The organism is Streptosporangium sp. NBC_01810, from assembly GCF_035917355.1.
In the GTDB taxonomy this organism is placed as follows: Bacteria; Actinomycetota; Actinomycetes; order Streptosporangiales; family Streptosporangiaceae; genus Streptosporangium.
The window spans coordinates 4,916,516-4,973,300 of record NZ_CP109070.1; the positions used below are offsets into that span (position 1 = coordinate 4,916,516).

General features: G+C 68.9%; 52 protein-coding genes and 4 pseudogenes (2 of these 56 cut by a window edge). 21 read left to right on the top strand and 35 right to left on the bottom strand.

The window, feature by feature from the left end:
* Both OIE13_RS21415 and OIE13_RS21420 read right to left on the bottom strand, forming a co-directional pair.
* Positions 1–628, bottom strand: partial view of an ABC transporter permease gene (locus OIE13_RS21415; RefSeq protein WP_326637027.1) — the 5' portion only. The gene continues 386 nt to the left of window position 1, outside the view; 628 of the gene's 1,014 nt are visible here — the first part of the coding sequence; the start codon lies at positions 626–628; the stop codon falls past the left edge of the window.
* A gap of 27 nt (positions 629–655) precedes the next feature.
* Positions 656–2,509 (bottom strand): ABC transporter substrate-binding protein, encoded by a 1,854-nt coding sequence (locus OIE13_RS21420; RefSeq protein WP_326828618.1) that lies wholly within the window; start codon positions 2,507–2,509, stop codon positions 656–658.
* A gap of 212 nt (positions 2,510–2,721) precedes the next feature.
* On the opposite strand from OIE13_RS21420, the gene OIE13_RS21425 reads away from it, so the two are divergent.
* The gene (locus OIE13_RS21425; RefSeq protein WP_442811528.1) at positions 2,722–2,901 is read left to right on the top strand and encodes an SDR family oxidoreductase; all 180 of its coding nucleotides are present in this window, start codon (positions 2,722–2,724) and stop codon (positions 2,899–2,901) included.
* 195 nt (positions 2,902–3,096) lie between these two features.
* A complete protein-coding gene (locus OIE13_RS21430) occupies positions 3,097–3,873 on the top strand; it encodes a hypothetical protein (RefSeq protein WP_326828619.1) in 777 nt (258 codons plus the stop codon).
* A gap of 135 nt (positions 3,874–4,008) precedes the next feature.
* Here the strand turns inward: OIE13_RS21430 and OIE13_RS21435 are convergent, their stop codons facing one another.
* From OIE13_RS21435 to OIE13_RS21450, 4 genes are all read right to left on the bottom strand, one after another.
* Complete coding sequence (locus OIE13_RS21435; protein ID WP_326637021.1) at positions 4,009–4,842, bottom strand: ATP-grasp domain-containing protein; 834 nt, start codon at positions 4,840–4,842, stop codon at positions 4,009–4,011.
* Between the two features lie 612 nt (positions 4,843–5,454).
* Positions 5,455–5,664, bottom strand: coding sequence for a DUF397 domain-containing protein (locus OIE13_RS21440; protein ID WP_326637019.1), 210 nt, complete (start codon positions 5,662–5,664; stop codon positions 5,455–5,457).
* 70 nt (positions 5,665–5,734) lie between these two features.
* A complete protein-coding gene (locus OIE13_RS21445) occupies positions 5,735–5,968 on the bottom strand; it encodes a DUF397 domain-containing protein (protein WP_326637017.1) in 234 nt (77 codons plus the stop codon).
* A 28-nt stretch (positions 5,969–5,996) separates the two neighbouring features.
* A complete protein-coding gene (locus OIE13_RS21450; protein WP_326637014.1) occupies positions 5,997–6,857 on the bottom strand; it encodes a helix-turn-helix domain-containing protein in 861 nt (286 codons plus the stop codon).
* Between the two features lie 279 nt (positions 6,858–7,136).
* Between OIE13_RS21450 and OIE13_RS21455 the strand changes: the two genes are divergently transcribed.
* Positions 7,137–7,424, top strand: a complete 288-nt coding sequence (locus tag OIE13_RS21455; protein WP_326637012.1) for a hypothetical protein — start codon at positions 7,137–7,139, stop codon at positions 7,422–7,424.
* Between the two features lie 235 nt (positions 7,425–7,659).
* Here OIE13_RS21455 and OIE13_RS21460 read toward each other — a convergent pair.
* The 4 genes and pseudogenes from OIE13_RS21460 to OIE13_RS21475 all read right to left on the bottom strand — a co-directional run.
* Positions 7,660–7,953: pseudogene (locus OIE13_RS21460) on the bottom strand (response regulator transcription factor); the annotation flags it as partial.
* Positions 7,860–9,071 carry a sensor histidine kinase gene (locus tag OIE13_RS21465; protein WP_326828620.1) on the bottom strand — a complete coding sequence of 404 codons (1,212 nt, stop codon included), beginning with the start codon at positions 9,069–9,071 and terminating at the stop codon, positions 7,860–7,862. The gene OIE13_RS21465 and the pseudogene OIE13_RS21460, both read right to left, overlap by 94 nt.
* Positions 9,072–9,081: 10 nt before the next feature.
* The gene (locus tag OIE13_RS21470) at positions 9,082–9,879 is read right to left on the bottom strand and encodes an ABC transporter permease (protein WP_326637009.1); all 798 of its coding nucleotides are present in this window, start codon (positions 9,877–9,879) and stop codon (positions 9,082–9,084) included.
* A gap of 2 nt (positions 9,880–9,881) precedes the next feature.
* Positions 9,882–10,685 (bottom strand): ATP-binding cassette domain-containing protein, encoded by an 804-nt coding sequence (locus OIE13_RS21475; RefSeq protein WP_326828621.1) that lies wholly within the window; start codon positions 10,683–10,685, stop codon positions 9,882–9,884.
* Positions 10,686–10,756: 71 nt separating this feature from the next.
* On the opposite strand from OIE13_RS21475, the gene OIE13_RS21480 reads away from it, so the two are divergent.
* Positions 10,757–12,274 carry a recombinase family protein gene (locus OIE13_RS21480; RefSeq protein WP_326637007.1) on the top strand — a complete coding sequence of 506 codons (1,518 nt, stop codon included), beginning with the start codon at positions 10,757–10,759 and terminating at the stop codon, positions 12,272–12,274.
* Positions 12,275–13,776: 1,502 nt separating this feature from the next.
* On the opposite strand, the gene OIE13_RS21485 is transcribed toward OIE13_RS21480, so the two are convergent.
* The 5 genes and pseudogenes from OIE13_RS21485 to tnpA all read right to left on the bottom strand — a co-directional run bounded on the left by OIE13_RS21485 (position 13,777) and on the right by tnpA (position 18,031).
* Positions 13,777–14,271 carry a hypothetical protein gene (locus OIE13_RS21485; protein WP_326637005.1) on the bottom strand — a complete coding sequence of 165 codons (495 nt, stop codon included), beginning with the start codon at positions 14,269–14,271 and terminating at the stop codon, positions 13,777–13,779.
* A gap of 343 nt (positions 14,272–14,614) precedes the next feature.
* Positions 14,615–16,021 (bottom strand): IS1380 family transposase, encoded by a 1,407-nt coding sequence (locus OIE13_RS21490; protein ID WP_326640057.1) that lies wholly within the window; start codon positions 16,019–16,021, stop codon positions 14,615–14,617.
* Positions 16,022–16,518: 497 nt separating this feature from the next.
* Positions 16,519–16,641: pseudogene (locus OIE13_RS21495) on the bottom strand (ABC transporter ATP-binding protein); the annotation flags it as partial.
* Between the two features lie 105 nt (positions 16,642–16,746).
* Entirely contained in the window at positions 16,747–17,538 is a 792-nt protein-coding gene (locus tag OIE13_RS21500) for a hypothetical protein (protein WP_326828622.1), read from the bottom strand.
* Between the two features lie 64 nt (positions 17,539–17,602).
* Positions 17,603–18,031 carry an IS200/IS605 family transposase gene (gene tnpA / locus OIE13_RS21505; RefSeq protein WP_326636996.1) on the bottom strand — a complete coding sequence of 143 codons (429 nt, stop codon included), beginning with the start codon at positions 18,029–18,031 and terminating at the stop codon, positions 17,603–17,605.
* Positions 18,032–18,064: 33 nt separating this feature from the next.
* Here tnpA and OIE13_RS21510 point away from each other — a divergent pair, with 33 nt between their 5' ends.
* Positions 18,065–19,240, top strand: a complete 1,176-nt coding sequence (locus tag OIE13_RS21510; protein WP_326828623.1) for an RNA-guided endonuclease InsQ/TnpB family protein — start codon at positions 18,065–18,067, stop codon at positions 19,238–19,240.
* Between the two features lie 67 nt (positions 19,241–19,307).
* Here OIE13_RS21510 and OIE13_RS21515 read toward each other — a convergent pair whose 3' ends face one another.
* On the bottom strand, positions 19,308–20,303 hold the full coding sequence (locus OIE13_RS21515; protein ID WP_326636994.1) for a LacI family DNA-binding transcriptional regulator: 996 nt from the start codon (positions 20,301–20,303) through the stop codon (positions 19,308–19,310).
* 80 nt (positions 20,304–20,383) lie between these two features.
* Here OIE13_RS21515 and OIE13_RS21520 point away from each other — a divergent pair, with 80 nt between their 5' ends.
* Positions 20,384–21,085, top strand: coding sequence for an alpha/beta fold hydrolase (locus tag OIE13_RS21520; RefSeq protein ID WP_326636991.1), 702 nt, complete (start codon positions 20,384–20,386; stop codon positions 21,083–21,085).
* On the opposite strand, the gene OIE13_RS21525 is transcribed toward OIE13_RS21520, so the two are convergent.
* The 4 genes and pseudogenes from OIE13_RS21525 to OIE13_RS21540 form a co-directional block, all read right to left on the bottom strand.
* Positions 21,086–22,795, bottom strand: a complete 1,710-nt coding sequence (locus tag OIE13_RS21525) for a glycoside hydrolase family 3 protein (protein ID WP_326636989.1) — start codon at positions 22,793–22,795, stop codon at positions 21,086–21,088. It abuts the gene before it with no gap.
* 176 nt (positions 22,796–22,971) lie between these two features.
* The gene (locus OIE13_RS21530) at positions 22,972–23,673 is read right to left on the bottom strand and encodes a pentapeptide repeat-containing protein (RefSeq protein ID WP_326636987.1); all 702 of its coding nucleotides are present in this window, start codon (positions 23,671–23,673) and stop codon (positions 22,972–22,974) included.
* Between the two features lie 179 nt (positions 23,674–23,852).
* Positions 23,853–25,373, bottom strand: coding sequence for a glycoside hydrolase family 3 protein (locus tag OIE13_RS21535; RefSeq protein WP_326636985.1), 1,521 nt, complete (start codon positions 25,371–25,373; stop codon positions 23,853–23,855).
* Positions 25,374–25,658: 285 nt separating this feature from the next.
* Positions 25,659–25,853 (bottom strand): annotated as a pseudogene (locus OIE13_RS21540) (acetyl-CoA C-acetyltransferase); the annotation flags it as partial.
* Positions 25,854–25,967: 114 nt separating this feature from the next.
* Here OIE13_RS21540 and OIE13_RS21545 point away from each other — a divergent pair.
* Positions 25,968–26,666 carry a TetR/AcrR family transcriptional regulator gene (locus OIE13_RS21545; protein WP_442815987.1) on the top strand — a complete coding sequence of 233 codons (699 nt, stop codon included), beginning with the start codon at positions 25,968–25,970 and terminating at the stop codon, positions 26,664–26,666.
* 86 nt (positions 26,667–26,752) lie between these two features.
* Positions 26,753–27,436 (top strand): DNA alkylation repair protein, encoded by a 684-nt coding sequence (locus OIE13_RS21550; RefSeq protein WP_326636981.1) that lies wholly within the window; start codon positions 26,753–26,755, stop codon positions 27,434–27,436.
* A gap of 315 nt (positions 27,437–27,751) precedes the next feature.
* Here the strand turns inward: OIE13_RS21550 and OIE13_RS21555 are convergent, their stop codons facing one another.
* Complete coding sequence (locus OIE13_RS21555) at positions 27,752–27,985, bottom strand: zinc ribbon domain-containing protein (RefSeq protein ID WP_326636979.1); 234 nt, start codon at positions 27,983–27,985, stop codon at positions 27,752–27,754.
* Positions 27,930–28,835 (bottom strand): MurR/RpiR family transcriptional regulator, encoded by a 906-nt coding sequence (locus OIE13_RS21560; RefSeq protein WP_326636977.1) that lies wholly within the window; start codon positions 28,833–28,835, stop codon positions 27,930–27,932. Before OIE13_RS21560 ends, OIE13_RS21555 begins: the two co-directional genes overlap by 56 nt.
* A 188-nt stretch (positions 28,836–29,023) precedes the next feature.
* Here OIE13_RS21560 and OIE13_RS21565 point away from each other — a divergent pair, with 188 nt between their 5' ends.
* From OIE13_RS21565 to OIE13_RS21580, 4 genes are all read left to right on the top strand, one after another.
* A complete protein-coding gene (locus OIE13_RS21565; protein WP_326636975.1) occupies positions 29,024–29,407 on the top strand; it encodes a hypothetical protein in 384 nt (127 codons plus the stop codon).
* Between the two features lie 357 nt (positions 29,408–29,764).
* A complete protein-coding gene (gene glnII, locus OIE13_RS21570; protein WP_326636972.1) occupies positions 29,765–30,778 on the top strand; it encodes a glutamine synthetase in 1,014 nt (337 codons plus the stop codon).
* A 220-nt stretch (positions 30,779–30,998) separates the two neighbouring features.
* Complete coding sequence (locus tag OIE13_RS21575) at positions 30,999–31,919, top strand: TrmB family transcriptional regulator (protein ID WP_326636970.1); 921 nt, start codon at positions 30,999–31,001, stop codon at positions 31,917–31,919.
* A 69-nt stretch (positions 31,920–31,988) separates the two neighbouring features.
* The gene (locus OIE13_RS21580; RefSeq protein WP_326636968.1) at positions 31,989–32,132 is read left to right on the top strand and encodes a hypothetical protein; all 144 of its coding nucleotides are present in this window, start codon (positions 31,989–31,991) and stop codon (positions 32,130–32,132) included.
* A gap of 60 nt (positions 32,133–32,192) precedes the next feature.
* On the opposite strand, the gene OIE13_RS21585 is transcribed toward OIE13_RS21580, so the two are convergent.
* The 4 genes from OIE13_RS21585 to OIE13_RS21600 form a co-directional block, all read right to left on the bottom strand.
* Positions 32,193–33,452, bottom strand: a complete 1,260-nt coding sequence (locus tag OIE13_RS21585; RefSeq protein ID WP_326636966.1) for an alpha/beta fold hydrolase — start codon at positions 33,450–33,452, stop codon at positions 32,193–32,195.
* A 10-nt stretch (positions 33,453–33,462) separates the two neighbouring features.
* Positions 33,463–33,927 (bottom strand): N-6 DNA methylase, encoded by a 465-nt coding sequence (locus OIE13_RS21590; RefSeq protein ID WP_326830306.1) that lies wholly within the window; start codon positions 33,925–33,927, stop codon positions 33,463–33,465.
* On the bottom strand, positions 33,855–34,307 hold the full coding sequence (locus OIE13_RS21595) for an N-6 DNA methylase (protein ID WP_326636963.1): 453 nt from the start codon (positions 34,305–34,307) through the stop codon (positions 33,855–33,857). The genes OIE13_RS21590 and OIE13_RS21595 overlap by 73 nt, the downstream gene beginning before the upstream one ends.
* A 380-nt stretch (positions 34,308–34,687) precedes the next feature.
* Positions 34,688–35,344 carry a hypothetical protein gene (locus tag OIE13_RS21600; protein ID WP_326636962.1) on the bottom strand — a complete coding sequence of 219 codons (657 nt, stop codon included), beginning with the start codon at positions 35,342–35,344 and terminating at the stop codon, positions 34,688–34,690.
* Between the two features lie 858 nt (positions 35,345–36,202).
* On the opposite strand from OIE13_RS21600, the gene OIE13_RS21605 reads away from it, so the two are divergent.
* Both OIE13_RS21605 and OIE13_RS21610 read left to right on the top strand, forming a co-directional pair.
* Positions 36,203–36,391 (top strand): hypothetical protein, encoded by a 189-nt coding sequence (locus OIE13_RS21605; protein WP_326636960.1) that lies wholly within the window; start codon positions 36,203–36,205, stop codon positions 36,389–36,391.
* Between the two features lie 30 nt (positions 36,392–36,421).
* Positions 36,422–37,585 (top strand): AMP-binding protein, encoded by a 1,164-nt coding sequence (locus OIE13_RS21610; RefSeq protein WP_326828624.1) that lies wholly within the window; start codon positions 36,422–36,424, stop codon positions 37,583–37,585.
* A 17-nt stretch (positions 37,586–37,602) separates the two neighbouring features.
* On the opposite strand, the gene OIE13_RS21615 is transcribed toward OIE13_RS21610, so the two are convergent.
* Both OIE13_RS21615 and OIE13_RS21620 read right to left on the bottom strand, forming a co-directional pair.
* The gene (locus OIE13_RS21615; RefSeq protein WP_326636956.1) at positions 37,603–38,832 is read right to left on the bottom strand and encodes an ROK family transcriptional regulator; all 1,230 of its coding nucleotides are present in this window, start codon (positions 38,830–38,832) and stop codon (positions 37,603–37,605) included.
* Between the two features lie 71 nt (positions 38,833–38,903).
* Positions 38,904–39,221 (bottom strand): annotated as a pseudogene (locus OIE13_RS21620) (cyclase family protein); the annotation flags it as partial.
* A 230-nt stretch (positions 39,222–39,451) separates the two neighbouring features.
* Between OIE13_RS21620 and OIE13_RS21625 the strand changes: the two are divergent.
* Positions 39,452–41,617, top strand: coding sequence for a serine/threonine-protein kinase (locus tag OIE13_RS21625; RefSeq protein ID WP_326636954.1), 2,166 nt, complete (start codon positions 39,452–39,454; stop codon positions 41,615–41,617).
* A 380-nt stretch (positions 41,618–41,997) separates the two neighbouring features.
* Positions 41,998–44,298 (top strand): ATP-binding protein, encoded by a 2,301-nt coding sequence (locus OIE13_RS21630; protein WP_326636952.1) that lies wholly within the window; start codon positions 41,998–42,000, stop codon positions 44,296–44,298.
* Between the two features lie 163 nt (positions 44,299–44,461).
* Here the strand turns inward: OIE13_RS21630 and OIE13_RS21635 are convergent, their stop codons facing one another.
* The gene (locus OIE13_RS21635) at positions 44,462–45,004 is read right to left on the bottom strand and encodes an ATP-binding protein (RefSeq protein WP_326636950.1); all 543 of its coding nucleotides are present in this window, start codon (positions 45,002–45,004) and stop codon (positions 44,462–44,464) included.
* A complete protein-coding gene (locus OIE13_RS21640) occupies positions 45,001–45,210 on the bottom strand; it encodes a DUF5999 family protein (protein WP_326636948.1) in 210 nt (69 codons plus the stop codon). Before OIE13_RS21640 ends, OIE13_RS21635 begins: the two co-directional genes overlap by 4 nt.
* Positions 45,211–45,734: 524 nt before the next feature.
* Between OIE13_RS21640 and OIE13_RS21645 the strand changes: the two genes are divergently transcribed.
* A complete protein-coding gene (locus OIE13_RS21645; protein WP_326828625.1) occupies positions 45,735–46,682 on the top strand; it encodes a CHAP domain-containing protein in 948 nt (315 codons plus the stop codon).
* A gap of 95 nt (positions 46,683–46,777) precedes the next feature.
* On the opposite strand, the gene OIE13_RS21650 is transcribed toward OIE13_RS21645, so the two are convergent.
* The 3 genes from OIE13_RS21650 to OIE13_RS21660 form a co-directional block, all read right to left on the bottom strand.
* Complete coding sequence (locus tag OIE13_RS21650) at positions 46,778–46,951, bottom strand: hypothetical protein (protein ID WP_442811527.1); 174 nt, start codon at positions 46,949–46,951, stop codon at positions 46,778–46,780.
* Positions 46,952–47,188: 237 nt separating this feature from the next.
* The gene (locus OIE13_RS21655) at positions 47,189–48,922 is read right to left on the bottom strand and encodes a serine protease (RefSeq protein WP_326636944.1); all 1,734 of its coding nucleotides are present in this window, start codon (positions 48,920–48,922) and stop codon (positions 47,189–47,191) included.
* 419 nt (positions 48,923–49,341) lie between these two features.
* Complete coding sequence (locus tag OIE13_RS21660; protein ID WP_326636943.1) at positions 49,342–51,585, bottom strand: MMPL family transporter; 2,244 nt, start codon at positions 51,583–51,585, stop codon at positions 49,342–49,344.
* Positions 51,586–51,711: 126 nt separating this feature from the next.
* On the opposite strand from OIE13_RS21660, the gene OIE13_RS21665 reads away from it, so the two are divergent.
* On the top strand, positions 51,712–52,245 hold the full coding sequence (locus OIE13_RS21665; RefSeq protein WP_326636941.1) for a TetR/AcrR family transcriptional regulator: 534 nt from the start codon (positions 51,712–51,714) through the stop codon (positions 52,243–52,245).
* Between the two features lie 178 nt (positions 52,246–52,423).
* Here OIE13_RS21665 and OIE13_RS21670 read toward each other — a convergent pair whose 3' ends face one another.
* Both OIE13_RS21670 and OIE13_RS21675 read right to left on the bottom strand, forming a co-directional pair.
* Positions 52,424–54,463, bottom strand: coding sequence for a protein kinase domain-containing protein (locus OIE13_RS21670; RefSeq protein ID WP_326636939.1), 2,040 nt, complete (start codon positions 54,461–54,463; stop codon positions 52,424–52,426).
* Between the two features lie 152 nt (positions 54,464–54,615).
* Positions 54,616–54,771 (bottom strand): hypothetical protein, encoded by a 156-nt coding sequence (locus OIE13_RS21675; protein ID WP_326636937.1) that lies wholly within the window; start codon positions 54,769–54,771, stop codon positions 54,616–54,618.
* Positions 54,772–54,920: 149 nt separating this feature from the next.
* Here OIE13_RS21675 and OIE13_RS21680 point away from each other — a divergent pair, with 149 nt between their 5' ends.
* The 3 genes from OIE13_RS21680 to OIE13_RS21690 form a co-directional block, all read left to right on the top strand.
* Positions 54,921–55,745 carry a HipA family kinase gene (locus tag OIE13_RS21680; RefSeq protein WP_326828626.1) on the top strand — a complete coding sequence of 275 codons (825 nt, stop codon included), beginning with the start codon at positions 54,921–54,923 and terminating at the stop codon, positions 55,743–55,745.
* Positions 55,745–56,116, top strand: coding sequence for a DUF3037 domain-containing protein (locus OIE13_RS21685; protein ID WP_326636933.1), 372 nt, complete (start codon positions 55,745–55,747; stop codon positions 56,114–56,116). Before OIE13_RS21680 ends, OIE13_RS21685 begins: the two co-directional genes overlap by 1 nt.
* Before the next feature lie 62 nt (positions 56,117–56,178).
* Positions 56,179–56,785: the 5' portion of an IS1182 family transposase gene (locus OIE13_RS21690; protein WP_326639485.1), read on the top strand. 965 nt of this gene lie beyond the right edge of the window; 607 of the gene's 1,572 nt are visible here — the first part of the coding sequence; the start codon lies at positions 56,179–56,181; its stop codon lies beyond the right edge, outside the window.

Here is a 56,785-nt window from a genome sequence, read left to right on the forward strand (position 1 = left end):
TGAGGCAGGGCAGCACCAGGTGATGGGCGACGTGCAGCAGGTAGAGCGGCCCGTCGGGGGCGTCGACGTCCTGCATGCCCCGGGTGGGGAACAGGCCGGGTATCGGGCCGATCCCCGCGGCGAGGACCATGAGCAGCAGCAGTCCCAGCCAGAAGGTCGGCACCGACCACAGGGTCAGCGCGGTCCCGGTGGAGAGGCGGTCGAACCGGCCGCCGTGGTGCCAGGCGGCCCTGGTGCCCTGCCACATGCCCAGGCCGACCGCGACGGCCAGCCCGGTGCCCACCAGCAGCAGCGTCGGCCCCACCCGCTCGCCGATGAGCCCGGCGACCGGCCTGCGGTACTCGTACGAGGTGCCCAGGTCCAGCCGGAGGGTCCGGCCCACGAAGTCCAGGAACTGCGCGCCCAGCGGCCGGTCCAGACCCATCTGCCGTCTGAGCAGGGCGAGCTGTTCGGGGGTCACCGGCACGTCGCGGGTGTAGGCGATGGTGGGGTCGCCGGGGATCAGGCGGAACAGGAAGAACGTGGCGACGATCACCAGTCCGATGCTGAGCAGTGCCCCGCCGAGCTTGACCAGCGCGTAGCGCGCCACGGCCCGGCGGGCAACGCCCTCCCCGGTGTCGTCCCTCATCTCCTGCGGTGCTGTGAGCATCGGCCGCTACTCGCGGTCGTCGGCGGAGGCGCGGCGGCGGCGGCGGCGCAGGAGGATGATCCCGGCGCCGAGAACCAGCACGACGGCCGCCGCGACGGCCACCGCGGTGCCGATTCCCGAACCGCTTCCGGCCGGGGTGGCGGCGCGCTCCACCGCACGCAGCGAGTAGACCGGCCAGTAGCCGCTTCCGCCGTACAGGATGCCGTTGTCCTCGGGGATCGGGGTGATGGAGGCGATCCGGTCCTTGCGGTAGCCCTCCAGATTGTTGGGGTAGTAGAGCGCGACGACGGGGGCCTCGGTGTAGAGCCGCTCCTGCATCTGCTTGATCAGCTTGACCCGGGCGGCCCGATCGAGTTCGGCCAGCTGCGCCTGGTAGAGCCGCTCGAACTCCTTGTCACAGAAGAACGACTCGGTGCCGCCGCCCTGACCGCTCGCGGTGGGCCTGCGGCTGCACAGGTGGGTGGCCAGGACCTCCTCCGGGTCCGGGTTGACGGACCAGCCGCTGATCGCGATGTCGTAGAGCGCCGTGCTACCCGTCTCCTCGGTGAACTTGTTGAAGTCGAGCCTGCGGGTGGTGAGCTGGATGCCGATCTCCTTCAGCCAGCCGGTGAGGAACTGGGCGAGCTTGTCCTCGACGGGCTCGTCGGTGTGGATGCTGAAGCGCATCTCCAGCTTGCGCCCGCCGTCGGGCATGGTGCGGATCCCGTCGGCGCCCTTGGCGTAGCCGGCCTCGTCGAGGATGCGGTTGGCCTCCTCCAGGTCGAAGGTGACGGCTTTGTCGCCCTCGGCCTTCCAGAAGAACTCCTGGTACATCGGCGGGATGATCGAGCCGTCCGCCGGTACGGCGAGACCGTTCTGCACCTGCTCGACGAGGGTCTTCTTGTCGATCGCGTGGTGGATGGCCCGGCGGACCCTGACGTCCTTCAGCGCGGGGTGCCCGTCGCCGATCGGCTCGCCGCCGGCCGTCGCGGCGCCCGGGTTGAACTGCAGGTAACCGGCCCTGCGGCCCTGGGTGTTCCACTGCGTGATGTTCGGGTCGCCCGTGAGGGCCCCGAACTGCGGGCCCGCCAACCGGCCGATCCAGTCGATGTCGCCCTTCTTCAGACCGGCGATCGCCGCCTCGGGGTTCTCGTAGAAGATGACGTGCAACTCGTCGATGCCGGGTGCGCCGCGCCAGTACGACGGGTTGGCCTTGAGCCTCACATAACCGTTCTTCCTGTGCTCGACGGCGATGTAGGGCCCGCTGCCGACGGCGGGGTACGTCTCGTTCTGGTACGTGCCGATGTCCGGGACGCTCTCCCAGACGTGCTTGGGCATGATCGGGATCGGCAGCTCCAGCATCGAGGCCTGGGGCTTCTTCGTTGTGATGACCAGGGTCCGGTCGTCGGGTGCCGTCACGGTGTCGAAGTTCTCGACGGCGGGGCCGTTGGCCGTCTTGGCCCCGTCATCCGTCATGATCTTGTTGAAGGTCCACGCGGCGTCCTGGGCGGTGACGGGCCTGCCGTCCGACCAGGTGGCGCCGGCGCGCATCGTGAAGGTCCAGGTCAGCTTGTCCGGTGAGGTCTCCCACGACTCGGTGAGGTCGGGGCTGGGCTTCAGGGTCTTGGAGTCGGGCACCGTGAGGTAGCCGTACATCCAGCGGTGGATCGACGTCGAGACCACCCGGACCGCCAGGAACGGGTTCATCGAGTCCATGCTCTGCGTCGCGCCCAGCCGGACGATGCTCTTCTCGGTCCGGGGTGCCCGCGCGGCCGTCCCCTGGGACGTCCTCGCGGCAGAGGGGGATGTGTGCGCCACGAGAAGTGTCGCCATCGACAGCGCCAGGCTCATCGCCGCCAGGCGCGCCCCTGCTCTGGCCATGGTGTGCCCCACCTTCGGATCGGTGCTCCATTGACAACGAAGGCACACCATATAAACAGCACGTGTCAACACACGATGGAAGATTGCTTCATTCTTGTTTTTCTTGCCGACATTATTTTTCAGGCCCTCTATCACAAAACGACCCCAGCGGCTCGCCAGGGAGTCGATCACGGTCAACGCGATCGCCCCCGGGCCGTTCGAGTCGAAGATTGATGGCCTTCGCGCTCCAGGACGAGACGATGCGCGCGGCGGTCGCCTCCTACGTCCCGCTGGGCAGGATCGGCCGCCCCGACGACATGGCGGGCACCGCGATCTTCCTGTCCTCGCGCGCCGGCGCCTATCTCACCGGGACCGTGATCCCAGTGGACGGCGGCATCTCCGGCCACGGGTAGCTCCCGGACTCTTCGCCCACGACCGGAGCATCCGCCCCTTCGGTCACAGTTTGCCCCAAAAGCACTATTCATAACGCAAGTGTAAAATTTTACCTCTTGCCATCATTTCTCCCAGATAACAGCTTTACCTCATGCTGAAGCGCTTCAAGGTGATGGCACCGGCCGTTCTGGCCGTCGCCATCGCCCTTCCTGCCGGTGCCGCCCAGTCTCGGTGAGACCGGTCGTGCTGCACTGCGCGACTGGGTCAGTGGCGGCGGCCGATACGTCGGCTGGGCCGGCGGCACCCAGCTGGCCGTCCTGGCCAGTGTCTCCAGCGTGACCCTCACCGAGCCGACCTCGGACATCCCCGGCTCGCTCTTCCGCGCCAACGTGGCCCAGGGGCCGCTGAGCAAGGGCGTCGGGTCGAGCGTCATGCAGTTCACCGAGTACGACCTGGTCATGCGGGCCTCCAACCCGGCGCACGTGGTGTCCTCCTACCCGGCCGCCGACTCGCCCGACTGGTTCATGTCCGGTTTCGCACTGGGCGCCGAGGAGCTCAGCGGGACCGCCGCGACGGTCGACGAGCCGGTGGGCGCCGGCCACGCGGTGCTGTTCGCCGCCGACCCGAACTTCCGCGCCCTCACCGACGGCACGGCGAAGATCCTCGCCAACGCGATCACCGCCGACCTGTCGTCCTCCCGGGCTCGGGCGCTCGCCCCGGCTCCCGACGCCTCCAGGGCCGCGGTGGCCATCCCGGACCGCGAGTCGCCGATCCGCGTCACGATCCCCGCGTCCGACCGTGACAAGGTCATCGCGGTGCTGAACGGCTTCGGCGCCACCTGGACCGAGAAGGCCGCCGCCGGCGGTGCCGTCCGGTTCGTCGTGGCCAACCCCGAAGGTCTCGACCTGCACGAACACACCTGGGCACGGAAGCTCCCGGACGCGCTGCGCGCCGCCGGGGTCACCCCGCTCGCGGTGGCAATGCCGCAGTAACCCAACGCGGCGCGCGTCCCTTCGTGGGACGCGCGCCGCTTCCGGTACGTTTTCGCGGTTCTGTTTCCTGCGGCCCTTTTCTCTGTGGGCCTTTTCGCTGCGGGCCTGCTCTCTGCGGGCCTGTTTCAGGGGCCGTCAGATCATCTTGGCCAGGGCGGTCGCCAGGCTGGCGTCGGCGCCGGGCGCGTAGCTCAGGAACAGGTAGGGCTCGGTAAGCTCGATCTCGATGAGGGCCGGGCTGCCGTCGGCCAGCCGGACCAGGTCCACCCGGGCGTAGAGCAGTTCGGGAAACTCGCCGAGCACCCGCTCGGCCAGGGCGAACTGGTCGGGGTCGGGGGTGCGGAGCTCCCCGTGCTCGTTGCCCTGTCCCGGCTTGGTGGCGCTCTCGGTCAGCATCGGGTTACGCCGGACGGCGTGGCTGAACCTGCCGCCGAAGTAGAGCATCGAAGTCTCCCCCTCGCCCTCGACCATGTCCAGGTACGGCTGGATCATCGCGGTCCGGCCGTTGGCGGCCAGCTTGGCGGCGTGTTCCTCGGCCTGTTTGCGGTCCGCGGTCCTGATCGTGTCGCGGGCTCCGGCCGAGATCGAGGGCTTGACCACGTACTCGTCGAGGATCGGGAAGTCGGCGGCCTCGCCTGGTCCGACCCAGTAGGTGGGGATGATCGGGGCCTTCAGGTCACGCAGGTAGACCTTGTCGGTGTTGCGCTCCAGCACGGCGGCCGGGTTGAGCAGCCGGGTGACGGACTCCACCCGGCGGGCCCAGTCCAGGAACTCCGCCCGCCTCGTCACGTAGTCCCAGGTGGTGCGGACCACGACGGCGTCGAACGCGGCCCAGTCGACGCTGGGATCGTCCCATTGGGTGATGTGGCCGGTGATCCCCGCTTCGGCCCAGGCCGCGATGGCGAGCTCCTTCTCGTCGTCGATCTTGTCCGGGTCCGCGAAGGTCACGTACGCCGCAGAGGCGGTCATTGCTTGTCCCCTTGTGTCAGCACCAATCAGACATAGAGCACCTTACCGATAGCCGCGTGCTCGACTGCGGGGTGGCCTCTGTGGATCGTCGCGTTCCCGAGGCTCGGGCTGCACGACTTACGGGCGGGTCGAGTGTGCGCTCCAGCTGTCTCGGTCGCGTTCTCATCGCTCACGACTTACGGGCGAATCGATGTACGCGCTCTGGCTGTCTCGGTCGCGTTCTCATCGCTCACGACTTACGGGCGAATCGATGTACGCGCTCCGGTGGGCGGGTGCTCCGGCCGGCCGTCTCAGTCGCTCCCTGGTGGTTCAGGCCTCCGGCCTGCTCGGGCGCGGTGGTTGCGGGCTTTTATACGCCGGCCGGAACACCCACCCACCTCCGCGCCTTCCACCCCGCCGTACCGCGTGCGGACCGTAGTCGCTCACTCTCCGGCCGCCCAGTTGGCTCTCCGATGCTGAAGCTTTCATGGCGAGGCCGCTCAGAACAGGGCGCCGTAGCTGAAGCGTGTCTTTCCGACACAGCGCAGGGTCGATGCCGTAGGGGTTGGCAGGGCATCGGCGAAGTACGAGAAACGCTCGGCCGGGGACCGGCCGAGCGTTCAGGGATTACCTTCACCTCGGATTGCGAAAACCGCTCTTGAGACTGTTCACGAAGGTTTTCCACTGGTCGGAGCCCAGAATCAGGGCCGGGCCGTCCCTGTCTTTTCTGTCGCGTACGCCAAGGTGCCCCTGAGGTAGCATGGCGACCTCGATGCAGTTGTTCTGACCGTCGCTCCGGTTGCTTTTATGCCAGGTCGCACCTGATAGATCGATCTTATTCATAGTTCCTCGCCATGTAAGAGATCAGGTACGGCCTTCGGTGAAACAGCGATGTCACTCCCGGGTTGGCGGGTCAGGACAGATCGCTGAATTTATCGTCTCTCACTCCATCGAGAAAAGCATGCCATTCTCCGGGAGTGAACGTCAGGACTCCACCGTCCGGGTTTTTGGAGTCGCGGACAAGGAAGAGTCGGATCGCGTGGCTCTTGTGGCTGTCGGAGCCGTTGACAACGGCGACCTGGACGCAGTCGGCGCCGTTGGCGCTCAGGCTGCTCGTTCGCCACACGACGTGAGGTTGCTCGGGCATCCGGTGGCTCCTTCCATTGAATCGATGCTCACAGTTCGTCGGCCACGGAAGCAATGAAGGAGAAAGACTCCTCGACCTCGTATGCGGTCGCGCGAAGGTGATCAAACGCAAGTGTATAGCGGTGAACGTCCCTTTCATCTTCCACCCAGAGGTTGCTGGTGAGCGTCTCGACGTACACGACGTCATCGTCATACCGGGCCGGAAAGCTGAGGATGGAGAAGGTTCCTGCCGTTGCGGGATGGGTGCCGGAGGTGAAGGGCAGGACCTGAACGGTGACGTTCGCGGTTCGGCTCAGTTTCATTAGGTGATGGCACTGGGCTCGCATGTCCTCGGGAGAGCCGACCCTGTTTCGCAGGGCGGCTTCGCTCAGGATGATCCAGTAGTCGAGGGGGGATGCTGCTCGGCTGAGGAGTTGCTGGCGGGTCTTGCGTGCCTCCACGCGGCGTTCGACCTCGCCTCGAGGCAGAAGGTCCATGAGTCCGGCGCGGATGACGGAGCGTGCGTACTCGTCAGTTTGGAGCATCCCGGGAATGATCTGCGCCGAGAAGCCGCGAATTGATGCGGCTTCGGCTTCGAGGGCGATGTAGGAGGCGAGTTCGGTGGGCAGGGTGTCGCCGTAGGCGTCCCACCATCCTTTGAGGCGTGCGTTGCGTGCCAGATCGACGAGGGCCTGTCTTCTGTCATCAGGGACCGCGTAGAGGTCGAGAAGTACCTGCAGATCCTTGGGTTGGACGCGTCTGCGGGCGGTTTCGTAGCGGCTGAGCTTGGAGGGGTCCCAGCCCAGCTGTCTGGCCGCCTGGTCGCCGGTGAGACCTGTCACCTCGCGTAGGCGTCGCAACTCACCCGCGAGTCTGCGGGTTCGTATGGTGGCCGGTTGCTCGGCGCTCACGCTGGTTCCCCCTGTGTTGAGATCGCTTCAGTCTGCCGTCACCGAGGGTGGCGGGCAAGCAAGACCAAAGATCTTTTCTGGCATTCATGTTGTCAATATTGCCAATTGTATTGCCAGTCACTTCGAGTTGCCCACATGATGGCGGTGCACCAAGCGTGGATCGGGCCACGCCCCAGGTGAGAGCCCCAGTGCGTCTACACCTGCGATCTCGCAGCGCCACCACGCTGACGATCACACCCGTGGAACCTGCCGTATGTCAGCGAACTCGGGAGCCGAGCCATGGACGTGCGTGATCCGCAACAAGTGCAGTACATCCACCTCGTACGACTCGGCTGGGACCTGCGGGTTCTTGGGGTGGCTACCTCGGTGGTCGTTCCCGCTGCCGGGGCGCCGTTGCTGGAGATCATGTCTCCCAGCGGGGTTCGGGTTCGGATTCAGGTCGCCCGCCGGGCCTGCGGCTGGGTCTTCGTCTGGCGGCCCTGGTGGTCGGTGACCTGGCGGCGTGACTGGATCTGGGCCGAGGCCGACAACGCGGCCGACATGATCGCGTCGGCGGTGACCGCGTGAGCGCGCGGGGACAGGACGGCCCCAGCACGGCGGAGGCGGCGATCAAGCGCTGGGACGGGCTTCGGATCGTGGGTCAACGCGACTTTCCCGGCATCGCGCAGTCAGCGGAGGCCGCCCGCAAGTGGGTGCTGGGAATCCTGGACGGTCACGCGACCTCGTTGGGGAACGCTCGTCGTCAACAAGGTCCGAAATTAGGTCAGACTCCACCGGGAGGTGCTTATCAGCATCATCGCGGTCAGTCGTCGAGGTAGCGCAGGATGGCCAGCACCCTGCGGCTGTAGCTGGGGTCGCGGGGTAGGTCGAGCTTGTCCATGATGGCGTTGATGTGCTTTTCGACGGTGCTGAGCAACACGTGCAGGCGTTCGGCGATCGCCGCGTTGACGTAGCCCTGCGCGAGATGTCGCAGCACCTCCGTCTCGCGCCTGCTCAGCCTGCTCAACGGGTCGGCGTGGGTGGTGCGGGCGAGCAGTTGGCGGACCACCTCCGGATCGAAGACCGTGCCGCCGGCGCGTACCCGCTCCAGAGCGTCGCGGCGACCTTGGTGGGGCCGCCTTCCGGACTGTCGACGGTGAACACTCCGTCGAGCGCCAGGACTCGCCTGGCCAGCCCGGAGAGCCCTCCCCCCGAGGGGTCCGCGCCGCCCCTGCCGTCGTCCGAGATCGCCACGCTCACCGTCCGCTCGTCCTCTGTCAGCATGACCAGGATGTCACGGGCTCCCGCGTGCTTGATCGCGTTGGTGATCGCCTCACGGGCGGTGAAGTACAGGGCGGTCTCGACTGCGGAGACGGGCCGGTCGGCCAGCCCGTAGTGCACGGTCACCGGCATGCTCGACCGTTCGGCGATGCCCGCGAGCGCGGCGCGCAGGCCCAGCTCGTCGAGTGCGGTCGGATAGATCCGCCAGGCCACACTGCGTAGCTCGTCGAGGAGCCGACGCGACTCGGTGTAGGCCTGGCCCACCAGCTCGGCGGTCCTGGCCTGGTCGGGGCTGTGCTGGGCACGGCCGAGCAGCATGGCCAGCGCCACCCCCCGTTGCTGCACGCCGTCGTGCAGGTCGCGCTCGATCCTGCGCCGTTCGTCGTCGACGGCCCGGACGATGCCCGCGCGGGTCGCGGTCAGTTCGGCGATGCGCCTGCGCATCAGCTCCTGCCTGCCCGGTCCGAGGAAGTGGTCGGCCAGCCGCCGTTCGACCGCTCCCACGGCGAGGACCCCGAGCGTGACCAGAGCCAGTAGTGCCCCCGCGCTGGTCAGCCCGAGGATTCCGCTGGTGGTGACCAGCTTCACGCCGGGCAGGTTCACCGGCACCGCCTCGGACTCGCCCCAGAGCAGGTCCCACAGTCCCCCGAACAGGAGCAGGCCGCCAAGGAACAGACCCGCCGCGCAGCCGTACCCGCCCAGAACACCCAGGGCGGCGCGAGCGGCGAGAAAGCCGTAGCCGCCGGCCGTCCGCGTCGTGTCGTGGCCCAGCCACCTGGCCAGCCGAGCCCGTTCGAGTGCCACCAGCCGGGCCAGGCCCCGGTCGGCTGCGGGCCGCGTGGCCGCGATCAGGGAAGTCGGCCAGGCCAGGCAGAGGAAGGCCAGCTCGACGACCCCGAGGACCATGCCCACGAGTACCCCCACCAGGGTGCGCGCGATGCGGTTACCTGACACGGCCCGAAGTCTAGGCATCACGCCGGCGCAGCACGACATGGCCGGCCGCCACCGCCACCGCCGTCCATGCCAGCAGCCAGACCAGACCTTCTCCCGCCCCGTAGGGCATCGGGCCGCCGGTCAGGTTGTCGGTGCTGCCCATGAAGGCCAGGCCGGCGAACAACGGCATGCGCAGGGACACCTCCAACGCCGCCGGACCGCCCGCCATCAGCAGCATCAGCGGCAGGCCCATCAGCAGCATGAACACCACGGTCAGGGTGCCCGCCGCGCTGCGCACCGCGGTGCCCACGCCGAGCGTCATCACCGACACCAGGGCAAAGAAGGCACCGACCCTCAGCAGGTCGAGCGCGACCTCGGCGAGCGGCAGCGTCACATGGCCGCCGAACAGGTCGGTGGACAGCACCGTGTAGACGACCGCTGTGGCCACGGCCCCGGACAGCACTCCGGCGGCGAACATCACCGGTCCCACCACCAGCGCCTTCGCGGCAAGCACCCGGCCGCGGATCGGCGTGGCCTGCAACGTGCTCCGGATGCCGCCCGACGCGTATTCCGAGGTGATCGTCAGCATCGCCAGCGCGACCAACGCGAACTGGGCGAACGACGTCGCCGAGATCACCGGCTCGCTCGCCGGAAAGGGGGTTCCGCCGCCCTCGGCACGGAGCATGTTCCTGGCCGTCGCCCCGCCCAGCATCAGCGCGCTCGCCACCATGAGCATCGCCGCACCGGCCAGGCACAGCCAGGTGGAGCGGACCGACCACAGCTTCGTCCACTCCGCGCCGACCGCCTGGCCCAACTCTCTGGTCCGCATGTTCACACTCCCGCTTCCCGTGTTCCGTACTCCACGCTGCTCGCGGTCAGCTCCTGATATGCCTGCTCCAGCGAGGCCTCTCGGGTACGCAGCTCGTGCAGCCGGATGCCCGCCTCGTACGCCAGGTCGCCGACCTGCTCGATCGTGGCACCGGTGGCGACGAGCTCGTTCTCGCCGAGCCGTTCCACCGTGATCCCGGCACCGCTCAGCCGTGCGGACAGGTCGGCCGCGTGCGGGGTGCGGACGACCACGGCGGTCAGGGAGTTGCGTCCGATGACCTCCGCCAGCGGCGCGTCCATGATGAGCCGTCCCCTGCCGATCACCACCAGATGGTCGGCGGTGAGCTGCATCTCGCTCATCAGGTGGCTGGAGACGAACACCGTGCGGCCCTCCTCGGCCAGCGAGCGCATCAGATGGCGCACCCAGCGCACACCGTCGAGGTCCAGGCCGTTGACCGGTTCGTCGAACATCAGCACCTCCGGATCGCCCAGTAACGCGCCCGCGATACCGAGCCGCTGGCTCATGCCCAGCGACAGCCCACCGGCCCGCTTACCCGCCGCATCCGCCATCCCGACCTGCTCCAGGACCTCCGTCACCCGGCTCCGGGCGATGCCGTTGCTGCGTGCCAGCGCCACCAGATGCGCCCGCCCGCTACGCCCGGGATGCAGCGCCCGCGCGTCCAGCATGGCGCCCACCGTCCGCAGCGGGTTCCTGATCTCGCGGTACGGGACGCCGCCGATCAGCGCCGTGCCCGCGGTGGGGTGGTCGAGCCCGAGGATCAGACGCATCGTCGTTGACTTGCCCAACCATCGAATTAGGCACTTCTTTTGGATAGGCTGTGATCAGGCGATCAACCAAGGGGAAGGGGCAAGGGATCATGAGCAACCGAGCGGTTTTGCTGGCGAGGATCAGCGACGCGGAGAAGATCAAGGCCGACGACGGCACGGCCCAGCTCGACACGACCGGCGTTGACGACCAGGTCCAGCGACTCACGGCACTCGCCACCGGCAAGGGATGGACCGTGGCGAAAGTGATCATCGAGAACGACATCAGCGCGTTCAAGCGCCGTATCGTCATGCTTCCCAACGGCCGCAGCGAGATGCGCACGGTACGGCCCGGCTTCCGGGAAGCTCTCGACTACCTCACCAGCGACCGAGCCGACATCCTGGTTGCTCTCGACCTTGACCGCGCCATGCGCGACCCGCGCGACCTCGAAGACCTTATCGACGTGGTGGAGAGCAACCGGCCACGGGTCCGCGCCGAGAGCGTCACGGGATCTTTGCGGCTCAGCAATGACGCCGATGTGACCATGGCGCGTGTGATGGTCGCGATGGCGAACAAGAGCAGTCGTGACACCGCACGGCGCGTCAGTTCCGCCCGTGAACGCCAGGCCGCAGCCGGAGAGTTCGGAGGCGGACGACGCCCCTACGGTTTCGAGGCGGACGGGGTCACCGTACGGCCCGACGAAGCGAAGATCATTAACGGGATGGCCGATGTGGTTCTCCTGCCGACGTTCGGCCAGCCCAAGGGACCGAGCATGAAGAGCATCGCGCGTGATCTGCGAGAGAAGAACGTGCCGACCGCCGACGGCAAGCCATGGCGACCCACCTACGTGCGTGATGTGCTCATGCGCCCCCGTAACGCCGCCCTCATGGTCCACAGGAAAGGCACTGGCCGTAAGACCTACACCCCCGCCGACGTGGTTGGACAGGCCCCATGGGAGCCGATCATCTCTCCGGAGATCTATTGGGCGGTCGTGGCCAAGCTCGCCGACCCCTCTCGCCGGACCAACCCCGGACCCGCTCCCAAGTGGTTGGGCAGCGGAATCTACCGGTGCCCATGTGGTGATGTCTTGCGGGTCCACAGTGCGGGTGACAAGGCCGACCGGCCCGTCTACCGATGCCAGAGCACCGGCAAGGGACACGCCACCTGCCCGCAGGCCGAGCTAGACGACCTGGTCGAGACCCTGGCGATCGTGATCCTTGCCAGAGACGCCGCCGACCTGATCAAAGCGCCGACGACCGACGTGGACGTGCCCGCCCTTCGAGCCGAGGTGATCGCGACGCGTCAGCGCAGGACTCGACTTGTCGAGGACTACGCCGAGGAGGTGATCGAGCGCCCCGAGTACCTCGCAGGGGTGAAGCGCGTCAATGCCAAGATCCAGCGCCTCGAAAGCCGCCTGAATGACGTGACCGACACGTCCCCGCTGGCACCGTTCGCGGGCGTCGAGACCGAGGCCGAGGCCCGCAAGGTCTGGGAAGGTCTGGGCATCGGTGCCCGCCGGGTGATCATCGCGGCGATCATGACCGTTACCGTCCAACTGGTAGGACGCGGCAAGCGCCCGCGCATCACCGAGCGTGTCACTATCGAGCCGGTGAAGCCCGCCATGTCGTGATGATCCCCGCACGCGCGAAGATGCCCCCCGCCGAGTCGTTCACCGGCGGGGGCATCCCCGTTTCCTACAGACCGTTACGCAGCGTCAGCGCTACCAGGTCCCGCTGATCTTGTGTTAGCCGAGGCCACCCCTCGACCAGTGCCCTCGCGTACACAACAAGATCATCTTGGGGTTCCGGCGTGCTCCCACCACCGAGCCCCCCACCGTCTCGCCCTGACGACCGTTCCCCGTGCCCACGTCCCGCCGCAGCCGCTACCCCTGCCCCCTAATCTCTTTGACCCGCCCGCCCACCCAGACGGAAAGGTGCCTTCGGCGCGCTCTTCCCGATGCGACTCTCCGCTACCCGCTTGAGAGCCGTCCCGCAAGCCAGGCATACACGACTCTTCCCGTTCACCCCCCTTCCCCCCGAATCAACATACGCATATAACGAATAAGCCCCATATCGCGCTCCATGCGGACAACCGTTAAAAGCCATTTGGCCAGCCGTAACGCGGCGCTTGATTGGTTCGTCAACACCCAGCGATCCGCCCTCAGCCACTCCCGACACGGCTCCCCGAGTTGCCGAATTAATTCACGGCACGCCAGATCCCAGGTGACACCGACCCGCCGAGCCCTCAGCCCCAGCTCACACCCCACGACGCCCACGCCCCGGATGAGTTGCCGAATTAATTTCAAGTCCCCAACCCAGGTGATCCGCACGACCAGACCGGCCATCCAGACCGGCCACCGAGGCCACAGCACGTCCCGAGTTGGCTCAGAGTTTCTTTACTGATTCAAGGCGCCAGCGCTCCGCGCCGCCGCACCCCGAGCCGCCCGACAAGTTGCCGAATTAATTGGCGACCCTCACGACACCCCGCCTCAGACCGTCCCAGCAAGTTGCCGAATTAATCTTATATAGGTCAAGCAGGCGGCAGCGCTCCGCGCCGCCGCCCGGCGGGGCATGCCCGCCCCCGCCGGACGGACATCGGGACCGGGCATGCGGCCTGGAGGCCGGTCCCGCCCCGCGCCCGCCCAGCGGGAACGGGCAGACCCCGCCGCCCGCCGCACCCAGCTCCCGCCGCACCGAACGCACCCGCCGACCACCAACGCGCAGCCGCCCAGGCCCACGACGACGAGATGACGTACACACGGCCAGTACGTCATTTCGGTGACGTACCGATCACCAGAGCCCTTGAGATTCACCCGCCGGTAAGCCGCTCCGACCACCGGCCCCAACCGCTACGCGGCCCCTACGGGGTCCTTCGGATTGGCGCCGGCCGCTCCGCTCCGTAATGATCATGAAAGGCCCCGCGGACACCATAAAAATGATCTTGACCGCAAAGCCCCCGGCCAGTCACCGCACCGGGGGCCGCACCTCTCTAGCGGGCCAATCGGCTACCTAACAGCCGAACTACCCGATCCCGAACACGTCTCGCGAGTTCCCAACTTCTGATGCATCGGAACTGTTTGCCCAGGGTCCGCACTCACCCTTGCGCCACACGTTGGACACCTTCCACTAGCCATTAGACAACCTCCAGCACGTTGAACTCCGGATGGAAATTCGTCTCCTTCCCATTGGGAAGCGTATACAGGAAGTGAATGTAGCAGTTTGCCCCGCTATGGAACCCGACATTGATTCCATACTTCTGCCCCTTACCCACGAACGGGCGAAGACTCTTGATCTCTCTGTTGCCACTGTTGGTGAGCAGCACGGTTAGATAGCGCTCGACACTTTCGACGTTCAGCTTCCCACCGGTGATCAGCACATCTACGCCGGGAACCGGCTCAAGCGCCTCACCTTCAATAACCTTCTCGTCTTGCCCGAAGTCCTCACCGCCAGGAGGAGAAGAGCGAACGATTTGAAGCATCACCCGCGCGCCCGTCACAAACTCGATTTGCAAGCCACACGGCTTAGACGTGAACGCGATTTCATCGAACGTGGCAACGCTCTTTATCGAATCGCTCCCACTACCGGTGAGCTGATCTTTCATGAACATCTCAAAGCGTTTGGGGCGCATCGTTCCTTTTCTCCCTGCTGAACCGCTGGCGATGAATGAAGGGTCAGAGTCTACTCCCGCTCATCGTGCGGTCATGAAGCCTCTATCTACCATGGACAGGATCAGGGCATATCCTCATCAGTCCTGATCCTGGATCCACGGCGTGATTTCTGGTGATCGGTTTCCGGTCCGATTCCTCTCCGAGGGTGGGTTCCGCAGGTGAGAGCGCTGTTTCAGGGCGTGGGAGGGCCGCCGCGCGCGGGTCGCGGCCTGTCCGGTGTTCTTCAATCGGGGCTCAGGGGTGTGCGCTCGGCGCGGGTGACCGTCGGGTCGTCATGGCTGCGGTGACCAGGGGGTTGGCGGGTCAGGCCGGGAGTGCGGGTGGCGGGTCGTGGGCGGCGGCGAAGGCGTTCATCCAGGCGTGCTGCCAGCGCCAGCGGGCGGGCAGGTGAACGGTGAGGTGGCCGCGTCCGTGCCGGGCGATGCGGGCGGGCACGCTGATGAGATGGCGGCGCAGGGTGGCCCCGCGCGCCCGTGCGTGGAAGGAGTCGGCCAGGCAGCCCAGGGCGCGCAGCAGGTTGTGGGTGATCGCCGTCAAGGTGAGCCAGGCGGCATTGGCGGCGAATCGCCCCGAGGGCAGGTGCGCGAGCGGCCCGTCGATCAGGTCGGCGTTGACCTGTTCCTGCACGGCGTGATCACGGTGCTGTTCCTCGGCCTGCACCAGCGTGTACGGACTGTCGGTGAAGATCGGGTAGTGGCGGTGGGTGGTGAATAGGGTGTCCTGGCCGCGTTCGGCCTGCTCGTTGAGACGCTTGACCCGGCGCACGAGCAGCCGGGCGGTGACCGTCCGGCCTTTCTTGCTCGCGAACGCGGTGTAGCGGGTTTCGGCGACCTCGGCGTCGGAGACCCAGCCGCCCGCCTGCTCGTCCCAGATCGCCCTCGGGTACTTGATCGGCGTCCACGCGGTCTCGGGGATGGCCTCGATCGCCGCCTTGACCTTCGGGTCCAGCTTGGCGGTGACGGAGAACCGGGTGTCTTGGCCCCGGCAGGCGCCGATGACCTCGGCGCTGTAGAAGGCGCTGTCGCCGCGCAGTATCAGGGTGCCCAGGCAGCCCGCCTGCCGGGCGGTGGGGATCGACTCGCGGACCAGCGATGCGGCGCCGCGTGCGGAGCCGGCGTTGCCGCCGCGCAACCTCGTTGCGGCCACCACCGGCGCGGTCAGCGGCGTGGACAGGGTCACGGCCAAGACGTTCAGCCCGCGTACCAGCACACTCTTGCCGCCGATCTTGGTGTGGCCGAAGCCGGCGCCCTGCTTGGCATAGCCGTACGTGCGCCGCTGCATCGAGTCGATGTCGAGGAACGCCAGCACCTCGGCGCCGGGCAGCAGCGGCGTGTGAGCGGCCAACGCGGTCAGTACCTGCCGGGCGACCTTCTCCAGCTGTCGCACGTTGCCCCAGGTGAAGGCGCGCAGGAACGCCCCCAGGGTGGACGGCGCCCGGATGCCGTCGAACACCTTGTCCATGCCGCCGTGCCGCAAGAGATCCAGGTCGTCGATGCTGTCGGCGCCGCAGGCCATCCCGGCCACGATCGAACAGACCTTGGCGGGGGCGTTCACCCCGTCGCGGGCGGTGCTGGTCACGTGCGCGCCGACCAGGTCGCCCAGTCCGCAACGCTCGGCCGGCCGCATCGTGGGGGCGAGCCCACCGTAGGCGATCACATGCTCGTCATCGAAGATCGCACGCGTCTTGGCTGCGTCATGGAAGAATTGCACTTACGAGGTGTCCTTCGGAACGGGCTGATGGAAGCGTTGAGAACTCCCATCTTCCCAGGCCAGAGGGCACCTCGCCCTATTTCAAGCAACCCGCTTCAGATTCCCAGCCGTGGATCCAGGCTCAGCCATCACCTCAAAATGCCTCCGGCGGGGGCGCTCAGCTCCGGGATGAGGAGGAGCGCGGCGCGCGGGTTTGGTAGTGGCTGAGGTCTGCCTGATCATCCCGTCTGCCTCGACCAGGCAGAGCCCAGCAGCCCGACTCCTACGGATCAAGCCCGTCTGTGACCGATGGCATCCGATGATCGAGGAACGGCGACCAGTGAAGGGACACGCAAAGACGGGCTTGACCCTCCGTCCCCGGCCCGCTGCCGCTTCGCGGTTGGGTCGAGGCAGACGGGATGATCAGGCAAAGGGGAAGACATGCGGGAAGGTGTGCGGTCAGGCTTAAAGCTGGGGCAGACTACCCAAGTCGAAAAGAACTGTCACAATTCGGCGTCGGTCTTGCCCGCCCCGTTCGGCCCGAGGAAGCCGGTGACCATGCCGGGCCTCACCTCCAACGACAGGTCGTCGACGACCATCCGGTCCCCGTAGCGTTTGCATAAACCTTGAAGTCTGATCACGTCGGCCAACGCTAGGCAACCGACGGCCACGGCCACCATGGAGACGAACCGCCGACTTCAATGGCGGGAAACCGTAAAGACCTGTGTCTCGATACGCGCGCCCTCTCAGTCGTCCTCCTCGGAGACGAAGCTCAGGATCTGCTCCACCACGAGATCCGGCCGATCCATCGGCAGTGCGTGCCCCGTCCGGGGCACGATTTCGACCCGGGCGGCCGGTACGAGGCGCGTCACCCCCTCCGCTGTCGTGCGGGACTTGTGCAGGGCGCTACGTGCGGCGAGCAGGCACAGGAAACGGGTCCGCAGGGTCCGCAGGGTCCGCAGCTCGTCGTCGCCGAAGACCAGGGCGTCCGGCAGCCGGCGGCGGTATCGGGCGACCGCCGGAATCAAGCTCATGATCTCTGTCTCCAGGATCGTGCCGTTGGCAACCAGGCGTGCCAGGCGCGGACGGAGTGCGCGAGGAGCCAGACCCGCGAGCGCCCACCCGTAGAACCGCGGCCCGGGTAGCGCGAAACCGGCGGGATCGAGCAGGACAAGGGAGGCGATCCGGCCAGAGGTGTGGAGCCATTCGCGGGCATCTCGGTCATGGCCAAGGTCGGTATGCGCCGCCCCGATCAATCCCGCGAGGCGAGCCGCGGTGACATGCAGGTCCCGCTGATGAGGATGGGTCCGGCACAGTTCGGCGAGCGCGGCTATGTCCGGAGTGAGGCCGGTCAGTAGTTCAGCCGGTGGAGTGTGGCCGTAGGTGCTGGCATGACCAATAACGACATCATGCCAGTGATCCACATCGGCGGTGCTGATAGTGACGCCGAGGTGACTGTCGAGCCCTTTGCGGACATCCTCCAAGGTGATCATTGGGACTGCTGCTGCAAGGCCCAGGAACGTGCGTCGCTTCAACAAGATCTAGCCAGGAATCCCGGCCGTTCAGGGCCAGGAGGAATGGCTTCCCTTCCTGGCCCGGACGCTAGTCCGGGCGGTTCTGGCTCTCGATGTACTCGCTGATGATCTCCAGTGGTGCGCCGCCGCACGAGCCGGCGAAGTACGACGGCGACCACAGGTGACCGTGCATGATGTGCCGGTCGATCCGGCCGGTGAACTCCTTGCGCAGGTAATGCGCCGAGACGCCCTTGAGCCGGTTGACCAGAGTCGAGATCGACAGCTTGGGCGGGTAGTGCACAAGCAGGTGCACATGGTCTTCCTCGCCGTTGAACTCCCGCAGGGCCGCGCCGAGCTGGGCGCACACCTCCCGCATGACCTCCTCGCAGCGGACGAGCATCGCATCGTGAAGGACATCACGCCGATACTTAGTGACGAAGACAAGATGAACATGAAGGTTGTAGACGACGCTACGACCCCTCCTCACATCAGGGTCTGGCTCCCATCGAGGTGACATAGATAAGATGATACCCATCATAAAATCCCAGGGATGAAGCTGGTCGTACAGGTGAAGCTGCTCCCCGACGCCGCCACGGAAGCGGCGCTGCGGGAGACGCTGACCCTGTGCAACCGGGCCGCCAACCACGCATCCCGCCGCGCCTTCGACACCGGCACCGGCACCGGCACCGGCACCGGCACCAAGAACAAGATCTCCCTGCAGCGCCTCGTCTACGGCGACCTGAAGGCCATGGGCCTGTCCGCGCAGCCGGCTATCCACGTCGCGCGGAAAGTCGCTGGGGCCTACGCCACCCTGAAGGCCAACCTGAAGGCCGCAAACCACGGCCCGAACGGTTCCATGCGGCGCACCAAGATCGAGAGCAAACCGATTCGGTTCCGCAAAGACGCCGCGCAGCCCTACGACGACCGGTGCCTGTCCTGGCAGTACGACGCCCGTACGATCTCGATCTGGACCGCGCGCGGACGCTTCGGCCGCATCCCCTTCGCCTGCTCGCCCGAACAGATGAAACTGCTGACCGCCTACCGCAAGGGCGAGTCCGACCTGGTGTTTCGGGGCGGCTCCTGGTACCTGTACGCCACCTGCGAGGTGCCCGAACCCCAGACCTTCGAGCCGGAGGGGTTCCTCGGCGTGGATCTCGGTATCGCCAACATCGCCACCACATCCGATGGCATCGCCCACGCCGGCAAGCACCTGAACCAGGTACGCCACCGCAACCGGCGGCTGCGCAAGCGCCTGCAATCCAAGGGCACCAAGGCCGCCAAGAGGCTCCTGCGCAAGATCTCCGGCCGGGAAGCGCGCTTCGCGGCCGACACCAACCACCGCATCTCCAAGACCATCGTGACCGAGGCGCAACGCACCTCGCGCGGCGTCGCCCTGGAAGACCTGGGCGGCATCCGCGCAAGGGTACGGCTCCGCAAGCCCCAGCGGGTCACGCTGCACTCTTGGAGCTTCCACCAGTTCGGCTCCTTCATCGCCTACAAGGCGGCCCGGGCCGGGGTTCCGGTGGTGTATGTGGACCCGGCCCACACCTCGCAGGGGTGCTCGGCATGCGGCCACGTCTCGAAGAGGAACCGGCCCGATCAGGCCACCTTCCGATGCATGTCGTGCGGCTTCGCTGAGCACGCCGACGTGAACGCGGCCCGTAACATCGCCGCGCGCGGTGTCACGGGCTGGGCAGTGAGTCACGCTGCCGACGACGCGGCCTGAACCGTGCACCCCATGCACGGTGAGGAGCTGCAAGCTCGACCCCTCCAGGGCCGAGAAGCTGACCTTGTTACGTCGTCTCTCTGACCACCAGGCGCGGCGTGTAGCGGCTGAGCACGGTCCGGGGCCCGGCCGCACGCTCCCCACGGATGATCTCGTCGACCATGGCGACCAGCTCGCCGGGCGTCGTGGTCGGGTCCACGTGCACACTGGTCAGCCTGGGCCGCATCAGCCCGGCGATGACCAGGTCGTCCGCCCCGACGACCGCGACGTCCTCGGGCACCCGCACCCCGGCGTCTCGCAGCGCGCTGACGACGAGCATCGCGTACTCGTCGTTGTAGGCGAAAACACCGTCCGGTAGGTCGCCCCGCGCGGCGAGGCGCGCCGCCTCGTCCTCGGAGAAGGCCAGGTCGATCCGCTCGGCACCGGGCACGACCTGGCACACGCCGCGCCAGCGGCCGGCGCCCATCTTGTCGATGCCCTGCTCACGCGGCACGACGGCGGCCAGCCTGGTGCGGCCCCGCGACACCAGATGCTCGGCCGCGCAGGCGCCGATGGCCTCCTGGTCGTACAGTGCGACCGGCACGAGCGGTGAAGGACGTTCGGCGCCGAACCCGATGACGGCCTTCACGCCCGAGGCCTTGAGCAGTTCGACCGCCGCCTTGGTGAGCCTCTCCACCTCGACGAGCACGGCGACCGGCCGCAGCTCGGCCCACGACCGCGCGGCGGCGGTGCCCTTCAGCCGGCGCTCGCCGTACTGGATGAGGGTGTAACCGCGCTCACGCAGCTTGTCCTCCATCTCGTCGAGCAGGTCTTGCGCCAGTCTGCCGGTTCTGGCCGGGGAGAGCGGGAGCAGGACCAGGCCGCTGTGCCCGGTGCGCAGCGCTCTGGCGCTGGCGTGCGGGACGTAGCCGAGGCGGGCGGCGGCCTCCCTGACCCGTTCGCGGGTCTCCTCGCCGACCCGTGCGCCGGGGCTGTCGTTGAGCACGTAGGAGACCGTGGCCTGGGAGACTCCCGCAGCGCGCGCCACATCGACGCTGGTCGGCGGCTTCACATGGGAGGTCACGGGTCTCGCTCTCTTGTCTTGGCCTGTCCTCGCATGTTATCAACTGCTTATACGTATAACTTGACCCTGGAGAGAGTTGAATGCAGCTGCACACCCGTGAGTGGGGCCCGTCGGACGGCAAGGTCGCCGTCCTGATCCACGGCATCATGGCCGATTCCCAGTGCTGGTGGCGGGTCGGCCCGCACCTCGCCTCCCTGGGCTACCACGTCATCGCCGTCGACCTGCCGGGACACGGCCGGTCGCCGCGCGCCGAGACGTACTCCCCCGAGCTGTACGCCTCCTCGGTGCTGGAATCCGTGCCCGCCCGTCCCGAACTGGCCATCGGCCACTCGCTCGGCGGGCTGACGCTGGCCGTGGCGGTCGAGCGGCTCAGGCCGGCTCGCGCGATCTACTCGGACCCGGCCTTCCGGCTGCCGCGCATGGAGGGCGGCGCGCCGATGACCGACATGATGGCGCAGCTCAAGTACGCCACCGTCGAGCAGGTCACGGCGATGCACCCCGGCTGGACCGCCGAGGAGAACGCGGTCGAGATCGAGATGCTCAAGCTCTGGGACCCGCGGACCGCGCTGTCCCTGGGCGAGATCGCCGGCTTCGACCACACCCCCGAACCGGTCGTGCCCTCGCTGGTGCAGCTCGCCGACCCGAGCTTCGTCGTCCCCCCCGACCAGGCCAAGGACCTCGAGGCCAGGGGCTTCGAGGTCCGCGTCGTCAAGGGCGCCGAGCACACCATCCACCGGCACCTCTTCGAGGACTTCCTGACCGGCCTCGACGGCTGGATCTGACTAATAGCTCAGCCCGTGCCCGAACGGGTAGAGCGGGTCCTCACTGTCGTACGGCATGTCGGAACGGCTCGCCTCGACCGCGGCCATCGAGCGAGGCAGCTCGTATGGCAGGCGCCCGAGCGGCGACCTGCGTCCGAAGACCACGTCGAGAAAGACCGCGTCGTTCGCGCCGAAATCACCGAGCACGGCGACGGCCCCCTCGGCGATCTCGGGGAAGACGGCGGGCCGTTCCAGGTACACGTCCACGACCGTGTCGGCCTTACTCTGCAACGCGCGCAGCCTGGCGATCTCCGCCTCGGGGAAGGCCAGGTCACCCGCGTGGAAGAACGACTCGAACATGCCGGGACGCGGTTCGTACGGCGCCGCCAGTCGTACGAGCGCGATGTCCGCCTCCTCCGGAGTCGCCACGATCGTCCCGTAACCTGCGGCGGTCTCGGCGTCGACGCCCTCGACGTACATCCTGAGCCCCTCCACCAGCGGCAGCGGGCCGTTCTTGAGCAGGGTGAGCGACGCGCTCTGCGCCTCGACCCCCGCCTGGACGAAGTCGGCGCGGCCGACGATCTCCTCGGCCCGGTCCGGGTCCGCGAACGGGTCGTCGAACAGGCCGAGCACGAATTTCTCGCGCAGCAGGCGGCGTACCGAGACGTCGATGCGCTCCTCGGCGATCTGCCCGCTCCTGACCAGCTCGATGACCAGTTCCGGGCAGGCCTCCCCACCGAACTGGTCGATCCCGGCGTCCAGTGCCTTCTTCGCCCGCTCCAGCGGGGTGAGGTGTTCCACGCCCCAGGCACGGGCGGCCACCGGCTGCCCCATGATCACGTCGTCGGTGAGCAGGCCCCAGTCGGTGCAGACGATGCCGTCGAAGCCGTACCGCTCGCGCAGCAGGCCGGTGATGACATCCTTGTTGAATCCGAACCCGACCTCTTCGTACGGCGTGCCGACCGGCATGCCGTAGTAGGGCATGATCTGCGAGGTCCCCGCCTCGAAGGCGGCCTCGAACGGCTTGAGGTGGTAGTCGAAGTTGCCGCCCGGGTAGACCTGCTCGCGGCCGTACGCGAAGTGCGGGTCCTCGCCGTCCTTCTGCGGGCCGCCGCCGGGGAAGTGCTTGGTCATGCAGGCGACGCTGTCCTTACCGAGGCGTACCCCCTGGAAGCCCCGGATGTATGCCTTGACCAGCCGGGAGGTCAGCTCCGCGTCCTCGCCGAAAGTGGCGTTGGCGCGCGCCCAGCGGGGCTCGGTGGCCAGGTCGATCTGCGGGTGCAGGGCGACCCGGATGCCGACGGCGAGGTACTCCTGCCGGGCGATGTCCGCGAACTTCTCGACCAGGGCCTCGTCGCCGATCGCGGCCAGCCCCGTCGTCTCCGGCCACTGTGAGAACGCTCCCGCCATCATGGCCGCGCCCGGGTTGCTGGAGAAGGAGTGACGCGGGTCGGTGGAGATCGTCACGGGGATGCCGAGCCTGGTCGCCTTCGCCCGCTCCTGTACGGCGTTGCTCCACTCGGCCATCTCGCGCCCCGAGGCGCTGCCGAACAGGTTGAAGTGGTTCATGAGCCGGCCGTCGATCATGTCGGTGGCCGAGGGGATGGGCATGATGTCGCCCATCGTCACCATGGCCTGGAAGAGCAGCCCCGCCTTCTCCTCCAGTGTCATCCTGCCCACGAGGTCGTCGACACGCCGCTCGACGGACAGCTGAGGATCCCGGTAGTCCACGATGCCACCTTTCGTTGATTATACGTATAATCACTCGACTCAAGCATTGTTTCAACACTTCAGACCGAAACGCAACAACACGGCCGGCCGGGGCGATCGCGTTCACCGTGACGCCGTAGCGGCCGAGTTCGGCGGCGGCGACTCGTTTCCCTCCGCCGGGGTGGGCCTCGGTCGGATCAGTTCACGGTCAGCCCCCGGGAGGCGAGGATCAGGGCGGCCTGGGACGGGCTGATGATCGCTCCGCGCAGCGATCGGAGCCGGGTGTCGTCGACCTCGCCGAGGTCCAGGCCGCGCAGGTCTGCCATGGTGAAGACCGTGTCGACGGTGCGGGCGCCGATCATGCGGCAGTCCTCGAACACGGCATTGGTGAAGTCGCAGTTCGACAGGTTGGCCTCGTCGAGGCGGGTGCCCCGCAGGTGGGCGCCTCGGAACGAGCAGCCGATCAGGTCGGCCAGCATCAGGTTGGAACCGTCGAACCGGTAGCCGATGCCCCGGCAACCTGTCAGCACCGCGCCGATCATGCGGCAGCCGGTGAAGACGACGTCGGTGAGCAGTGCCCGCCCGAAGTTCGCGCCCGACAGGTCGACGTCGGTGAAGGTCGCGTCGACGAGTTCGGCGTTCGCGAACCTGAGCCCCGCTCCCCCGCCGCCGGAGAAACGCGCCCCGTCCAGATCCGTACGGCGGAAGTCGGCCCGCTCCAGCACGCATCCCTCGAACGAGGCCCCCACGAGCGGCGCCCCGCTGAAGTCGGTGCCGGTGAGGTCGCACTCCTTGAAGACGTAGGGTCCCTCACCGGTCAGATGCTCGCCGAGGGAGAGCCTCGCCAGATCGACCCCGTTGATCTCCCGCTGGTCCGCCAGCAACCGTGCCACATCCATCCGGCGATTCAAGCAGCCCGCCCCGACAGAATCACCGAGACCGCACGCTCCCCAGAGGGGAGCCGTGTCGGTCGGGCGACGCTCGCGGGCTCCCGCTGATTCACCCGCGCCGTGCGCCGACACCGTACGCCATACGCCGGTGCCAACGCCGTACGCCGACGCCGGAGACGAGCCGTCGGTCAGGCGGTGCCCGGGTCCCCGGCGAGGAGTTCGGCGGCGGCCTGGCCGCAGACGCGGGCGGATCCGTGGGTGGCGATGTGCACGGCGCCGAGGTCGGAGCGGCCGGGCAGGCCCATCTCGACCACGACGGCGTCGGAGCGGGCGGCCAGCAGGTGCCGGAGCGCGTCGGTCTGCCAGGGGTGGCGGTGCGCGTCGCGGACGACGATGACCAGGGGGCGCCCGGCCGCGGTGGCGAGTACGGCCTCGATGGCGCTCCCGGTGGCGGTGGAGGCGTCCAGCCGGGTGACCGTGGTGCCGGGGAGGAGCTTGCCGAGCGGCTCGCCGACACCCCAGGGGGTGTCCTTCTCGATGGCGAGGTTCATCTCGGGGGCGAGTTCGGCGACGTGCGGCGGGGCGGACAGAGGGAAGGCCGCGGTCGCGGAGCGGCGGGTGACCCGCAGCGCGCGCCGGGCCGCGGCCAGGCCGATCGACGCGTCGCCGGAACCACCGGAGGCGGCGCGCGCGGGCGTGTCCCGGTGGGCGGTCGCGGTCCAGCGGGCGAGCTCGCGGACGCGGCGGGCGGCGTCGGCCAGCCGTTCCTCGGAGAGCCTGCCCTCGATCACGGCGTCCGCGATCGCGTCACGGACCGCGATCGCGGTCTCTTCTCCGGCGTGTTCGCCGCCCACACAGATCGCGTCGGCGCCCGCGGCGACGGCGAGGGCCGAGGCACCGCCGATGCCGTACGGGCCGGAGACCGCGGTCATCTCGATGCCGTCGGTGACGATGACGCCTTCGAAGCCCAGCTCGACCCTGAGCAGGTCGTGCAGGACCCGGCGGCTGAGCGTGGCGGCCATCACGGGGTCCAGCGCGGAGACGAGCAGGTGGCCGGTCATGACCGTGCGCACCCCCTTCTCGACGGCCGAGCGGAAGGGCCGCAGCGCCACGTCTCGCAGTTCCCCGGCGGCGGCGGCGACGAGCGGCACACCATGGTGGGAGTCGACCGAGGTGTCGCCGTGGCCGGGGAAGTGCTTGGCGCAGGCCGCCACGCCCGCCGACTGCATGCCCCGGATCCAGGCGACGGTGTGCCGGGCGACAAGGTCGGGGTCCGCGCCGAAGGAGCGCAGACCGATGACCGGGTTGTCAGGGTTGGAGTTCACATCCGCCGAGGGGGCGAAGTTGAGGTTGACGCCCGCCCGGGCCAGGTCGCGTCCGAGGTCGGCGGCGATCTCCTCGGTGAGGCCGGTGTCGTCGACCACGCCGAGGGCGAAGTTGCCCGGCCGGGTGCTCCCGCCGGCCGCCTCCAGGCGGGTGACCTCGCCCGACTCCTCGTCGATGCCGACGAGGACCTGGGGGTTCTCCTCGCGGAGCGCGGCCGTCAGGTCGGCGACCTGGGAGGGGGTGGCGATGTTCCTGGAGAAGAGCACCACCCCGGCCAGCCCCTCACCGAGTCTGCGCCGCACCCAGTCGGGCGGGGTCTTGCCCTCGAAACCGGGAAAGACGACGGTCTCCGCCAGACGGAGCAGCTCTGGGCCGCGCTTCATTCACCACTCCTCGCCTGACGACCGGTCGGCGTCCCATGCCGAAGGCGCGCAGACCCCACGTTGTCCCGAACCTCCGGGGAAAGCGCTCCCACGGCGGCTTGGCGCAAATCTAATAGGAAAGTTTCCTAATTGCTAGTGGGCTGACCATTGGCCTTCGAGTAAAGGTCTACAGGTCTCGACGAGGGTGGGTTGAAGATCGGCCGACGGGGACGGCGGGTGGGGCGGCCTCGCCCGAGGCGGTCAGAGCCGTTCGATGATCGTCACGTTGGCCTGGCCGCCGCCCTCGTCGCCGGCCTGCGGGCCGACGGTGTCGACGCACCCGAACACGACGTCGTCCACGGCCTCCGGGGCCACGCCGGTGCACCCGACAAGCTCGCGGATGACGTGGGCGCCCAGGTCGGCGGGGTGTGCGTCGGCGAGGCCGCCGTTCCTGCGGCCCACCGGGGTACGGACCGCGCCGACGATGTACGCCTCGGTCATGCCTGATCCCTTCGGTGTTCGCCTGACAGCAGGCGTAGCAAGCGCTTGGTTGCAGGCAGGGGATGGAACGAGCTGGCGCGTTCAGGTGAACAAGCGATTGCGCAAGGGCTCATAATGAGAGGCGTGAACACGCGAAAGAACTCCGGCGGCACGACCACGACCTCGGTCAAGCGCCAGGGCGGGACCAAGCGCGCGGCCGCCTCCGGCTCCGCGTCAGAGCGCCGCGACCATCTCGTCAAACTCGCCGCCGAGCTCTTCGCCCGCAAGGGCTTCCAGGCGACCACCGTCCGGGAGATCGCCGAAGAGGCCGGCATCCTCTCCGGAAGCCTCTACCACCACTTCGACTCCAAGGAGACGATCGTCGACGAGGTGCTGGCCACCTTCCTCGACGACCTCGTCGGCCGTTACCGCGCCGCCCTCGAACAGGACGGCGACCCCCGCACGATCCTCTCAGAGATGGTGCGCATCGGGTTCAGCACTTTGGAGCCCCACCGCGCGGCGATCACCGTCATGCAGAACGACTGGAACTACCTGCGGTCGCTCCCCGGTGACCGCTTCGACTACCTGGTCAAAGCCGAGGACGAGGTCGAGCGGATGTGGGTCGGGCAGATCAAGCTCGGCCAGGCCGCCGGCCTGTTCCGCGCCGACGTCGACCCCAAGCTCACCTACCGCATGATCCGCGACACCATCTGGGTGGCGGTGCGCTGGTTCCGCCCAGGGGGGCGCCTCAACACCGCCGGCCTCGCCGAGCACTACATCACCGTCCTGTTCGACGGCCTGGCGACCGGCGAGCGGAGCAGCCAGAAGGCCTGACGCCCGTGAGCGAACCCCGCGCGGCGAGCGACGCGGCCTGTGAGAATCGAGCCGTCCGCGAAGCGAACGGGAAGTGGTGGGCAAGCATGGAGATACTGCAGAAGGCCGTGCGCATGGCGCTCACCGAGGTGGCCGACCCCGCCAAGGCTCCGGTCATGCGGGCCTACATGAAGTCGGAGATGCCCTTCCTCGGCGTGCAGGCCGCCCCCCGCCGCGCGGCGCTGAAGCGGGTCTTCATCGAGTACTACGTCGAGACGGCGCCCGCGTGGCGGGAGGCGGCGCTTGCCCTGTGGCACGGGGCCGAGTACCGCGAGGAGCGCTACGCGGCGATCGAACTGACCGGCTTCCGCCTCTACCGGGGCTTCCAGACGCTCGACGCGCTGCCGATGTACGAGGAGATGATCGTCACCGGAGCCTGGTGGGACTATGTCGACGACCTCGCCGTCCACCGCGTCGGCGGCCTGCTGGCGGCCTTCCCCGACACCATGCGCCCCCTCATGCTCCGCTGGGCCCACGGCACCGACCTGTGGAAACGCCGGACGGCCATCCTCTCCCAGAACCGCTTCAAGTCCGCCACCGACACCGGCCTGCTGTACGCCTGCATCGAGCCGAGCCTGTCGGACAACGACTTCTTCGCCCGCAAGGCGATCGGCTGGGCCCTGCGCGAGTACGCCAAGACCAACCCCGGCGAGGTCGTCCGCTACGTCGACCACACCGGCATCAGCGGCCTGAGCCGCCGCGAGGCCCTGAAGAACCTCCCGGTGCGTTGACCCTCGTCCCACCCGCACCGCCGATCTCCCTCCGGACCTCCACGGTGACCGTCGGCCCGTTCGCGATCTCCCGGATGGAATACGGGCATGAGCTCGGGAGCCCACGTTCTCATGTGGCCGACTCATGTGGCTGACCACGGCTCTCGTCGTCCGAGAGCGTCGACGACGCCGATCGGGGGCGGCATGGGCCGGTACCGGCCCCCGGCGGGCGCTACGTGAGGGCGCCCGCGGTGAGGCCCTTCTGGATCTGGCTCTGGAAGAGCGTTTGAACTCCTCCCCGGCCCGAAGGCCGGAGACTCTCCCGTCGCGTCGCGGTTAAGCGGCGCGCGGGGGTTGACGCTTCGCAGACCGGGTAACCCCGAGGTCTCCACGTCCTGATACCGGCGTTCCGACGGCGTTCTTGATATTGATCGCGGCGTTGGTGTCGGCATGCCCGCCCCAACCGCACGCGGGGTTGGCGCAGACGTACCGTATCCCCTCCCGGGCCGCCAGGTCACGATGGCCGCACCGGTGACAGGTCTGCGAGGTCCCCCGCGCGGGGACCTTCACCAATCGTCAGCTCGAACGCCTCGTTCGTCTGCTCGTAGGTGCGCTGCGCGACCGCGACATAGACGGTGTCGAGGACGAAGAGCTGGGAGTGGACGGCGGCCAGGCCGCCCAGCCGGAAGGTGGTCTCGCGGCTGGCGGTGGTCAGCACCAGCTCCGCCAGCTCCGCCAGCGGGGAACGGGCGAAGGAGGTGACCGCGACGGTCAGCGCGCCCCGGTCTCCGGCCTCGCCGAGGGACTCCAGCACCTCGCGGGTGCGGCCCTGGTGGGAGATGCCGATGGCGACGTCGCCCGCACCGAGCAGCGCGGCGTCGGCGAGCGCCTCGTGCGCGTCGGCGTGGCTCCAGCAGGGGATCCGGATGCGGCGCAACCGCCCGCCCATCATCCCGGCCACCGCCCCGCTGGTGGAGACCCCGAAGATGAGGATGCGGCGGGCCGCGACGATGGCCTCGGCGACCTTGGCGACGGTGGTCGCGTCGAGTTGGGCCGCGGTCTCCTGGATGAGCCGCGAGTCGGCGGCGGCCATCATGCCGATCGCCGCGTCGAGCGGGTCGGTGGGGCCGATCTCGTGGCCCACCCCCATGTCCCAGTTGGCCTGCGCCGCGCGGCCGGTCTCGGTGGCCAGCGCGACCCGTAGCCCGGCATATCCCATGAAACCGAACACCCTGCAGAAACGGGTGACCGTGGCGGGCGAGCTGCCGCTCCGCTCGGCCAGCGTGATGATCGTGGATCGCGCCGCCTCCGCGGGGTCGGCCAGGATCGCCTCACCCACCCGGCGCAGCGCCTCCGGCAGCGCGGGTGTCTCGGTCTGGATACGTCCGAGCGCACCTGCGGCCACAAGCATTCCTTTCATCAACCATCATCTGGATGAAAATTATTCTCAACCCGAGGCCGCGTCAAGACCATCGGGGCATGGTGGAGGGCGTGACGCCCGTGTCGCCGGAGCCCGCGGAAGAACTCCGACAACCTCTGCCGCCTTTCGAGCGTCGTTCATGGCAGAGGTTCCAGAAAAGGAGCCGCCCGACGGAGGCGAACCCCACGATGACTCGACGTCCGGCCGACACGCCCCACCAGGTTTCCAGCGCGCACGTCCACGACGAGCTGGCCGCCCGGCGCGCCCGGCGCGCCCGGGACCAGAGACTGCGCAACGATCCGCACATCCGGCTACTCGAACGCGAGCACGGAGTCCGCCTCACGGTCGAGGAGCTCCAGGCCGCGGACCGGCAGGCTCAGGAGACGCAGGCTCAGGAGACGCAGGCGCCGCGCCACGAGGAACCGCCGGTGGACGAGGAGACGCGCTCTCTGCAGCTGCTCGTCTGGCGCCGTCTGGGCCCGAGGGGGTTTCAGGGGTTCATGCGGGAGCTGGAGGAGATGGAGGCCGAGCTGGCCAGGTCGCGGGAGGATGACTGGGACGAGTCCAGCTGAGCCCGCCCGGCCCCGAACGCGTCGTGTCCCGTCGGGTGATCGACCCGGCGTGGTCGGCACTCGCCCACCCCCCGCGCGCGTCGTGGCCTCAGTCGGGACGGACGACGTCCACCCCGATGTCCGCCCGGCGCCCCGCGACCCGCCGTCCCCTCCCCGACGGATGTCTACATCGTTCCAATCGTCCCACAAAAGGGCAGCTCACAGGGGTCGAGAGTGGAATGTGCGGTTTCCGGCGCGGCCACTGCCTGCCCAGACGATGCCGGGTAACACCCTGTTCACATACGGGCAACAGTTGTGAAATCGCGACTTGCGAACCTTTGGGGGCAGCAGACCCCTCCACCCTCAAGGACTCCGCCGATGACCTTCAAGGCCGAATACATCTGGATCGACGGCACCGAGCCGACCGCCAAGCTCCGCTCAAAGACCAAGGTCATGGCGGACGGTGCCGAACTCCCGATCTGGGGCTTCGACGGGTCCAGCACCAACCAGGCCGACGGTTCCTCCTCCGACCGCGTGCTCAAGCCGGTGTTCACCTGCCTGGACCCGATCCGCGGCGGCAGCAACGTGCTGGTGCTGTGCGAGGTTCTCAACACCGACATGACCCCGCACACCAGCAACACCCGCGCGGCCCTCGTCGATGTCGCGGAGAAGTACGCCGACCAGGAGTCGTGGTTCGGCATCGAGCAGGAGTACACCTTCTTCAAGGAGGGCCGCCCGCTCGGCTTCCCGCTCGGCGGCTTCCCCGCCCCGCAGGGTGGCTACTACTGCGGCGTCGGCGCCGACGAGGTCTTCGGCCGCGAGATCGTCGAGAAGCACCTCGACTACTGCATCGAGGCGGGCCTGGCCATCTCCGGCATCAACGCCGAGGTCATGCCCGGGCAGTGGGAGTTCCAGATCGGCCCGGCCGGTCCGCTGGAGGTCTCCGACCACATGTGGATCGCCCGCTGGCTGCTCTACCGCATCGCCGAGGACTTCAACATCGCCGCCACCCTGGACGCCAAGCCGGTGAAGGGTGACTGGAACGGCGCGGGCGCGCACACCAACTTCTCCACCAAGGCGATGCGCGAGGGCTACGACCCGATCATCACCGCCTGCGAGGCCCTCGCGGCGAACGCCCTGGAGCACGTCAAGCACTACGGCTCCGGCATCGAGGACCGCCTCACCGGTCTGCACGAGACCGCCCCCTGGAACGAGTTCAGCTACGGCGTCTCCGACCGCGGCGCCTCGGTCCGCATCCCGTGGCAGGTCGAGGTGGAGAAGAAGGGCTACATCGAGGACCGGCGTCCGAACGCCAACGTCGACCCCTACCTGGTGACCCGCCTCATCGTGAACACCTGCTGCGCCGCTCTGGAGAAGGCCGAACAGGTCTGATCCCGACCGAAGAACGGAAGGCCGCGAACGTCCTGCCGGGGGCGTCCGCGGCCTTCCGCTTTCCCGGGGAACCACCTCTTTCCCGTTTCCCGGGGAGCCACTTCTTTCCCGTTTCCCGAGGAGCCACACGGCCTCCATCTCGAGCGCGTGACGAAAATCCCACCAAACAGCTGCTTTAGGACAGCGCTAAAGGGGTAGCTTGCGCCGTACCATAACTGCGATGCGGGACGTAGTGGAGCAATTACAGCGTTTGGGGATGTCGGGCTACGAGGCCAAGGCGTACGTCACCTTGGTCGGTGCCGGGCAGCCCCTCAACGGCTATGAGGTCGCCAAGCGCTCAGGCGTGCCACGCAGCATGGTCTACGCGACACTGGGCAAGCTGGTGGCCAAGGGCGCGGCCTATGAGCTGCGTGGCACCGGCGACACCGTCGACTACCTGCCTCTGCCACCGCGTTCCCTGCTGGAGCGCATGCGCCGGGAGTTCGACGACTCGATCGAGTCGCTGGAGGTCTCGCTGCCCGTGATCGTGGCGTCCCCCGGGGCCCACCTGATCCACAGCCTCAAGGACGCGGAGGCGCTGCTCGCGCGGGCCGAGGACGTGGTGGCCGAGGCGCATACCGACCTGTTCCTGTCGATCTGGCCCGAGGAGATGGGGCGGCTCTCCGCACTGGTCGAACGAGCCGTCGAGCGCGGGGTCGAGACCTCGGTGGTGCACTTCGGGGCGGTGCGGAAACCGGTCGGGAATCTCTACGAGCGCCGCTTCCCCCCTCCGTGCGCGACCACGGAGGCCCAGGAGGGGCAGGGCCCGGAGCATCGGCTGCTGGTCGTCGTGGGCGACCGGCGGGAGGCCCTGGTCGGCGGCTTCGCCGGCGGCACCGCGTGGGGCGTCTACACCGAGGACCCGGCCGTCGCCGCTATGGCCGTCGAGTACGTCAGGCAGGACATCGCCCTGCAGATCATCGCCGACCGGGTCGGCCACGAGGGCATGAGCGAACTCTGTGCCCGCGACCCCGAGCTCAAGCGCTTCCTCAGCGACCACGGTTACGCGGCCGCCCTGCTACGCACCACGGGGATGCCCGGCCCCCGCCCCCGCGGGACCGATCCGGCCCGCACAACCGCGCCCGACGAACGATTGCTTTAACGCAAAAGTGACATCCTGCAGAGAGATTGTCCCCATATCGAGTGCCGCCATCCCGGGGGAAGACAGCACATGGACAAAACGGTCATCATGACCGTCGACGACGATCCAGGTGTATCACGGTCCATCGCACGCGACCTGCGCGTGGAGTCGAAGCCCGGCGACACCCGCTTCCAGGTGCGCCTCCCCGTCACCGAGGCGTCCGCCCCCACCTGAGCCCATGCCGTCCGGAGCGGACGCTTTGGACGGCACGCTCCAGCCCTCTCCCCGAGACGTTCAGGAGCCGTGGACGCCGCCCGCGATGTCCATCAGGTGGGCGAGGACCTTGCCGCCGGAGACCCGGACGCCGTCGTGCTCCCACTCGTTGGTCACCCAGGTCCGCACGTTGCCCACCGCGCGCGCGGTGCGCATGGACAGGCCCTCGTCGACGTACATGTCGTCGTAGTAGACGGCGGCGACCACCGGGACCCGGTTGGCGGCCAGCCGGACCGGGTCGTAGAGGGCCGGCCAGCCGGAGGCGGTGGCGAGGATCTCGGCGGCGCCCCTGAAGGGGCGGAGCGCGGCGATCTCGTCGAACATCCAGGGATAGATCATCTCCCCGGTGGGGAGCGTCGGCCCCGCGTCCTCGTGGAACTCCTCGGGCAGCAGCCGGTGCGCGGCCCAGCCGGTGGCTGCGCCCTGGGCGTAGATCGACTCGTGCAGGACCGCGTAGAGCGGGTTGCCGACGAAGCCGGTGGCCATCATGACCTCGTACCGGAACAGGTCGGAGAGCCTGTCGCCGGTCCAGGCCTCCTCCAGCAACCAGTGCAGGTACTCGGCGCCGTCGCTCATGCCCAGGCACATGCCGAGGGTCTGCAGGCGGCGTACGGTCAGCAGGTCGCCGTCGGGGAGCGAGACCTCGCGCAGCCGCAGGTGGGCGGCTATCTCGTCCAGGCGGCCCGAGTCGTTCGGATAGCGGGCGAAGTAGCGGCGCGCCTTGCCCCGGACGCGCGGGTAGGTGCGGGAGTAGACGTCGTCGGCGGTGGCGTCGAGCCCGGCCAGACCACCGGTCACGTAGCAGGTCGCCAGGCCCTCGGGGGCCAGCGAGAGGTAGGTCAGCGTGATGAAGCCGCCGTAGCTCTGGCCGAGGGTCTCCCAGGGCCGGTCGCCGGCCAGCTCGCGCCGGATCAGCTCGGCGTCGGCCACGATCGAGTCGGCCCTGAAGTGCCCGAGGCGGGCGGCGAGCTCGGCGTCCGTGCCGCACGCCGTCTTCGCGGTGATGGGTGTGCTGCGGCCGGTCCCCCGCTGGTCGAGCAGCAGGACGCGGTGGGTTTTCAGCGCCTGCCCCAGCCACCCGTCCGCGGCGGCCGGGCGCGGCGACTTGCCGCCGGGACCGCCCTGCAGGAAGAGCAGCCACGGCAGGTCCTCCCGCTGCCTGGCCGGGTCCACCGCCTCCCGGGCGAAGACCTCGATCGTCTCGCCGCCGGGGTCGGCGTGGTCGAGCGGAACGGTGAACACGTGGTCGGTGAGCGCCACACCGGGCAGAAGGACAGTCACCCCCGGAAAACTACCGGACCTCGCGCCATGGTCCTCGTCCCTCGTGAGGAACGGCGGCCAGCCCGGGACATGGGCTCACGATCGCCTCCGCCGCCCGCGCGTGCAGGCGGCCGAGTTTCCCCCACAGGTCTTCAACCATCTGTTTGTCACCGGACACGTCTGCAGGGGGCGGCACGACGTACTTCCGGGGGTTCAGGTTGTAGTCCTGACCGCGAACGTTCCCGAGCGATACCGACATGGCCAAGGCCGAGTCCAGCTCTTCACCTCGCCGCCAACGGGCGACGACGGCGCCCATCTCATGGATCTCCTCGGCGCCGAGTTCCCGATGGGTACGGGTGACCATCCGTCCCATATCCGAGGCGTCGATGAAAAGAAGCTCCTTGCGAAACTCGTTCGGAGGCGTCAGCAGCCAGATGGTGACGGCGATGCCCGTCGACGGGCCGCCGCCGCGACGAGCAGTCCGCCCGTTCCGCAGGCCGGGTCGTAGATCGCTCGTGGCAGGTCCGGCGACAGGACCTCGACCAGTGCGCGCGCCACGGATTCCGGTGTGTGGAACTCTCCGCCCTTGCGGCCTTCCAGCACGGCGAACTGTTCCAGCAGCTGGTGGAAGACCACCGCGCCCTCCTGAGCGTCGATCGCCCGATCGATGACGTCCACGATGTCGGCAAGCCCGTGACCGGACTGGTGCGGCATCCCGAAGCCGGACCGGTCGAACCTCCAGGAGTCCGGCAGGATCGCCTGGAGCTGTGCGGCCAGGCGCGACAGGGCATACGGGCCGTGCTCCTCCCGGAGACCACGTGTCACGGCAGCCCAGCTGTCGCTCTCACGCGCGCGCAGGTAGACCAGGCTGAGCACGAGATCCCGATAAGAGGCCGCGTCAACGGCGCCGCGCAGCCTCAGGAGCTTTTCCCACAGGGCGTTCTTCTCGCTGGAAGGACGGGGAGAAGCACTGGGAAGAACGGGGGGCGGGCACCGATTTCTCCTCACCGGATCGCATCACCAGGTTCCGATGAAAACGGCCACCGTACGTGGAACCGATCCGTTCCCCTGTCATGAGCGCGTTGCTCGCGATCCTGCGGCGATCGAGCCATGCGCCGATGGCCGACACCTCGAAAAGCTCCTCACCTTCGATCGACCTGGGCGTCGGGAAATCGCGGTGCCGACGTTCCCAGTTGGTCACGGCCGGACGTCGCACCTCTGCGAGCCGTGCGATATCGGACCGAGACACGTAACCATCAGGCCTGCTCATCACCATGGTCCTCTTTTACTCTCCGGGCGAGCACCTCCGGCACCCGATCGAACCGCCGCAACCACGGTGCGACCTCAGGCTCCAGGTAACCCAGAAGGCGGTAGATCTTCGCGTGGTCGGCCACCAGGTGTCGATGATGGATGGGCTCGTGGTGCATGATCCTGTTGCGGAACAGCACCATCGCCTGGAGTTGGTCGCGCAGCTCGTCACGACGACCCGAATAGTGCGGGAAAGCCCTGTGCAACGCCGGAACCCAGAAGTGCCGGTCATAGGCTTGGCTCAGGAGCGATACCCAGAAGCCGAACGACAGCTCGGCGAGCACGTCATCTGCGGTGAAAGGGCCGCGGTTCTTGCGACGCAGATCGTCCTGGGCTTTGGCGATCTTCCCGGCGTCGTGCTTCCGCAGTGGTGCCGTCTCCCACCAGTCGGCCCGGCCGTACTTAGCACGGAGCTGATCGTGTTCCGCATTGCGCAGGCCCACCTCCAGACAGTGCAGAGGGCCGTAAAAGGCCTCCGACACCTCAACATTCCAGCGATACAGTTGCCAGGCTCGCGTGACATTCCGTCCGGAAGCGTCGAGGTAAGGCGCGAATCGCGGTGTGGAGAACACCCGCTGGAACCATTCAGGCAACTCGGAAGTCACGACCGCTCTCTCTGGGGGATCGACTGTTAGGGACCGGTACCAACGGGTAGAGTGAACGCGTACGCCCCGGGCCCGCCTCTGCTTCGCATGCCGCCCGGGGCGCGGCTTTTTGCACGCCGACCCCGGATCATCACATCCCCGGACCGGCTTCATGTCCCGAAGATCTCTTCGCGTGGACGACGATGTACGTGGGGAAAAGCGCGGCGAGGGCGGTGGAGTGGTTGGGGGCCGCTCACCGGCAACGCATCGTGCGGGGTGGAAGATCAAAAACGCGGCGAGGGCGGCGGAGTCGCTCGGGACCGCTCACCGGCAACGCATCGTGCGGGGTGGTGGCGGGCGTTGGCCGGGTGTGGGTGACCGGGGGCGGGCCGGTGGAGCTCCGGGAGGGGGCAAAGCGGGTCATGGCGGGCGTGGAGGCGGGGCCGTGGCGGTGACGATCGGGGATTTTCCATGATCTGGATGAGTTGGCACGCTGGGGGCGTGCGGATTCACCCAGATCAAGGAAAGCGCCACTCCCGCCCCCTCGGATGGGCCGCCTTTCGTGGTGGAAGGCCCGATTCGTCCCCGCACCCGGCCGAGGGAGACCCCTGACCGGACGCCCCGCGGACCTTCGTACCCCGCACGGCGAGAGCCTCGCACGAGGCGGCGGCGAGGAGCGGCCCGAATTCTTCCGCACCGCGGCGGACCCGTACCGATGGGCGGTCTGGGGCCACTCCACGGTCCTCGGCGCGCTTTTGACCTTCCACCCCGCACGACACGACACCAACGAGCGGTCCTGAAGCACTCCACCACCCTCGCCGCGCTTTTCCCCACGGACGACGCCGCGCTTTTCCACCGTGACCGGCTCACCGGATTCGGATGCTCGTACACCGTGTCCGTGGACGCGACCTCGGCGCGATCCTCTGCCCGGCCAACTGGCGGCAGTCGACCGGCGAGCTCTCCTTCGTCCTTTCGGACCTCGCTCCGAAGGTCGTCGTCTGGGAGGAGTCCGAGGTCGCCGCCCCGCTGAGCGGCGAGGGCTGGATCCTGGCGGGAGCGGACTATTAGGCGTTCCTGGCCGCAGGGTCCCCGGATACCTTGCCCGGCGGGTTCGTCGGCGACGTCGGCGACGACGCCGACGACGCCGACGACGCCGACGACGCCGACGACACGGCACCGGTGCTCGCGCTCTACACCGCCGCCTTCGACGGCCGCCCCAACGCGGCGCTGCTTAGCAGCGCCGCCCTGATCGCGCACAGCACCTCGCTGCTGGTGGTGCGGCAGATGGAGCCGGGCTTCACCTTCCTGAACAGCGGCCCGCTCTTCCACGTGGGCACGATGATGTTCTGCCTGGCCACGCTGCAGATCGGCGGGACGAACGTCTTCACTCCGGCTTTCGACGCCGGCGAGGTCTGCCGCCTCGTCGACGCGGAGAAGGTCACCCAGGCGTTCCTGTTCGGACAGATGATCGACGCGGTGGCGAAGGCCAACGAGGACGGCGGGTACGACCTGACGTCGCTCCACTTCGTCTCCCACCCGGCCGAATGGGACGCCATGACGAGCGTGGACGACTCCCCCTGGTGCCGGTCGAAGATGGGCGGCTACGGGCAGACGGAGGTGGCCGGGATGCTGACCTTCCTCGGGCTCGCCCCGGGCGCCACGAGGTTCGCCGGACGGCCGTCGCCGCTGGTCCAGGTGCGCATCCTCTCCCCTGACGGCGAGGAGGTGCCCACGGGAGAGGTGGGCGAGATCTGCGCCCGCGGCAAGTCTCTTTTTTCTGGATATTTCAACAAACCTGAACTCAACGAGGCGAAGACGCGCGGGGGCTGGCACCACACCGGTGACCTCGGCCGCCGCGAGGCCGACGGCACGATCACCTTCATCGGCCCCAGGCTCCGCATGATCAAGTCCGGCAACGAGAACATCTATCCGGCCGAGGTCGAGCGGGTGCTGAAGACCCATCCCGCCGTCGCCGACGCCGCGGTCATCGGCGTCCCCGACGAGCGGTGGCGGCAGGCGGTGAAGGCCGTCGTGGTCCTCGGGGACGGAGCCACGGCCTCCGCCGAGGAGATCGTCGAGCACGTGCGGGGCGGACTCGCCTCGTACAAGAAGCCGCGGCATGTGGACTTCGTCTCGTCGACGGCCTGCACAACCGGATCTTCCTCGACCCGATTCTCAACGGCCGCTACCCCGCCGACATGCTTGAGCACATGGCCCGCTTCACCACTCTGGAGCACATCGCCGACGGCGACGAGAAGCTGATCGGCGCCGGAGGCCGGTCAGGCGTGCGCGGGCCCGGCCGCCGGCGCCGGGGTCGCGACCCGGCCCGCGGGACGCACCGCGTGGCTGCGCAGCAGGAAGTCCTCGACGACCAGGGTGGCCGCGCCCAGGGCGACCGCCTCGGGGCCGAGCCTGCCCAGCTCGATCGACGCCTGCGAGAAGGGCAGGGGCAGGGCGTACCTGGCGGCGGCGGCGCGGATCTCGCTGAGGAACTCCCGCCCGAGCAGGGACCCGGCCCAGCCGCCAAGGATGACACGCTCGGGGTTGACCAGGTTGATGAGGTTGGCCAGCCCCGCCCCGAGACAGCGGACGGCCTCCTCGAACGCGGGCCTGGCCAGCGGGTCGGCGAGAAGCGCGGCGAAGACGCCCTCCTCGTCGTCGTCCCCCAGGCCCCTTCCCGCGCCGGCGAGGATCGCCTCGGCGCCGACGTACGCCTCCAGGCAGCCCCGGCTGCCGCAGCGGCAGGGGCGCCCGTCGAGGACGATCTTCGTGTGGCCCCACTCCCCCGCGCCGTTCGCCGTTCCCCGGTAGGTGACGCCGCCGGTGATGACGCTCGCCCCGGCGCCGGTGCCGATGAAGGTCATGACCAGGTGCTGGGCGCCCTTGCCCGCCCCGAACCAGAGCTCGGCCTGGCCGGTGGTCTTGACCCCGTTGTCGGCGAAGACCGGGATCGAGGTGCCCTCGCGCAGCAGCGCGCCCAGCGGTACGCCGTCCCAGCCGAACGCGCGGGCGTGGATGAGCAGGTCGGGCCCCTGCTCGGCGACACCTGGGACGCCCAGCCCCATGCCGAGCACCTCGGACTCGTCCGCCCCCGCCTCCGACAGGACCGCCTCCAGCCCGTCGAGGATGTGACGGGCCACCACGGCGGGCTCGTGGCGGCTCGGGTCGAGGGCGAACTCCTTCCTCGCCCGCTCCTTCATCGCCAGGTCGTACAGCTCGACGCGGACGTGTGTCTCCCCGACCCCCATCCCGACCACGTATCCGTACGAGGGATCGACCCTGAGCATGATCCGCGGCCGCCCGCCGTCGGAGTCGACGGAACCGGTCTCGACCACGATGCCGTCCGCGACGAGGTCGCCGATCACGTTGCTGACCGTCGCGGCACTGAGACCGGTCGTCTGGGCCAGGTCGTGCCTGCTCAGCTCGTTGGCGAAATACAACGTCCACAGGACCACGGACCGGTTGCCCTTCCGCACGTCACGGAGGGTCCCCCGCTGTGGACGGCTCATGCTTCTCCCCCGGGGAAGTAATTTCAAATGTTAGTACAACTATTATTCTAGCCACTCACGGCCAATGCTCATCGAGCGCACTCCCGCCCGTTGCAGAGCTCCTCCCCCGCCCACATGTGGCAGAGCGCGTCCACATGAGTCGTGGTGCCGTGGTGGGTGACCATCAGGGCGTCGTCGGCCATCCGCAGCCCGGCCCCGATCGGGCGGGTGCCGGCCGCGTAGTCGTCGCCGTCCACGGACATGAAGTGCTGCGGCAGCGGGCGGCCCCGCAGGTGCGGGACCGTCGTGGGGGCGGGCGAGGATGTGGCCCCCCTGATCGGCATGGCCAGGCTGATCACCTGGCCGGTGACGGCACGGCAGGCGGCCCCGAGACGGTCCACAGCGGCGGGCTCGTCCACGTCCGCCACGACGATCCTGGCCCCGAGCGCGGCGAGCGCACCCAGATCGACGGGCATGCGACCTCTACTAACCCGAGCGCTTGCTTGATTACCTTTCGGAGGTTAACACACGGCCGCATCGACTACCGAGCGCGATTCATTCATAAAAGTTGACCAACCGTGACAACCAACCCCATGGGTGAGACCGTCGAACAAGTCGACGGCACTCGGAAGGGGACTGGATGGTTCCGGGATACCGCGAGATTCGGGAACTCGGCGTCGGCGGAGGCGGGCGCGTGGTGCTGGCCACGTACGCCGCCACCGGTGCCTACGTGGCCATCAAATACCTCAACGCGACACTCAAGGACGATTACCGCTTCCTGGCGCGCTTCCGTGCGGAGGCGCGCGTCATGGTGGAGTTGCAGGACCCGAACGTGGTCCAGCTGTACGAGTACTACGAGGACGTGCTCGAAGCCGCGATCGTGATGGAGCTGGTCGACGGGGTCGCGCTCAGGCGGATCCTGGCCGAGCACGGCAGCACGAGCCCGGAGGCCGCGCTGACCGTGCTCAAGGGCTCGCTGCTGGGCCTGGCCTTCGCGCACGCGGCCGGGGTCGTGCACCGCGACTACAAGCCGGAGAACGTGCTGATCCAGGCCGACGGCGGCAGCAAGCTGGCGGACTTCGGCATCGCCGCCCACGTCGGGGAGACCGGCATCACCGCCGGCACCCCCGCCTACATGGCTCCCGAGCAGTGGGAGGGGGCGTCGGCGAGCACCGCGACCGACGTCTACGCGGCCACGTGCGTGTTCTTCGAGTGCCTCACCGGACACAGGCCGTACCAGGCGGATCACCGCGCGGCGCTGATGCACGGGCACCTGACCGCGCCGATCCCGGTGGCGGAGGTGCCCAGCTCGGTCCGCGCTCTGGTCGTCCGGGGCATGGCCAAGGACCCGCATGACCGGCCGGAGAACGCGCGGGCGTTCCTGGAGGAGCTGGAGGCCGCGGCGCTGTCGGCGTACGGGCCGGAGTGGGAGCAGCGCGGGCGGCGGCACCTGGCCGAGCTCGCCACGCTGCTGGCGCTGGCGTTCCCGCTGGCCAAACCCGCGCCGAGGGCGAGTTCCTCGGTGGCCCAGACCGTGCTCGGCCGGATGGGGAGGGTGCGCCGGGTGCGCCGTCCCCGGCTGGGCCCCAGGACGCTGGCCGGACTCGGGGTGGTCACCGTCGCGATGACCGCCGGTGTGATCGCGGCCAACCGGCCGCACGACCGGCTCTCCGCCGACACGATCTTCACCCCGCCACCCAGCTCAGCAATCATCGAGGGGACACCGGCGCGACGGAGCCAGGTGCCGGAGCCGCCGGAGCCGTCCGTCGGGCCGAGCCTCTCGCGAGGCGCCGCCGTCGGGCGGCCCGTGCCGCCCTCGGAGGACACGGACTCCGTTCCTGTCACGTTCCCCTCACCGGTCCCGAGCCGGACCGCGACCCCCGCGCCGACCGGCTCGCGGCCTCAGCGCCCGAGCCCCACACCCCCCACCCCGACGCCCACACCGAAGCCCACCTCGACGCCCACCTCGACGCCCACGCCAAAGCCCACACCAACCCCCACACCGAAGCCGCCGACGCCCACCCCCACACGCCCTCCGACACCCACGCCGATCTTGACGGGGACGCCACCGGAGCCCGCGCACACGGTCAGCGGCCTGAGGGTCGTGGGAATCGACTCGAACGGGACCACTGTCGCCTTCCGCGCCTCCACCCCGGCGGACGTCGTGGTGACCGTCATGTTCGCCGAGGGTCCGACGCGCGACCGGCTCGTCCAGGCGCCCCCGCAGACCTCGGTGCTCGACGGGTCCTCGGCCTACTCACACACCGTCCCGCACACCTTCGCGGCCCCCGCCTGCGGGCAGACCCTCTATCGCCGGGTCACGGTCGCGACCTCGCCCCGCTCCTCCGTCGGGACCTCCAGCCGCACCCAGGAGGTCCACGGCGAGCCGTGCTCACCGCCCTCGGTCTCCATCACCGCCTTCGACGGCACCACCGTCGGCTTCCTGGTGAGGACCTCGGGCACCTCGCCGGTGACCGTGCGACTCGGGTTCGCCCAGAAGCTCGACGGCGCGGTGACCAGCGGCACGCGGGAGCTGGAACTGTCCGGCGCCACCGAGTACGCGCGGGAGGTGAGGGGAGAGTTCGCCGAGCCGCCCCGGTGCGGGGAGCACGTCACGCGGCTGGTGACGATCAGTACGGTCCCCTCGGGCGACATGCCCTCCCGGACGGTCCGGATCGACCTGCCCTCCTGTGCTCCCGAGCAGGACCCGGACCAGGGCCCGGCCCCGGAGAGGCCGCGGAACTCCGAACGGCCCACCGTGGACGAACCCGGCCCCGAGCGAACCGGTGTGGACGGCATCTTGTGAGGTAACCAAGCGTGCGCCAGCTTGGCGATCGATGACCGGTGACACGCTCGCCTACTGGGACGCCGGCTACTGATCCATAGCCCTCTCGCCGCCGACGGCCGGCGCCCACCCGCCCACCCGGCCACGGTCCCGATTACGACCCCGGTCCCGGTCCCGGTCATGGTCATGGTCATGGTCACGGCCCCGGTCACGGCGCGTACGGGGGCGAAACCGTCTGCGCATAGTGTGGGTGGTGTCGGCCGGACTCGAACCTTAGGCGGTCCGCCTGCCGAAGCCGGCGTGAGGCGTTGATGGATGAGGTGGCACCGGCCACCCCGAAACGGTGGCAGACACCGGGGCTGCCACTCGAGGTGACCAGTTTCGTAGGACGTCGGCATGAGATGGCCGAGGTCAGGCGCCTGCTGTCCAAGGCCCGTGTGGTGACCCTCACCGGCCCCGGCGGTGTCGGCAAGACCCGGCTGGCCCTGCGCGTCGCGGCCGATGTCCAGCGCGCCTTCCCCGACGGGGTGTGGCTGGTCGAGCTCGCCGGACTGAAGGATCCCGAGCTGCTCGGCGCGTCGGTGAACGAGGCCCTGGCGATCAGGGATACCTCTCGCCGACCCCTGATGGAGGTGCTCGTCGACCACCTCCGGGACAAGCGGGCGCTGCTGATCCTCGACAACTGCGAGCACCTCCTGCGGGGCTGCGCCGTGCTGGCGGAGATCCTGGTGCGCTCGGCCCCCTCCCTGCGGATCCTCACCACCAGCCGGCAGGCGCTGGGCATCGCCGCCGAGCAGACGCTGGCCGTGCCGACGCTGCCGCTGCCGCCACCGGTACCGGACTCCGACCGTCCGAGACTGCCTGCGGAGCCCGCCACGCAGTCCGAGGCGGTGCGGCTGTTCGCCGAGCGGGCCGCCGCCGTCATACCGGATTTCACGGTCACCGACGCCAACCGGTCCGCCGTGGAGCAGATCTGCCGCCGGCTGGACGGCATTCCGCTCGCGATCGAGCTGGCGACCGCGCGGTTGCGCGCGCTCTCCCCCGAAGAGCTGCTGGCCAGGCTGGACGACCGGTTCCGGCTGCTCACCGGCGGTTCACCCGCGACGCTGCCCCGCCAGCAGACGCTGCGCGCGCTGATCGACTGGAGCTATGCCCTCTGCACGGAGAAGGAGCAACTGCTGTGGGCGCGCGTCTCGGTGTTCGCCGACGGTCTGGACCTTGAGGCGGCCGAGGCGGTCTGCTCGGGGGCGGGCATCGATCGCGAGGAGGCGATCGACCTGGTGATCGGGCTGGTGGACAAGTCCATCCTGATCAAGGAGAATCCCCCCGCCACCCCCTCGGTCACCCGCTACCGGCTGCTGGAGACGATCCGGCAGTACGGCCGGGAGCGGCTGGCGGCCCTGGGACAGGAGACCAGACTCCGGCGGCTGCACCGCGACCACTACCGGCGGTTGTCGGCGAAGGCGTACGCGCAGCGGTTCGGCCCGTCCCAGGTGGCCTGGTTCGGCAGGTTGGATCTCGAACACGCCAACCTGCGCACCGCGCTGGAGTACTGCTTCACCGACCCTGAAGAGACCTCCGCCGCCCTCGGCATGGCCACCGACCTGCTCTACCACTGGATCACCAGCCACTATCTCAGCGAGGGACGACACTGGCTGGACCGAAGCCTGCTCGCCGTCACCGGGCCCGACGAGATCCGGGGCCGTGCGCTCTGGTCCAACAGCTGGCTGGCCATCATCCAGGCCGATGTCGTCTCCGCCACGGCGATGCTGGAGGAGGCCAGGGCGCTGGGGAACCTGCCGGGGCACGAGCCGGTCCTGGCCTACGTCACGCTCTACTCGGGGATGATCGCCATGTTCCGGGGAGACGTCGAAGCCGCGATCGAGCTCTACCGGGAGGCGGCTGCGCGCCACCTCGCCGACGACGATCCGACGGGCCTGGCCCTGACGCTCATCCGGCTCTGCCTCGCCCACTCCTTCCTGGGTGACTGGGCGAGTTCCATCTCCGCGGGCGAGGAGTGCCTCACGCTCTGTGACGCCCACGGGGAGAGCTGGCACAGGGCGTACGCGATGATGGCGCTCGGTGTCGGGGTCTGGGCCCAGGGCGACGCCCGGCGCGCGACCGAACTGGAGAAGGAGAGCCTGAGGTTCAACCGCTCGCTCGACGATCTGCTGGGCGTCGGCGTCAATCTGGAGGTGCTGGCCTGGATCACCGCCGCGGAGGGGAACCATCGGCGGGCGGCCGTACTGCTGGGAATCCTGGAGACGATCTGGCAGGCGGTCGGGGCACCGATGTCCGGGTTCGGGCACCTGATGTATTACCACGACGAGTGCGAGGCCCGTACGCGCGAGGCTCTCGGAAAAACCGCCTTCGACGCGGCCGCCAGGCGGGGCGCGAAGCTGCCTGGCGAGGAGGCACTGGCCTTCGCCCTCGACGAGGGCACTCGCTCCGGCGGGCCCCCGGACAGGGCCGCGCCGTCGCCGTCCCCGCTGACCCGCAGAGAGACCGAGATCGCCCAGCTCGTCGCCCAGGGGCTGAGCAACAAGGAGATCGCGACTTCGCTGACGATCGCCCAGCGCACCGCAGAGGGTCACATCGAGCACATCATGACCAAGCTGGGCTTCCACTCGCGGGCCCAGATCGCCGTCTGGATCGGCGAGCGCAACCGGGACGTGAACGGGAACCGCGCATCCGGCACCTGACGGGAAAGAGGAACGCCGGAGCCGACGAGTGCGGCGATCTCGTCGGCTCCGGCGTATGGCGGAAGGCGAGTCGGGGGGACTCGGCATCCGGCCTTCGGAGGTGGTGTGTGGGTTCAGCCCCCGGCGGGGGCGGGTGTGACCGGCGCGTGTGGCGGGCCCATGGTCAGCACCCGGCGGCGACGTGCGCGGGGAGCTCGAACCAGACGGCCTTGCCTTCGGAGGTACGGTCGCTACCCCAGCAGCAGGACAGCAGGTCGAGCAGGTGCAGCCCGCGTCCCCGCTCGTCGTCCTCATGCGCCCGGTGCACGCGGATCTGTGAGGGGTCCGCGTCCGCGTCCTCGACCTCGCAGCGCAGCAGGCCCTCCTCGAAGGAGAGGGCGAGCCTGATCGTCCCTCGCGAGTGGCGCAGCGCGTTGGTGACCAGCTCGCTGACGAGCAGCTCGGCGACCGTGCTGTGCTCCTCGTGCAGCCCCCAGTCCGCCAGGCAGGCGCGGGTCACCCGGCGCGCCCGGGGCACGGATGACGACTCGGGCGTGAAGGAGAACGACGTCTCCTGGAAGTCCGGCTCCCCGAGGAGGGCGGTCATGGGCGGGTTCGGCTCACGCACGGGACCGTTGCCCGCGGCGATCGGCCACGACTGGGCAACCTGCCCGCCCGGCGTGCTCGATCCCTTGCCCTTGCCGGCGGGAACCCGAACCGAACTCATGCCGCCTGCCTCCACGAAACACGGTGGGCGGGCATGCTGTGGACGGGAGTGCTACGCCCGTCCGGCAGGAGCGCTCCGGTGTCCTCGAAGACCACGACGCCGTTGCAGAGCAGACCCCACCCCTGCTCGGGGTGGAAGGCCACGAGGGACGCGGCTTCATGATCGGGGGCGCTTGCGAGAGGGCATCGCGGCTGGTGCTGACACATGGCTCGTACCTTTAATCCTTCATCGGTTGCAGTTGAGCCTTCGATGTGACCAGCCTCTCCCAGAGCCGATACCGGCATATCGGGATAAATACCCATATCCATACCTATTTCGCCGATGGTAAAGAGGTCGGCCCCCAGGGATGAAGATGGTCAACAAGATCGACCCGCGCGGTGACAGCGGCCCTGGCTCCGGTTGCGGCCGTCCAGTAGATCTTTTCGCTAAATGCTCTACTCGCGAAGGATCACACAGAAGCCCATGACGTCGTCTTTTATCTAGGTATATGACGCCAAGTGACTTTGCGTGCACTTTAGACTGTTGTGACCTATCCTTGGGGCCGGGTAACCTCCCTCGTCACGGAAGACAACCGGCCAGTGGTGCCGCCGCACGCGTCCTACCCGTCCCCGGGAGGCTCGCGTGAACGCGCCATCGCCCTACCCCGTCTCCCGGTGGCCAGGTCGCAAGGCGGAGCGACCATCCCCGCATGGCCGCCGGGGGTCCCCTGAAACCTCATATGACCCCTGAGATGCAGAAGTTCGTCGAGCTGCTGGAGAGCCAGCTCGGATACTCCGAGAAGAGCGGCGGCTACACCAAGTTCGGCGACTGGTACGGCAGGACCGTCGAGTTCGACGCCGACTACACCGCCGCCCCCTGGTGCGACATGTACCTTTCGTGGGCTGCCGGCAAGCTGGGCTACGAGGAGTGGATCGGCCAGTTCGCCTACACCGTCTACCACGCCCGGTGGTTCCAGCAGCAGGATGCCTGGGGCGCCACTCCCAAGCCCGGGGCCATCGTCTTCTTCGACTGGAGCGGTTCGAAGAAGATCGACGGTATCGACCACGTGGGGATCGTCACCCGGGTCGAGGGGAACAGGATCCACACGATCGAGGGCAACATCGACGGCGGCGTCGCCAAGCGCAAGGAGCGCGACACCGGCAAGGTCGTCGGCTACGGGTATCCGGAGAAGATCAAGGCCCGGCTGGATCGGGAGGCCACCGAGAAGCAGCTGATTCTCGATCCCGCCACCGCGTGCGGGGGCAACCTGGTGGCGGTCGACCCCGGACCCAACCTGCTCGCCCTGGTCCCCGCCCCCATCCCGGCGAGAAAGACCCCGGCGTCCGCGGGACCCGGCAAGGCCAGGCAGGCACCCAAGCACGCCGCCGGGACAGCGGCGGGGAACGGCCGAGAGGCCCCGTCGGGAGACGACGGCGGAGCCACCCCGGCCCGTTCCGCCCGCCCCGCCCGTTCCACCATGCCCGCCCACTCGGCCGTCAGCCCGAGAACGGCAACCGTCCCTGCGCCCATCTCTGTCTCCGCCGCCCGCCCCGTGGCCCGGAACGGTCGGAACGGTCGGAACGGTCGGAACGGTCCCGCCGTACCGGCCGGTTCCCGCAGCTCACCCGTCGAACCAGGCGACGTCCTGGTCCACAGCGGCTACCGGGGACGCCGCCGCCGGGAAAAGGTGCCGGCCTAGGGATCTACCGAGGGATTCCTCCCCATAAATCATGACAAGTCGGCTAGAAATGGCCGCTCGACGAGGCTCGCCCCCCGCCCGCCGTACTCGATGGGTCAGGAGACCACCGACAGACTGTCGGCCGCGAGCAGGCGCTCCCACTCGCGGTGCGCCTCGAAGCCCTCCCGCGTGTCCATCGAGGACAGCGGGACCTCCGGGACGTGCCGGGCCAGCCAGTCCCGCACCTCGGCCCGGAATTCCCGCTCCGCGGGGGTGAAGTCCAGGTCCACTACACCAACCTAGCGCACGCTTGGGTAAGCGTACAGCGGGCCGTACGGCGAAAGGCCCGGAGCGGTAAGTTCACTCCGGGCTTCCACACCCGAGCGGTGCCCCTCGGGCGAGAGGCACCACTCGGGTGTTCACTGATTCCGCTCGGGCGAGGAGCGCCACTCGGGTGTTCACTGATTCCGCTCGGGCGAGCGCCGCCGGCGCTCCCCAGGGGTGCGGCTCCACCCGAGCGAGTGTGATCAGCGCTGCTCGGGCGGGCGCTTCCCCATGTTCCGGCGCAGTTGCTCCAGCTCCGCCTCCAGACCGGCGATCCGGGTGTTCGCCCCGGGCCCCGGAGCCCCCTGCTGGGGCTGAGGCGGGCCGTACGGCGACTGCGTGCGGACCGCCCGGGTCTCCGGCCCAGCCGGGAGCGGGTAGGGCTGCCGCTGCTGGTACTGCTGCTGTGGCGCCCCGTACGGCTGCCCCTGCTGGCCGTACTGTGGCTGGCCGTACTGTGGCTGGCTCCCCTGCAACTGCGCCGGGTAGCCGGGCTGCGCCCCGTAGGGAGCGGGCGGGAAGGAGGCAGGCCCCTTGGCGCGGCGCTTTCCCCTGGCGACCGCGACGATCGTGCCGATCACGAACGCGGCGACCAGGCCGCCGCCGCCCCAGAGCAGCCACGGCAGGATCGGGGTGCCGCTCTCGTCCTTGCCCGCGGTGATGGCCTGCTGGGAGTCGCTGATGTATTTGGCGACGTACGGGTGGTTCGGCTGCAGCGCCTGCACCTCGCGGAACCTGGGCAGCGCGTCGGAGTATCTGTTCTGGAAGAACAGGTCGAGCGCCTCGTTGTAGGCCTTCGTCGTCGACGACTCGGCCGGCTTGATGTTCTTCTCGTTCAGCTTCTCCTTGACGATGCTGACCGGCAGCACGAAGCTCTCACCCTCGGTGGAGCCGCCGTCCTGCTGGATCAGACCGCCGACCAGGATGCCGATGACCTTGCCGTCCTTGCTGAACACCGGACCGCCGGAGTTGCCCGGGTAGGAGGGTGCCTGGGTCTGGATGTACGGCACCCCCTCGGGGGTCTGGCGGCTGGCGTTGTAGGGGCCCTCGGTGAACGCCGGGTCGAGCTTGGACTCAAGGTTGAAGATCGAGGTCTGCGTCACGGTGCCGGGGAACCCGCTGATGTAAAGGGTGTCGCCGACACGCACGTCCGAGTCCTCGCCCAGCGGCACGGTCGGCAGGTTGCTCTGCCCGTTGGCCTTGAGGATCGCGACGTCCTTGCCCGGGTAGACCGTGCCCTTGGCGACCAGCTCGATCGGCACCGTCTTGGTGGTCTTGTCGACGCCGCCGCCCGGCAGGCTCTGCAGCAGCGAGAGCGAGCTCTGGACATTACGGATCTTGATGTTCTCCGCGTTCCAGATCTGGAAGATCTTCGCCGCGTTCCGGAGGATCTCCTCGTCGGAGGCGATGTCGCCGAGGCTGGCGACCAGGTCGGCGGCGTCCTTCTCATTGATCTTCGTGAGCGCCTGTGCCGCGAAGGTCTGGGCCAGCTCGGCGTCCTCCTGGCCGACGCAGTGCGCCGCGGTCACCATGTAACCGTCCGGCGTGACCCACCAGCCGGTGCACAGCCCGCCCGCCGTCGCCTCGACGACCCGTTCCTGCCCGCCGGGCGAGAAGTAGCGGCCCGGATTCTTGGCCATCTGCTGCACGACCCAGCGGTAGATGCTGTTCTCGTCAGAGGAGATCTTGCCGCTCTGTACGGCGTTGATCCCCTGCTGCGTCAGGGTCCTGATCGCCTCCAGGTTCGCCTCGGGCGTCGGCACGGCCACGTCCGCCGTGTAGGACACCGAGGTCAACTGGACGGACGGGTGCGTCCTGGCCGCCAGCCACGTCCCGACGGGGACATCGACCTCTTTGGGTTTGGCCATCGCTGTACCCGGCAGTGCCAGCGTGCTCGCCAGTACCAGGCCCGCGACGGCGCTGATTCTTCCCCACATCTGCGTACTCTCCCCAAAACTTGCTTCCCGAGGCGAGAGCATGACGGGGGACACTTGGGGAGGACTTGGAAGCGACTGGTAGGCCGCCGGGAACACCCGACGACCTGCCCGATCTTCCCGGCGATCAAGTGGCAGGACGGCCCGGCACCGGTACGCGATCAAGGTACGGGCGAGTATATGCCCACAACGCCGAGCGCCGAATCCGCGTGCGGCGCGCGCCCGGAGATCGCCCCGGGATCTCACCCGACGCCCGGCCCGCGCCCTTGATCCGCACCCCTGGCCCGCGCCCCTGGCCCGCGCCCCTGATCCGTGCCCCTGATCCGTGACGAGGTCGCGTAGGCGGCGGTGAGCCTGGCGCCGTCCACCTCGGTGCGGGGGCCGGTCCAGGTGACGCACGACCCCCCGGTCGCCGCTGCGGCTCAGCCGCGACCCGCGCCGACGAGTTCCCTGCTCGGCTCCTCGGGCTCCTCGGTCTCCTCGTCCTCCTCCTGGCCCTCGATGGAGAGGTTGGGCAGGAGACGGTCCAGCCAGGCGGGGCACCACCAGTTGAACCTGCCGAGCAGGACCATGGTCGCCGGGACCAGCAGGCCCCTGATGATCGTGGCGTCCACCGCGATGGCCACCGCCAGGCCGACACCGAAGATCTTTACCATCGGGTCGGGGTAGGCGATGAACGCGACGAAGACCGAGACCATGATCAGGGCGGCGGAGGTGATGACCCGGCCGGTCGATCCCAGCCCCTCGGCCACCGCCCTGCGGTTGTCACCGTGCCTCAGGTACGCCTGCCGCACCGCGGTGAGCAGGAAGACCTCGTAGTCCATCGACAGGCCGAACAGGATCGCGAACAGCATCAGCGGGATGTAGCTGTCGATCGGCACCGTGAAGAAGATCGTGCTCAGATAGGAGGCGTCCACGTTGACCGGCGGGTCCATGCCGACCAGACCACTGCCAAGGCCCAGGGAGAAGACCAGCGAGAGCGCGCCGAACGCGGCCCCGAGCGAGATCAGGTTCATCACCGCGGCCTTGATCGCGACGACCGGCGAACGGAACGCCAGAAGCAGCAGCAGTGCGCTCAGCAGGACCACGACGCCGACGACCAGCGGGGTACGTGCGGCGATCTTGGAGTTGGCGTCGGCCATGCCCGCGACCTCACCGCCCACGTGGACCTTGGCCCCCTCGATCTCGAGCGCGCGTACCGCCTTGACCACCTCCAGCGCCCGGGGGTCGCTGGGGGCGTAGTCGGGGATCGCCTGGACCAGGGCCGCCGTGCCGCGCTCGTTGAGAACCGGGTCGCCGACGTGGGCCACCCCTTCGACGTCCGCGACGCGCTCCTTCAGGTTCCGCAATATGGCCGGGGCGGGCTTCCGGTCGACGACCGGGGTCTCCAGATCCGCCACCACGACGAGCGGGCCGTTCATGCCGGGTCCGAACCCGGCCTGCAGCAGTTCGTAGGAGCGCCGCGCGTCGGTGCCGCGGTCGCCGTAGCCGTTGTCGAGCGTGCCCAGCTTGAGTCCCAGGGCGGGGGCGGTGAGCGCGCCCAGGAGCACAAGGCTGAGCGCGAGCACGCTCCATGGACGCCTGGCCACCCAGTTGCCCAGCGAGGCCCAGCCGGAGGAGCCGCGGCTGCCTCGGCGCCCCACGAACGGCAGGCGGAACGCGTTGACCCGATGTCCGAGCATGCCGAGCAGCGCGGGAACCAGCGTGACGGCGGTGAGCACCGCGCAGACCACCGAGATGCCGGTGATCCAGCCGAGCGTCTGCAGCATGGGGAAGTCGGCGAGCAGGAGCGCGCTGAGCGCGATGATCACCGTGCCGCCGGCGAACACCACCGCGCCGCCGGAGCCGGCGACCATCCGGCGGACCGCCTCGTGGACGGGCACGCCGTCGGCCAGCAGCTTGCGGTACCTGCTGAGCAGGAAGAGCGCGTAGTCGATGCCGACGCCGAGACCGATCATCGTCGCCAGGATCGGCGCCTGCTTGGGCACGTCCACCAGGTGGCCGAGCAGGCCGATCGTGCCGAGCCCGGTCGCGATACTGACCAGTGCGACGAAGATCGGAATCATCGCGGCGACCAGGGTGCCGAACGCGAACAGCAGGACCAGCAGCGCGCAGATCACTCCGATGATCTCGCTCGTCCCGGTCTTGATCTCTTTGTTCGCCGGGCTCGACGAGCCGGCGGGCACGACCTCCAGGCCCGCCGCCCGCGCGGGCTCGGCCGCCTCGACGAGGAGCTTGGCGGTCTCGACCGTCTTGGTGGTGTCGTGCCCCTCAAGCTTGACCGCGATGAAACCGACCTCCAGACTGGGCGCGAGCCCGCCCGTCCGGGAGGGAGGGGTCACCTCCACCACGTGCGGGACCTTGCGGATCTGCTCCGCGGCACGTTTCACCGCGCTCTTCCTCGGCTCGGTGATGAGGGAGCCGGCGGGAGAGTAAAGGACGAGCTGGACCGCACCACCCATTTTGTAACCGGGGCCGAAACCGTCCTGCAGCAGGTCCATCGCCCGCTGGGCGTCGGTGCCGGGGAGGCTGGTGTCGTTGGTGGCCGGTCCGGGGAACAGCACCGAGCCCGCCGTCAGCAGTGCCGCGACGACCACCCACAGTGCCAGCACCGCCCTGCCGTGCCGAGCGCACCAGCTCCCCAGCCGCCCCAGCAAACCAGACATTCGGTGACCGCCCTATTAAAATCTGAGGTGTGTTCGAAACACCGTACTGTACGGTCGTACAGACCCTACGGTATGAGAGTAGGCCCGCAAATTGGGAAATACTCTCACTAGCGTGGGAATGAGACGATGACCACACTTGAGCACGGACACGATACGCGCGATCGGATCCTCGACGCCGCCCGCCGGCTGTTCGCCGAACGCGGTTACGCGGCGACCTCACTGGCCGACATCGCCTCGGAGGTCGGCCTGACGAAGACCGCCGTCGCCTACCACTTCCACCCCAAGGACCGGCTGGCCACCGAACTGATCGCGCCCGCCGCCGAGGACGTCATAGCCCTGTTCGAGGGCGACTTCGACAGCGAGCGGGCCTTCGTCGAGGCCCTGGTGACCTTCGTGGTCAGGCACCGGGCGATCATCCGGTTGATCATGGAGGACATCAGCGGCGCCGACAACGCGCCCCCCGGCTCCCCCGGCGAGATCATCCGCGCCTTCCGCGACGAGATCTACCACCGTCTGGCCGGCCCCGACCCCGACCCCGCCCGCCGGGTCCGGGCCTGGGCCCTGCTGGGGTCGCTCCAGTACGCGGTGGTCAAGACGATCGACCTACCCCAGGAGGACGTCAGGAGGACCCTCCTGACCACCGCCCTGGCCTCCATCTGACCGCTTTCCCGCCCGCCCCCCATCAGCGCCACGCCCGAGTTCCCGGCACGCCCTTCCCCGCTTCCCTCGCGGGCGGCTCCCCTGGCCTCCGCCGGATCTCCTCGTCCCTTCCTGCCCTCCACGAGCACCACGCCCGAGTTCCCGGTCCGCCGCCGCACCGGATGCCCGAACGGGCCTGTCATCCCGAGGGAGCCGCCTCCCCGGGAACGGGATCCGGCGGGTCGGAAGGATCGGTAGGCGCGATGGTCTCGCCCGGCCCCTGGCTCGGCCCCGGCCCCGGCCCGCTCTGGCCCCCCACACCGACCGTGATCACGACCGTCGCCCCTGGCCGGGCGCAGGTGCCGGGCGCCACGCTCTGCGCCAGCACAACGCCGTCCTGAGCCTCGTTGGTGACCAGCCGCGCCCGTGTCCGTACGGCGAAACCCGCCCCGCCGAGCGTGTTCGAGGCATCGGCCGCGCTCTGGCCGGTGATCGACGGCACCGGAACGCCGTGCCTGGAGATGACGAGCGCCACCGCGCTGCCCGGCGAGACGCGGCTGCCCGCGCCCGGGGTGCTCGCCAGCACCCGCCCGGCCGGCTGGTCCGAGCAGCGCGTGCTCACCCCTCCGGCGACCAGCCCCGCCTGGGCAAGCGCCGCCCGGGCAGCACTCCTGGCGAGGCCGACCAGCTTGGGCACCTGGAACCCCGCGGAGACCTCCAGAGCGACCCTGCCCTTCTTCGGCAGCGTGGTCCCCGCCACCGGGCTGCTCGCGAGCACCTCCCCGACCGGCCGGTCGGAGTCGACCGCTCGGACGGTCCCGGTGGCCAGCCCGGCCTGTTTGATCAGACGCGCCGCTCCGGAACGATCCAGCCCGACGAGCGCCGGCACGACGGTCGTGGCCGCGGGTGGCGGCAGCGGGGAGGATCTGACGCCCTCCGCGCGCGGAGGTTTGGCCGGGGTCGTCGGCAGGGGGCTGACCGGCGGGCTCGTCCTGCTCGCCTGCGGCTCCGTCTCGACCTGGGGACTGGTCTCCACCACCGGAACAGCCGACGGCGGTGCCCCCGCACTTCCGGGGGCGACACCGCTCAGTGCCGGGACCAGCACCCCCACCAGCACGGCGGCGCTCACCAGCAGCGCCCCGGAGACCGCCACCGATGCCCTGGTGGCCGCCCGCCCCGGGTGAGTGCGGGGCTCGTCGAAGTCCTCGCCTTCGGTGAGGGACCCGCGCCCACCGGACCTCGCCCACCGGGCGGACCCGGACGTGCCCGACCTCCCCGCCAGGCCCGACACGCCAGAGGAACCTGCCGTACCCGAGGAATCGGAAGGACCGGACACACCGGATGGCCCCGAGACGTCAGGCTCGCCGGAGTCGGCCCGCAGGGCGAGACCGCCGGGTACCGGAGGGGTCCGGGAGTCGAGCACCGACCTGTGCCCGTCGTTGCCGAGCAGCGCGAGCATCAACTCCCGGCTGCTGGGGCGGTTACGGGGATTCTTGTCCAGGCAGTCGACCACCAGCGCGCCGAGCAGCCCGTCGAGACGACCCAGCTGCGGAGCGGCGGTGAGAATCCGGTTCAGGACCGCCGCGATCGAGTCCTGGCCGAAGGGCGCCTGGGCGTTGGCGGCGAAACATATCGTGGCGCCCCAGGCGAAGACGTCGGCCGCCGGGTTGATCTCGGCGCCCTCCACCTGCTCGGGCGCCATGTAGGCCGGGGTGCCCGCGCCGCGCCCACTCTGGGTGGCCGCCGCGTCCAGGGCCCTGGCCAGCCCGAAGTCGATGACCCTCGGCCCGTCGGGGCCGATCAGCACGTTCTGCGGCTTGAAGTCGCGGTGCACGATCCCGGCACGGTGGATGGCCGCGAGCGCGGTGGCCGTGCCGATGGCCAGGCGCTCCAACCTGCCTCCCTCGTAGGGCCCGCTGACCGCGACCTCGCGGTGGAGCGACGGGCCGTCGACGTACTCGCTGACGATGTAGGGCCGGTCGCCGTCCAGCCCGGCGTCGATCACCTGGGCCGTGCAGAACCGGGCCACCTGCTTGGCCAGCTCGACCTCGCGCAGGAAGACCTCCGGGTCCTCCCCCACCGAACCGTGCAGAAGCTTGACCGCGTAGGGCTCTGATCCGGTGTCGGGGCGCACCCCGACATAGACCACCCCCTGGCCTCCCTCTCCGAGACGCCCGATGATCTCGTACTCACCGAGCCCCGCCGGATCCCCCGTCTTGAGCGGCTGCGCATACGGCACGCGAGCCTCCCCTCGCCGCCACCCTTCTCACTCAAGAAGAAGCATCGCCGACAGTCAACGGGGAGGAAGGTCTTGTCACCCTCACCGTGACACTCATGTGATGCTCAGGTCAGGGCAAGACCCAACACACCGTACGAATCGCCGACGCCCGGTCAGCGCAGATAGGTCGCGTACTCGTCGAGAAGGGGGAGTACCCGGTCGGCGCCGGCGCTGGGGAGGCTGAGTACGACCTCCTCGATGCCCAGTTCGAGGTAGTAGTCGAGTTTCTCCGCGTTGGGGAGCGTCCCGAAGGGGATGACCTTGGCCATCTCACGTCCGACCGGGCGGATCCGTTTGGCAAACCAAGCGATTGCTTGATTATCATTCCTGGGTAGCTTGCTCACGTCACCGAAGACGAGGCGTTCACCGGGCGCGGCCGAGCACCACGTCCGGCGGGTCGAGCCGGTAGCCTGGCCGGGTGCTCGAAAAGATCAAAGCCACCCGTTACGTGACGCCCCTGCGGGAGGGCGGCTCGCTCCCCGGGGTCATGGAGGCGGACGACCTCGGCACATACGTCGTGAAGTTCCGCGGCGCGGGACAGGGCCGCCGGGTCCTGGTGGCGGAGATCGTGTCCGCCGGGCTGGCCCGGCGTCTCGGCTTCCGCACGCCCGAGCTGAAGGTGATCGACGTCGATCCGCAGCTCGGCGCCCGCGAGCCCGACGAGGAGATCCAGGACCTGCTCAAGGCCAGCGAGGGCAACAACCTGGCCGTCGACTTCCTGCCGGGCGCGCTGGGCTTCGAACCGCTGGCCTGGCCTCCCACCGCTGATTTCGCCTCCCGGCTGCTCTGGTTCGACGCGCTGATCCACAACGTCGACCGGAGCTGGCGCAACCCGAACCTGCTCCTGTGGCACGGCGACACCTGGCTGATCGACCACGGCGCCGCGCTCTGGTTCCACCACAACTGGCCCTCGGCCGACCCGCTGCGCGGCTTCGACGCACGCGACCACGTGCTGGCCCCCTTCGCCACCCGGATGGCCGAGGCCGACGCCGAGTTCAGCGAGAAGATCACCAGGGACCTGCTCGACGGGGTGGTGGACGAGGTCCCCGACGAGTGGCTGGAAGACGAGCCGGGGTTCGACGGGGCGCAGGCCGTGCGGCAGGCATACGTCGAGCACCTGCTGACCCGGGCCCAGGGCCCGCGCACCTGGCTGCCGGCTCCCTCGGCCGCCTCCGGCCAGGACTCGGCGCCTCAGCAGGGAAAGCCCGGCTCGGTGGGCGCGTTCTGGAAGGACACCCGGTGATGGACGTCTACGAGTACGCGATCATCCGAGTCATCCCCCGGGTGGAGCGCGGCGAGCTGATCAACGCCGGCGTGCTGCTCTACTGCCAGCCGCGCGGTTACCTGTGTGCCCACGTGGAGCTGGACGAGGCACGCCTGAGCGCCCTCGACTCCCAGGTGGACCTCGACGGCGTACGGCACGCGCTCGACGTCTACCGGCGCTCCTGCGTCGGCGAGGGACCGCTGACCGAGGAGCCGCTGGGCAACCGGTTCCGCTGGCTGACCGCGCCGCGCAGCACGATCGTGCAGACGGGCCCGGTCCACGCCGGTCTCACCGCCGACCCGGAGGCGGAGCTGGAACACCTCGTGACCCGCCTGGTCCGCGTCCTCTAGAAGTGCACTGAAAATCTTGCGTTCTGGTCCCGCCTCGGATGATTCGGGGCCAGACTCGTTGCGTGCAGGGTGAATGGGCTGGAGAACCGGTAGGGCCGGATGTGTGGCAGACCTGCCGGGAGCTGATCCCAGCCGGGAGCGTTTTCGCGTTCCTGGCCGAACATCGGCAGACGCTGTTCCCAGCAGACATGTTCACGGACATGTATCCCTCGGCGAACGGGCGGCCGAGCATGCCGCCGCAGGTGCTCGCCACAGTGATCGTCCTGCAGAGCCTGCACGGGCTGTCGGACTTCGAGACGGTTCAGGAACTGCGTTGTGACCTGAGGTGGAAGGCCGCCTGCGGCCTGGGTCTGTACGACACCGCGTTCGACCCGTCGCTGTTGACCTACTTCCGACGGCGCCTGCAGCGCTCGGCCGATCCGAACCGGCTGTTCACCAAGGTCAGGGAAGTCGTCGCGGCCACCGGCGTCCTCAAAGGCAGGCAGCGCCGGGCGTTGGACTCCACCGTGCTGGACGACGCGGTCGCCACCCAGGACACCGTCACCCAGCTCATCGCCGCGATCCGCCGGGTCATCCGCGACGTCCCCGGCGCCGAGCCGGTCGCCGCCCAGTGGTGCACCGCCCACGACTACACCGACCCCGGCAAGCCGAAGATCGCCTGGAACGACC

Coding starts and splice junctions, on each gene's coding strand:
- OIE13_RS21635 (WP_326636950.1), bottom strand. CDS start 45,004: ATGAGTTCGGTTCGGGTTCCCGCCGGCAAGGGCAAGGGATCGAGCACG.
- OIE13_RS21655 (WP_326636944.1), bottom strand. CDS start 48,922: ATGTGGGGAAGAATCAGCGCCGTCGCGGGCCTGGTACTGGCGAGCACG.
- OIE13_RS21455 (WP_326637012.1), top strand. CDS start 7,137: ATGGACGTGCGTGATCCGCAACAAGTGCAGTACATCCACCTCGTACGA.
- OIE13_RS21485 (WP_326637005.1), bottom strand. CDS start 14,271: ATGCGCCCCAAACGCTTTGAGATGTTCATGAAAGATCAGCTCACCGGT.
- OIE13_RS21615 (WP_326636956.1), bottom strand. CDS start 38,832: ATGAGCCGTCCACAGCGGGGGACCCTCCGTGACGTGCGGAAGGGCAAC.
- OIE13_RS21660 (WP_326636943.1), bottom strand. CDS start 51,585: ATGTCTGGTTTGCTGGGGCGGCTGGGGAGCTGGTGCGCTCGGCACGGC.
- tnpA (WP_326636996.1), bottom strand. CDS start 18,031: ATGTCACCTCGATGGGAGCCAGACCCTGATGTGAGGAGGGGTCGTAGC.
- OIE13_RS21470 (WP_326637009.1), bottom strand. CDS start 9,879: ATGCGGACCAGAGAGTTGGGCCAGGCGGTCGGCGCGGAGTGGACGAAG.
- OIE13_RS21630 (WP_326636952.1), top strand. CDS start 41,998: ATGGCCGAGGTCAGGCGCCTGCTGTCCAAGGCCCGTGTGGTGACCCTC.
- OIE13_RS21685 (WP_326636933.1), top strand. CDS start 55,745: ATGGACGTCTACGAGTACGCGATCATCCGAGTCATCCCCCGGGTGGAG.
- OIE13_RS21605 (WP_326636960.1), top strand. CDS start 36,203: ATGCTCGTACACCGTGTCCGTGGACGCGACCTCGGCGCGATCCTCTGC.
- OIE13_RS21545 (WP_442815987.1), top strand. CDS start 25,968: ATGAGAGGCGTGAACACGCGAAAGAACTCCGGCGGCACGACCACGACC.
- OIE13_RS21645 (WP_326828625.1), top strand. CDS start 45,735: ATGCAGAAGTTCGTCGAGCTGCTGGAGAGCCAGCTCGGATACTCCGAG.
- OIE13_RS21435 (WP_326637021.1), bottom strand. CDS start 4,842: ATGACCGCCTCTGCGGCGTACGTGACCTTCGCGGACCCGGACAAGATC.
- OIE13_RS21535 (WP_326636985.1), bottom strand. CDS start 25,373: ATGAAGCGCGGCCCAGAGCTGCTCCGTCTGGCGGAGACCGTCGTCTTT.
- OIE13_RS21560 (WP_326636977.1), bottom strand. CDS start 28,835: ATGAAAGGAATGCTTGTGGCCGCAGGTGCGCTCGGACGTATCCAGACC.
- OIE13_RS21625 (WP_326636954.1), top strand. CDS start 39,452: ATGGTTCCGGGATACCGCGAGATTCGGGAACTCGGCGTCGGCGGAGGC.
- OIE13_RS21445 (WP_326637017.1), bottom strand. CDS start 5,968: ATGCCCGAGCAACCTCACGTCGTGTGGCGAACGAGCAGCCTGAGCGCC.
- OIE13_RS21530 (WP_326636987.1), bottom strand. CDS start 23,673: ATGGATGTGGCACGGTTGCTGGCGGACCAGCGGGAGATCAACGGGGTC.
- OIE13_RS21675 (WP_326636937.1), bottom strand. CDS start 54,771: ATGGCCAAGGTCATCCCCTTCGGGACGCTCCCCAACGCGGAGAAACTC.
- OIE13_RS21510 (WP_326828623.1), top strand. CDS start 18,065: ATGAAGCTGGTCGTACAGGTGAAGCTGCTCCCCGACGCCGCCACGGAA.
- OIE13_RS21640 (WP_326636948.1), bottom strand. CDS start 45,210: ATGTGTCAGCACCAGCCGCGATGCCCTCTCGCAAGCGCCCCCGATCAT.
- OIE13_RS21575 (WP_326636970.1), top strand. CDS start 30,999: ATGCGGGACGTAGTGGAGCAATTACAGCGTTTGGGGATGTCGGGCTAC.
- OIE13_RS21665 (WP_326636941.1), top strand. CDS start 51,712: ATGACCACACTTGAGCACGGACACGATACGCGCGATCGGATCCTCGAC.
- OIE13_RS21480 (WP_326637007.1), top strand. CDS start 10,757: ATGAGCAACCGAGCGGTTTTGCTGGCGAGGATCAGCGACGCGGAGAAG.
- glnII (WP_326636972.1), top strand. CDS start 29,765: ATGACCTTCAAGGCCGAATACATCTGGATCGACGGCACCGAGCCGACC.
- OIE13_RS21580 (WP_326636968.1), top strand. CDS start 31,989: ATGGACAAAACGGTCATCATGACCGTCGACGACGATCCAGGTGTATCA.
- OIE13_RS21425 (WP_442811528.1), top strand. CDS start 2,722: ATGGCCTTCGCGCTCCAGGACGAGACGATGCGCGCGGCGGTCGCCTCC.
- OIE13_RS21440 (WP_326637019.1), bottom strand. CDS start 5,664: ATGAATAAGATCGATCTATCAGGTGCGACCTGGCATAAAAGCAACCGG.
- OIE13_RS21550 (WP_326636981.1), top strand. CDS start 26,753: ATGGAGATACTGCAGAAGGCCGTGCGCATGGCGCTCACCGAGGTGGCC.
- OIE13_RS21565 (WP_326636975.1), top strand. CDS start 29,024: ATGACTCGACGTCCGGCCGACACGCCCCACCAGGTTTCCAGCGCGCAC.
- OIE13_RS21420 (WP_326828618.1), bottom strand. CDS start 2,509: ATGGCCAGAGCAGGGGCGCGCCTGGCGGCGATGAGCCTGGCGCTGTCG.
- OIE13_RS21520 (WP_326636991.1), top strand. CDS start 20,384: ATGCAGCTGCACACCCGTGAGTGGGGCCCGTCGGACGGCAAGGTCGCC.